This is a genomic window from Acinetobacter towneri DSM 14962 = CIP 107472 (assembly GCF_000368785.1).
Classification (GTDB): Bacteria; Pseudomonadota; Gammaproteobacteria; order Pseudomonadales; family Moraxellaceae; genus Acinetobacter; species Acinetobacter towneri.
This window is the reverse complement of record NZ_KB849691.1, coordinates 1-57,671: the sequence shown is the minus strand read 5'-3', so window position 1 is coordinate 57,671 and position 57,671 is coordinate 1. Positions and strand designations below refer to the sequence as shown.

Sequence of the window (57,671 nt, the reverse complement as noted above, 5' to 3'; positions counted from 1 at the left end):
GATGTTGAAGCCTTAATTCACGCTCCTGACATCAACACTGCACTCGGATTACGAGATCGTGCCATGCTTGAAGTCTTATATGCTTGCGGTTTACGAGTGACGGAATTGCTGAATTTACGTTTAGAATTAATCAACCTAAAACAAGGCTATTTACGAATTGTAGGTAAAGGCAATAAAGAGCGTTTGGTGCCTATGGGACAAGTCGCTTGTGAATGGATAGAAAAATATTTAACCGAGTCGCGTCCGCAACTGTATAAAAGTGCTACCGATTATCTATTTTTAACGGTGCATGGCGGCATTATGAGCCGACAAAATTTTTGGTATGCCATTAAACGCTATGCCCTGCAAGCAGGCATTCAAGCCGAGTTATCGCCACACACGTTAAGACATGCCTTTGCCACACACTTACTCAATCATGGGGCAGATTTACGCGTGGTACAAATGCTGCTCGGGCACAGTGATTTATCCACCACACAAATCTACACCCACGTCGCACAAATCCGTATGCAGCAATTGCATGCCCAGCATCATCCACGGGCTTAAAAAAACAAAAACGACGTAGAAGCATAGGGTCTGTTGACACTTCATCTATGAACGTAAGCCATTTATGAAATGGCAACAGCCCCTAACGATCACGAATATTTTTTGTTATGCTAACGCTCTATTTTTTATGCCAACAAGAAAGGGTTGTTTATGACATTTACCCGCTCGACACTTTTGATTGCCTGTTCACTGGCAAGTGCTTTTGCAATCACCGCATGTTCAAATGCAAACAATGAAGATAAAAAGCAAACCACACTCACCGCCAGTGCGCCTGCAACGGGTGAAGCATCAACCCTAATTGAACGCAATGCACAACAGCGTTTAAGTACAACCTTGCAGCAACATTTTAAAACTGCAGGTATCAACGCCAAAATTACCGACATTAAAGCCACTGAAGTTCCAAATTTATTTTGGGTGAGTCTTGAAGGCATGTCATCGGTCTATGCCACCAGTGATGGCAAATACATTATTCAGGGCGATGTGATCCGTTTAGGTGACAAAGAACTACATAACGTCAGTGAAAACCTGCAAGCAGGCGTGAACAAGAAAATTTTTGCTGAATTAAAACAGGAAGATTTATTGGTATTCCCTGCCAAAGGCAAAACCAAACACGTCATTTATGTATTTACCGATGTCAGCTGTCCATATTGCCATCGTCTACATGAACAAATGGATGAAATGAATGGTAAAGGCATTGAAGTCCGTTACATTGCTTGGCCGCGTGGTGAACAGCACATGCCTGCTATGGAAGCAATTTGGTGTAGCGAAGATCGTCACGCTGCCTTTAATCAGGTCATGAATGGCGCACAAATTGCACCTGCCAACTGTAAAAACCCTGTTCGTGCTCAGTATCAATTGGGCTTAAATATGGGCGTCAATGGCACACCTGCGATTTATAATGCCGAAGGCGTATATTTAGGCGGCTATCTGTCTACCGCTGAATTGATCAAGCGCTTAGACAAATAAAAATAGCGGATCTGTGGATGCTGCATCATCCCAATACACCAAGACGTAGCATCTATGAAGCCAATATAAATAACGATTTTTTATGCGTTATTTTACTTTTTTTTATACTGTGAAGATAAGTGAGATCTGCCCTAGAGTCAGCGCGTTTTTTTAGCTATGATCTAGGCTTGCTTAAAGTTATTAAAATATGGAGTGTGACGTGAAACCAGTTCGTCTGGCAATCCTCGGTCTTGGTACTGTGGGTGGTGGTGCCCTTAAACTATTAAAAGAAAATGCTGCTGAGATTAGACGTCGCACCGGTCGTGAAATTGAAATCACTTATGTGGGAACACGTCGTCCGCGTCCTGACCTAAACTTGCCTGAATCGGTCAAGCAAAGCTCCGACTTGATGGACATTGTCCGTCAACCCGATGTAGACGTGGTGGTTGAAGTGATGGGCGGTATTCACCCTGCTTATGACGTGATCATGGAAGCCATGAAGCACGGCAAACAAGTAGTGACAGCCAACAAAGCCCTACTTGCAGAACACGGCAATGAGCTATTTAAAGCAGCTGAAGACAATGCCGTACAAATTGCCTATGAAGCTGCGGTTGCAGGTGGTATTCCAATTATTAAAGTCATCCGTGAAGGTTTGGCTGCCAACAAAATTGAATGGTTGGCAGGCATCATCAACGGTACAGGCAACTTCATTTTAAGTGAAATGCGTGAAAAAGGTCGTGCATTTGAAGACGTACTGAAAGAAGCGCAAGAGTTAGGCTATGCCGAAGCCGATCCGACTTTTGACGTCGAAGGTATTGATGCTGCACACAAACTGACTATTTTGGCTTCATGTGCATTTGGTATTCCACTACAGTTTGACAAAGTCTTTACCGAAGGTATTGGCAAAGTGACCGCACAAGATGTGAAATATGCCGAAGAACTCGGTTTCCGCATCAAACACTTGGGGATTGCCCGTCGTACCGATAAAGGTATTGAATTGCGTGTTCACCCAACTTTAATTCCTGAAGAAGAATTGATTGCCAATGTTAATGGCGTGAAAAACGCGGTCTTGGTACAAGCCAATGCGGTTGGTCCAACGCTCTATTATGGCGCAGGTGCAGGTGCAGGCCCAACAGCCTCTGCAGTAGTTGCAGATGTCGTTGATATTGTCCGTGACATTTCTTATACCGAAGATGGCGCAGGTACAATTCCGCAATTGGCATTTGAAGCCTTAACCGACTTGCCAATTTTAAGCCGTGAAGAAATGACCACGGGTTACTACATTCGCATTAATGCCGAAGACCAAACTGGCGTACTTGCTGATGTGACCACTATTTTAAGCCGCGCGGGAATCAGTATTGATGCCATCATGCAGCAATCACGCTTAAAAGACCTTATTCCTATCGTGATTCTGACTGACCCAGTCCTAGAATCAAAAATGGATGAAGCGTTACAACAAATTCAAGCATTGCCAACCATTCATGGCGAAATTGTACGAATTCGTTTAGAATCGCTTGATAATTAATCGGGTGGAGGGGAGTATTTCCCCTTGCCAAGCTCTACACACAATTGGAACATCATCATGTCGAATGCCAATCGTTATACTGGTTTAGTTGACCGTTATCGTGACCGTTTACCAGTGTCTGCAACCACACGTGCAATCTCTCTAGGCGAAGGAAACACGCCACTGATTAAGCTTGAGAATATTCCACGCATTATTGGTAAAGATGTTGAAATTTATGTGAAGTATGAAGGCTTAAACCCGACAGGTTCATTTAAAGACCGTGGTATGACCATGGCAGTTACTAAAGCAGTTGAAGAAGGTTCAAAAGCCATTATCTGTGCATCTACAGGTAATACTTCTGCTGCTGCTGCTGCCTATGCTGCACGTGCAGGCATCAAAGCATTCGTTTTAATTCCTGAAGGCAAAATTGCCATGGGTAAAATGGCACAAGCGATGATGTACGGTGCCATCACCATGCAAATCCGCGGTAACTTTGACGATGGTATGCGTCTAGTTAAAGAAGTTGCTGACCAAGCACCTGTGACCATTGTGAACTCGATCAACCCTTACCGCCTACAAGGTCAAAAGACCATTGCGTATGAAATTGTAGATGAGTTAGGTCGTGCACCAGATTACCACTGCTTACCTGTAGGTAACGCAGGCAACATTACTGCACACTGGATGGGTTATACCGAAGCGGTTGCCAACCAATCTGCCGATCAATTCGAGCAAGTGGTCTATGACGCAGCAACGGACAAATTCACAGGTCCAAACCCTGAAGGCCGCCCAATCATGGTGGGTTATCAAGCGTCTGGCGCTGCACCATTCTTACGTGGTGCGCCTGTAGAAAACCCTGAAACTGTTGCAACTGCAATTCGTATTGGTAACCCACAAAGCTGGAACCATGCCAAAGCCGTTGTACGCGATTCAGAAGGTTGGTTTGATGAGCTAACTGATGCTGAAATCTTAGAAGCACAGCGCATGCTTTCAATGTATGAAGGCGTATTTGTTGAGCCTGCATCTGCTGCGTCTATTGGTGGTGCAATGCGCGACATCAAAGCAGGTAAAATCAAAGAAGGTTCTGTGATTGTATGTACCGTAACAGGTAACGGTCTGAAAGATCCTGACACTGCAATGAAACAATGTGCAGATGCGGTGATGCTCTCTATTGATGCTACAATGCAACAAGTAAAAGACTCTATCCTTTCAAACATGTAAGTTTTGAATCGTGATCAAAAAAACCTGCATTAGCAGGTTTTTTTGTATGTGGAATCATGCAACTTTAACGGAAGTTGAGTCATACGATTGATAACTCAACGCTCCAAGCTGAATGTGCTCTTAAATACGTTTAGGTAACTGGCTTGCCCAACTCATTAAGCGAGTTGCATCATTGGTACGTGCTTGTGAAGTATCTGCACCCAAAAGCACCACCACTGCAGGACGGTTATTCAAAGTGGTATGCATCACCACACAACGCCCTGCTTCATTGATATAGCCTGTTTTAGACAGATTAATATTCCAACCACCATTACGTACCAGTGCATTGGTATTGTTAGATTTTAAAACACGATAACCCAAGTTAAAGTCATAGGTTGGCGTGGTTGAGAATTGGCGAATCAAACCATATTGCGAAGCGGTGCTGACCAAAATACCCAAATCACGCGCAGAAGATACATTACGTGGGTCTAAGCCTGTTGCTTCGGTAAAACGGGTAGAATGCATGCCCAATTCACGCGCTTTAGCATTCATTGCGGCTACAAAGGCATTTTTCCCACCTGGATAAGTACGTGCCAACGCTGCTGCTGCAGGATTTTCAGATTTCATTAATGCAAACAGTAACGCTTCGGCACGGTTTAACTTGTCGCCCACACGCAAAGTTGAGCTTGAGTTTTTACCTGCTGCACCTGCAAAATCAATCGATTGCAAAGTGATTTGTTCAGACATATTCAAACGTGCATCAGAAGTCACCACGGCAGTCATCACCTTGGTCACAGATGCAATAGGTAATGCCACATTGGTATTTTTGCTATACAGCACTTCACCTGTTTGCGCATCCATCACCAAAGCCGCACGTGCATTAACTGATGGTTGGTTGCTATAAGCAGAGGTATCTAAAATACGGACTGTTTTAGGCGCAGTGGAAGCAGGTGCAACACCATTGCTACTACGCACTGTAGTGGTAATTTTCGTTGAACCTGGCGGAGTAGGTTCAGCAACATAGCTCTCTGGCGCAGCCTGAGCGCTCGCACTGGTACTTTCCAGATCACCATTTAAGAATTGATCGGCTTGCTCCGAAGACCAACTTAAGGTCGCCTGACCGTCGCTCCCAGAGGAAGGATTGATGACAAGTTCAGCAAAACTGACAGAACTTAGGCTGAACATCATAGATGCGACCAGCACATGCATGAACGACTTCTTAGAATTTTTCACGACTGCTTACTCAACTCAGGGAGGTAAGATACATTTGCGTATTACCTCAAATATGCCTTACATTTAAAAATACAACAATGAATCGTTTTTGACACCATATTGTGCAGAACTTTTCATTCTAGATTAAGAATAGCATTGCTAATTTTGTCGTTTCATTGCAAGCTAATTTTGCTTTATGTAACAAAAAAGATGATTTTTTCAAAGGGAGAGTGTAGGTGATCACAGTTTTAGTAGTCGACGATCATGAATTGGTACGTACTGGGATTTGCCGTATGCTCGAAGACCATGCCGATGTGCAGGTGATTGGACAAGCTGAATCGGGTGAAGAAGCGATTACCTTAGTGCGTCAGCATCATCCCAATGTGGTGTTGTTAGATGTGAACATGCCTGGGATTGGAGGCGTAGAAACCACACGTCGTCTATTGCAAACTGCACCAGACACTAAGGTCTTGGCGGTGAGTGGTTTGGCAGAAGAACCCTACCCTTCTTTATTGCTGAAAGCAGGTGCAAAAGGCTATATCACCAAAGGCGCACCTGTCAGTGAAATGGTACGTGCCATTAAAAAAGTCATGCAGGGCGGTAAATACTTCAGTGCCGACATTGCCGAACAACTGGCAAGTTCATACTTATCTGACACACAACAATCGCCTTTTGATAGTCTTTCAGAACGTGAAATGCAAGTGGCGATGATGGTGGTGAATTGTATTAGCGCACAGGAAATTGCCGATAAGTTGTTTGTCAGTGTAAAAACCGTAAATACCTATCGTTACCGTATTTTTGAAAAATTAAATATTGATAGTGATGTCAAACTGACTCACCTTGCCATTCGTTATGGACTGATTAAACCCTAAATTTTCAACGCTGTTGATGCACAAATAAGACCTTTACGATATGCCAGATTTAAAACAACATTCTGAGTTAAATCAGTATCATCTTGGCATGTGGTATGGTACTTACCGACTGCTGATTGCCTTTTGTTTGCTGCTGATTACCCTACTCACCTTTCAGCAGCTTGGCACACAATATCAGCACCCGGGTTTATATCTATACACCTTGGTCTGCTATTTTATTTTTAGCTGCCTGCAACTGATCAGCTATAAATATATTCCTTTTAAAAGCACGCAACAACTGACCCTGTTTTTTGCAGTCGATATTATCGCGCTGAGTAGCCTGACTTTTGCCAGCGATGGCCCTAATTTATATTTAAGTCTGCTGTTTGCGATCACGATTTTTGCAGCATCACTCTTGCTGCAAAAGCGTAAAGCCTTAGCCATTACCCTCATCGCGATGATTATGGTGATTTACCAACACTTTGTTGGGAGTTTGCTTGACTTTTCATCGCTAAATAATATTGGTCAAAGTGCGCTATTGGCATTTTTATTTTGGGTGGTTTATGGCAGTGGACGTATTGCAGTACGGCGTTTCCAAATTTTAGAAAATCTAAATTTTTCGCAATCTTTGGAATTAAACCGCCTACAAAATATCAACCGTTATATTTTAGAACAAACCGAAATGGGCTATTTGGTTTTAGATGAAAATTGCTATGTCGTCCTCAGCAACCCTGCAGCCTGTCATCTGTTGGGGATTCATCCTAAATATGCGCACGCGACCTATCCATTGTATAAAATTCAGCCCGATTTATTTGATCTGTTCAAATTTGATCAGTTACAAGATGGCGAGAAGTTTCAATTCGAGTCGCAACTGAGTCATTTTCATGTGCATATTCAGGTACAAAAACTCAAAGTGCCACATCAAACGCTGACGTTATTGGCGCTGCAGGATGGACGTAAAATCAATCAGCAAGTCCAGCAACTCAAATTAGCCGCCTTAGGACAACTCTCTGCCAGTATTGCGCACGAAATTCGCAACCCGTTGGCAGCCATTGTACAAGCCAACAATTTATTTACAGGCAGTGATGCTGCACAGCAACAATTGCTGTCGGACATGATCAGTAAACAAGCGACACGGATTGATAAGATTATTCACGACACGCTGAGTATGGTCAAAAATAAACAAACCACGCCTGTCGCGATTCAGCTCAATCAATTTTTGCCACAATTCATTCAGGAAGATTTACCTGATGCAGCGAGTCAAATTCAGCTTACACTGACCGAACCACTGAGCATCCAGTTTGATGAATCACAGTTTCGCCAAGTGCTGATTAACCTGATTCGTAACGCCATTCGACACAATGCTGCACAGCAGCCCATTGAGATTACGGTCTACCCGCAAACAACTTATATTTATATTGATGTGCGGGATTTTGGTGCAGGTGTCGCCAGTCAAGATCTCCTCTATCTGTTCCAGCCATTTTTCAGTACCGAAATCAATGGAACTGGTTTAGGATTGTATCTATCGCATAGTTTTTGCGAGGCGAATCAAGCCAAGCTGAGCTATGTAGAACAAGAACAAGGCGCATGTTTCAGGATGAAATGTCTACGTGCCATTGAATAAACGCGATTGATATTGGATCAATCTTGTTGCTGTGGTTTTGATTTAATTTTGTGTGGTTTTGGGGAAAATATGCACGCTGTTCAACCTTTGGTTTTATTGGTCGATGACGAAGAAGACCTTTGTACCCTCATGCAGATGACTTTGGCACGTATGGGGATTCAAACCCATGTCGCGTATCGTTTAGCACAAGCCAAGCAATTATTGGCAGAACATCAGTACGATGCTTGCTTAACCGACTTAAACCTGCCCGATGGCAATGGCTTGCAACTGGTTGAATGGATTTCCGAACAATATCCGAATGTACCTGTTGCCGTATTGACCGCCTACGGCAATATGGATATTGCGATTGCTGCTTTAAAAGCAGGTGCATTTGACTTTGTCAGCAAGCCTGTCAATCAAATACATTTACAGCAACTCCTTGAAAAAGCACTGAATAAACCTTTCGACACCACCGATCATCACAGCCAAGATCAGCTTGAATATAAAATGTTGATTGGGCAGTCTTTGCCTATTCAACAATTGCGCAGCACCATCAAAAAAATTGCGCGCTCGCAAGCGCCTGTATTTATTACAGGCGAATCGGGTACGGGGAAAGAAGTTGTCGCCAATTTGGTTCACCGTTTAAGTAACCGCAACGAAGGACCATTTATTGCAATTAACTGTGGTGCAATCCCCACCGAACTCATGGAAAGCGAGCTATTTGGACACAAAAAAGGTAGCTTTACAGGAGCGACTCAAGACAAACAAGGTCTGATTCAATCTGCACATGGTGGCAGCTTATTTTTAGATGAAATTGCCGAACTGCCACTGAGCATGCAAGTCAAACTGCTGCGTGCCGTTCAGGAAAAGCGCATCCGTCCTGTGGGTTCAGATAGTGAAATTGATGTCGATTTTCGTGTGATCAGCGCCAGTCATCAGGACTTAGAAAGTTTGGTTCAGCAAGGACGTTTCCGTCAGGATTTATTCTTCCGTATTCACGTGATGGATTTGGTCTTGCCTGCCTTGCGTGAACGTGGACAAGATATTCTGTTATTGGCAGACCACTTCATTCAAAAAGTTGCACAAGAATGGGACATTCCTGCCAAACAACTGACACCTCGTGCCCAGCAATTTTTATTAGAACAGTACTATCCGGGTAATGTGCGTGAGTTACGCAATATTATTGAACGTGCCATTACCCTGAGTGATGATGATGTTATTGATCTCAAACACTTACAAACCGCACCCTTGCGCCAATTCAGTATGAGCAATACAGCAACCACTGAATCACAACCTACAGCAGAAACACCACAGCAGATCGTGACAGATGTATTGCTGACAGGACGCAAACTGCCTGAAGAAGGTTTAGAAGCCTACTTGGAAAAAGTAGAAAAAGACATTTTACTGAATGCGCTGCACCTGACCCACTGGAACCGTACGTTGGCAGCAAAAAAATTGGGCATGTCTTTCCGTTCTTTGCGCTATCGTCTGAAAAAGTTTGGATTAGATACTGAAGATGAGTAAACGCTAAACAATGAAGACTGTCTAAAAATACGTGTTACTCAGATGAGACTTAACGGCGGCTCAGCAGTAAATCTGCCACATGCTCAAGATAAGCCTCTTCTTTCATTTCAGGACTTTGAATATATTGCTGATTCGGCTGAATCCCAACCCCTTCAATCATTTGCTCGCGTGGGGTGTAATAATGCGAAACCGTCATTTGTAAGGCAGCACCATCGCTAAGTGGGAACAGTTTTTGCACCACCCCCTTGCCATAACTTTTTTCGCCCATCACCCAAGCGCGTGAATGGTCTTTTAAAGCACCAGTAAAGACTTCTGCCGCAGATGCAGAGCGATGATTAATCAGTACTCCGACTTTTAAATTTTGAAATTCAAAGCTAGGTAACGCCTGAAATTGTTGATCGCCTTCAGAACGACTTTTGGTCGATACAATCACACCCTGATTTAAAAATAAATCGGCAGATTCCACCGCAGCAGACAGTAAGCCTCCTGGGTTATTACGCAGATCAATCAATACGGCTTTTAAGCGTGGCGTGCTATGTTCTTCAATTAAGCGTTTAATTTCATTGGCGGTGTCTTGCTGAAACACACGTACCTTTAACAACAAGACCTGATTAGAAAGCATCTGCGCCTGAATATCGGTTTCTACTTTTTTGTTGCGTACCAACATAATTTCAGGCTGATTGGCTGCACGTTGTACGCTTACAGTCGATCCCACTGAGCCTGTGAGCAGGTTATTGACCTGATCTGCACTCAGCTTTTTCAGTTCTTGGTTATCAATTTTAAATAGGCTGTCGCCATTCTTCAGCCCTTGTTTAGCCGAGTCGGCATTGGCACTTAAATTTTGAATGACCCAATGTTGCTGGGCAGCGTCATAGCGCAAAGTAAAATCAACCGAGGCCAAGTCGCCTTCGGTATATTGTAAAAGTTGTTTATATTCTTCAGCAGTTAAATAGCGTGAATAACGGTCTAAACCGCTCACCAAGCCACGAATGGCTTGCTGAAACAAGGCATCATCACTTTTTTCAGTCACATAGTTGTCTTTGACAATGCCATAGATTTGTACAAATTCCTGTATCGACTCTACAGGCACATCGACATAGTCCTGTTGTAGTGTAGGGCCATCTAACTCCCAATCTGGCGCAGCCCAAACACTCGAATGACTGGCACACAACACGCTTGCCAACACAACCGCATAAATTTTGTGAGCCGTCATTCCATCATCTACCTGTATCGAGGGTTATGCCTGTAAGCGAATTAAGTTGCGACCTTGCATATCTGCTGGCACTGGCAATTGCATCAAATTCAATAAAGTTGGTGCAACATCTGCCAACACACCACCTTCCAAAATGGTGGCCTGAGTTGGGCCTACATAAATGAATGGCACCAATTCAGTGGTGTGCTGAGTATGTACCTGACCACTGTCATAGTCTTGCATTTGCTCGACGTTACCATGATCAGCTGTAATAATCATGTGACCTTGTTTCGCCATCACCGCTTCATAGACACGACCCAAACAGGTATCTACTGCTTCCACTGCTTTGACAGCTGCATCAAACACACCAGTATGACCGACCATATCGCCATTGGCATAGTTCACCACCAACAAATCATATTCACCTGAATTAATGGCTGCAACCAGTTCATCAGTCACTTCATAAGCGCTCATTTCAGGTTTTAAGTCGTAGGTTGCTACGTTTGGCGATGGAATCAGGATACGTTTTTCACCCGGATATTCATCTTCACGACCACCACTAAAGAAGAACGTCACGTGTGCGTATTTTTCAGTTTCAGCAATACGCAATTGTGTTTTGCCCAAGTCTGATAAATATTCACCAATCGAGTTTTTCAAATCTTCTGGCATGTACGCCACTGGCGCAGCAATGCTGGCTTGATAACGGGTCAGCATCACAAATTTAGACAATTGCGGCACAACTTTACGTTCAAAACCAGCAAAATCCTGTTCCACAAAGGCTTTGGTCAATTCACGTGCACGGTCAGCACGGAAGTTCATAAACACCACGCTGTCGCCATCTTGAATTTTGGCAATTTCACCAATACGGGTGGCTTTAACAAACTCATCGCTTTCATCTGCCGCATAAGCCGCTGCCAAGCCTTCAACCGCAGTTGCCGCAGTGCGTACTGCCTCACCTTCGGTAAGTAGACGATAGGCTTGTTCTACACGATCCCAACGGTTGTCACGATCCATCGCATAGTAGCGACCAATCAGGCTGGCAATACGACCTTGATTTGGATATTGTGCAAATAATGCGTCCAGTTTTTCCAAAGAAGGCTGCGCGCTTTTTGGTGGCGTATCACGGCCATCTAAAAAGGCATGTAGATAAACTTTTGCACCACGTTTTAATGCCAATTCTGCCATCGCCACGATATGATCTTCATGCGAATGCACACCGCCTTCAGACAATAAACCAAGCAGATGCACTGCACCGTTGGCTGCTTTGGCTTTTTCTACCGCATCGACCAACACTTCATGTTCAAAGAAAGCGCCTGTACGAATGTCTTTGGTAATACGGGTAAAGTCTTGGTACAACACACGTCCTGCACCCAAGTTCATGTGACCAACTTCAGAGTTACCCATTTGACCATCTGGCAAGCCCACATCTTCACCTGAACCAGAGATCAAACCATGCGGATGCTTTTCCTGCATAGCAGTCAAATTTGGTCGTTTCGCTGCTAAAAACGCGTTGTCTTCGACCGCTTCGCGATGACCCACACCATCCATAATCACCAATACGTGAGGGATTTTGCCAGCAGTTGCATCCGCCATAATCAATACTCTTTTTCGTCTACAAATTAATCATGCTATCTTAACGAATTTTGCGTCAAGACTCTATGTTCAGAAGATGGTTTCCGCCACTGATTCAGATAGGTTTACCCAATCATACGGAAAAAGCAGCAGCATCGGTCCGCACTTAACGCGCACGATGCAGTAAGTAACCGCCGATGACAAACATTAAAATAATAGGGATAAATACGAACCACGCAGGCGATGGTGCATAGACCAAGCTGGCATAGCCCAAGAAATCTTGCAAATAAAAGAAGGTTAAGCCGACAAATAAAGCAATCACCAAACGGAAACCCATAGATTGCTGACGTAACGGCCCAAAAATAAAGGAGCAAGCAATCACCACCAAAGCAATCAGCGCAAAGGGCGCACCAAGTTTTTGCCAAAACGCCAATTGGTAGGTTTTTGGCACTTGGCTGTATTCATGCATATAACTCATGAAACTGACCAATTGACTTGGGGATAAATCTTCAGGGTCGATGGTGACCATGTGCACATATTTCGGTTGCAATGCTAAAGCCAAAGCCTGTTCGCTGTTTTTAGCTAAAGTCGCGTTGCCCGCCTGCAAAATATCCATCTGTTCAGTTTGATTGAGCAACCAACTACCGTCTTTAACAAACTGTCCCTGATCTGCAGACAATGTACCACGCAAGCGATAATTATCATCAAAATCGACCACTTGTACATTTTTGAGCTGCCCTTGGGCATTGGCGTAGTCAATATAAATAAAACGATTGCCTTCGCGCGACCAATAGCCACGAACTTCACCCAGCTCAGCGACGCTACGGTGACTTTTAACACTTTTGGCTTGTTCATTGGTGTATGGAATCACCCATTCACTGAGCACAAAAGACAGCAGTACCAATACCATGGCGGAACGAATCACCCATCCCACAATACGCCACAGGCTAATCCCTGCAGAACGCATCACAATCAATTCGCTGTTGGATGCCAACGTACCCAAGCCTAACACTGCGCCAATCAAGGCAGAAATCGGCAAAATTTCATAGAGATAATTTGGCGCACCCCACAATACATACAGCAATGCCTGCCATGCACTATAGTTTTCATTGAGTGAACCCAATTCGCCTAAATAGGTAAACAACACCTGCAAACCAGACAAAATTGCCGTTGCACCAAACATAGCCAGTGCAGTGGTCTTGGTGACGTGTTTTGCAACTATACGACGTGCCAACATCTTAAGACCTCACTCGCTGAATTTGCTGCTTAATTTTAGGTGCTAGTTTTTGTTTACGTGAGAACAAGGCTGCCGCAATCGCATAAGCCAACAACACCAACGGATAAGCAATCATGCCCATTTCTTGTTTGCTGATACGGGTTTTAACCGCCATGAGCGCCACAATCAAACTGGCGAAAATTAACAAGGCAGGAAACAGTTTTAAATAACGCCCCTGACGCGGACTAACTTCTGACAATGCCACGGCTAAAAACAACGCCACCACAATCGCAAAAGGCACAAAAATACGCCATCCCAGTTCACTTGCGACCACAGGGTCTGCACGGTTTTTCCAAAGTTGCGAGGTGGTTAAGGCTTCTACTTCGGCACTTTCAAATTTAGCTTCTTTGTCATTCTCTAAACGTAAACGATAACTTTGGAATTCTGCCTGTGAATATTTGGCTGTGCCCGGAAATATTTCATAACGACGCCCTTCGACCAAATCCACCACATTGGCAGGATCATTTTCCAACTCTACCCGTGTCGCTTCTTTTGCCAGAATCATGACATCAGGACGACCTGCTTTTTCTGCACGTTGATAAAAGAAAATATCTTTCAGGTTTTTACGATCTTCGGACAGATCGCCTGCGTAAATGGTATATGGCCCTGAAGAAATAAATTCTTTGGGTCGCACCAAATCAAAACCTGTGCGTACTGCCTGACTGGTGGTCAATGCTTCAAACTGACGCAGTCCCCACGGTGATGCCCACAGCATTAAGAAACCTTGAACGATTAGAAATACCAAGGTCATTGGCACCAATAAACGTGCCAGTTGATGCCGACTCACACCACTACTATTGAGCACCGCCATTTCATGGTCGACATATAAACGACCAAATACCAGCATCAAACCAATAAAGAAACCCAAAGGTAAGATCAGCGTCAAAAATTCAGGCAAGCGATAGCCAATGATGCTGAATAAAATACTCGCATCCAAACGCCCTTGTGCCGCCACGCCAAAATACTTGATCAAGCGACCACCCATCATGATCAAAGTCAGTAAGGCAATCACAACCAAGGATGTCGACACAACTTGCTTGACCAAATAACGCCGAATAATCAAATTATTTCTTCCAAAATGTGAGGGAATCCAATTCGCGTTAGTTTACCTGAATGTTGAAAATATAAAACCTATCGCCTTGTTATACATTGAAACTCGACGCATAAAAATGTTTCAATGGTTGCATAGTTTGCACATTTAGATAGGCATAAAATCCAGTGATTAAATTTAGCTTAAGTCCCTCATTCCAAGAACACAGCGCGAGTGAATCTTTGTCAATTTTAGTGGCTGCAGAACAGGTGCCACAGGCAACTGCTGCTTATCAAATCAAGGATTTAGACAGCATTATTCAAGCGATACAATTTAAAGCAGGCTTTAATGAAAGTTTAAGTTTGGTGGCTAGCGTTGTTGAATGCGCCAATAGCAACCTGATCGGTTTGGGTAAAACCGAAGAATTACCAGCCGCAAAGCTGGCAAAAATTGCACAAAGCATTATCAAATCTTCACAAAAAAAATTTAAACAGATCAGCATTGACTTGTCTGCCCTGCCTAGCGAGCTGCATTATGTATTTGCACTCAGCCTGACCCAAGCAGCCTATGCTTTTGATGAATACAAAAGCAAAAAGAATGAATTTCAGCTTGAACAAATCCATTTCATTGCCAATAACAGCCCACTCAGCGCAGATCAACTTCAATTGATTGAAGCCATGCAATCGGGTCAAAACATGGCACGTGACTTGGGCAACCGTCCGGGCAACATTTGTTTCCCTGAATATTTGGCAGAACAAGCTCAAGCACTTGCGGCAGAATATCCAGACCTACTCAAAATCACCATTTTAGATGAAGCAGAAATGGCAGAATTAGGCATGGGCGCTTTCCTTGCAGTCAGTCAAGGTTCAGATCGTCCAGGGCGCATTATTAGCCTCGAATATCAAGCACAGCGTGATGAAGCACCTGTGGTATTGGTCGGTAAAGGCATCACCTTTGATACAGGCGGCATTTCACTCAAACCCGGCTTAGGGATGGATGAAATGAAATTTGATATGTGTGGTTCTGCTTCAGTTTTAGGCACCATGCGCGCGCTATGTGAAGCACGTTTACCTATCCATGTGGTCGGCACCATTGCTGCGGCTGAAAATATGCCTTCTGGCAAAGCAACACGTCCGGGCGATATTGTGACCAGTATGAGCGGTCAAACCATCGAAATTTTAAATACCGATGCCGAAGGTCGTTTGGTACTGTGCGACACCCTTACCTATGTGAAACGCTTCAACCCTGCATTGGTGATTGATATTGCTACTTTAACAGGTGCTTGCGTGGTTGCACTCGGTTCAGTGCTTACTGGTATGTTTAGCCCAGACGATGAACTGGCAGCAGAATTGGAAGCTGCAGGACAAACTGCATTTGACCGTGTATGGCGTATGCCCGTGATTGACGATTACCAAGAACAACTGGATTCACCATTTGCCGATATTGGCAATATTGGTGGGCCTAAAGCAGGTTCAGTTACTGCAGCATGCTTCTTGCAACGCTTTACCCGTGACTATCGCTGGGCGCATCTAGACATTGCAGGCACTGCATGGAATTCAGGCAGCAATAAAGGTGCAACAGGTCGTCCTGTACCGTTATTGATGCAGTTCCTCGCACAACGTGCAAGCAATAATGGCTAAAGTTAGCTTTTATTTGTTTGAAAAAAGTCCTGAACGGCAAGTGGAAAGCACTTGCCGTTTATGCCGCAAAATTTTGCGGCAGCAGGCACGCATTTGGCTGCATTGCCCTGATCCAGAGTTACAGCAAATATTGGATGAGCGTCTGTGGAGTTTTGATGCCAGCAGCTTTATTCCACATGGCATTAACCAAACACAGGCCAACGTGTGTATTTCTGCCGAATTACCGCAGCAATCGGACTGGATTGTGTTTAATTTTAACAGTCAGGCACTTGAAGCCTATGCAAAATTTAGTCACATTATTGAGATTATTGAAAATCACGAAGCAGCCAAAGTGCTTGGACGTGAAAAATTTAAACAATATCGACGTTTGGGCATAGAACCACAGACGTTTAAGCTTTAATTTTAAAACGTTTTTTTAAAAATACTGCTCAAAATAAGGAGAGATGCGGTGACTTTAAATGTCGGCTCAGATTTTAAACAGCGCTGGTTAACCGCGCCTCAGGCTGTGCGCCAGACATTTATGGATGATCTGCATCGAATTTGTGAGGTCTTGCAACCTGAAACGCAATTACACAACTGGATTGCAGAAGATCAGCGCGCTCAGCAACAATCACAGGAAAAAATTGAACAAGCCTATGCTGACCTGAAAGCACGTTTGATTGAAGAAGCACGGCAACGTCGCCAATTGGCACTCGAACTCAAATTAGAACAGCAACGTGCAGAACAAGCCGCTTATGCTGCACAGCTACAGCAAGATGAAGCGCAACGCTTTGCAGAACAAACTCAAGCACTTGAGTTGATGCGTCAAAGTCTGGATCAGGAAATTTCAAACTATACTGCACGTTATGAGCAAAATCCTGAATTACCTGCAGTGACTTTTAATCAAGCCGCAACTGCGGTAAGTGATGATCAAATTGTTTCTGAACTTGAAAGTGTACGTTTGCGTTTAGAGCTAGAAGCCGAAACTCAAATTGAGCAGGCGGTAACGATCTTTCGTGCGCGACTACATGCTGCAGCCCAAGAAGAAATTGACTATATCTTAAAAAATTCAAATTTTTCTAAAGAATAATTTTACTTTTTATCCCCAATTAGCCCAAAGTCTTAAGCCCAATGTCATCAAAATGAAATAATTTTGTCACATGATAGTCATCCAGAAAAAGTTGAATTTTCAACTTTCATCTCCTTTAATGACTTTTGTAATCATGGGTTTCAAATGGATATCTTGACGAAAATTTCAGGCAAAATCGACCATCTTAATACGGGCGAACAGTGGAGTATTCGTGCTCAGGATTTATGGATCAGTCGTGCAGATTTCCAATCATTAAGCATGTACTTGTCTAAAGAAGCGGAAAAGGGGGAGTTTTCAATTCAAAGTAACGATACTTTTAGCCCGCGCTTGGGTGGCACAGAGTTAATTGTCACCAAACACTAAAACTGAACCAGATCAAAAGTCCACACGGTGGGCTTTTTTTGTGGCCATCAATCCACTTTTTTAGTTATCGCGGTGGATTTAGAATAAGAAAATAGAAAAAATGAGGAATTTAAATCCAATCACCCAACCAAGACAAAATATTACCCAAGCCATAACCTATTGCCATTAAAGAAAAAATCCATACGGCAGCACCCACCACATTATAAAAACTAAAGGTCGCCAAAGGCATGTGCCCTGACCCTGCAGCAAATGGTGCAAATGAACGAACAAACGGTATAAAACGCGCCATTAAAATAGTTTTGCCACCATGTTTCATAAAATAATGGTTGGTTTTGACAATATATTCAGGTTTGAAATAACGTGAATGTTGATGAAAATACTTCACCCCTAGAATTCGTCCAGTGTAATAGTTGACGCTATATCCCAAGACCGCAGCGACAAAAAGTAAAATCCCCATATAGTGCAAATGCACCACATCGGTGGTGGAACACAAGGCACCAATTGCGATCAGCAAACTATCGCCTGGTAAAAAGAACATGAACACAGAACCTGTTTCTGCAAAAATAATCAGAAACAAAATGGCATAGATCCACAGACCATAATTATCGAGTAATAATGGCAGCCAGTGTTCCAAATTCATTAAAAAATCAATCATCTACATTAAACCAAAGGGGTGTTTATGATGAAAAAAACATCTTTATCTTTTTAATTATCCCTAAAAACAAAAAAACAGTCTAATTTTTCAATCAGACTGTTTAAATTTCATTCGGCTCTGTGCTTATTTTAAAAAGCCATTTTCAGCCAAGAATTCCATGCTAATTTTAGATTGCTGCGTAGTTTCTGCAGCTTTATCACCCAAGAGCAAACGCTCAATATAACGCGCCAAGACATCCACTTCTAAATTGACCTTGCTGCCAACTTTCCATGTGCCAATATTGGTACGCTCTGCCGTGTGTGGAATTAAATTCAGACTGATAACACTGCCGCGTAAATGGTTAATGGTCAGGCTGATGCCATCGACGGTCACCGAACCTTTTTCTGCCAAATATTTGGCAACTTCTGCAGGTGCAGTCACTTCATAGTAAATTGAACGTGCATCTTCACGTACCAGCGTAATTTCACCGACTGCATCAACATGGCCACTTACGATATGTCCACCAAAACGTGTGGTCGGCAACATGGCTTTTTCGACATTGACAGGCTGACCCACTTTCCATGTGCCTAAAGTGGTACGGTTCAAACTTTCACGGGACACATCTGCGGCATACCAATTGTCGCCCCACTCGATCACAGTCAGGCAAATACCATTGGTGGCAATTGAATCCCCCAAATGCACATCCGACATATCCAAATCGGTCTGAATACGCAAACGTACATCACCGCCCACACTTTGCAGGCTTTCTACTTTACCTAAACTTTCAATAATGCCTGTAAACATAATCTTTTCTCTCATTCACTGAGGATTTGTGGATTTACCACAACGCCAATTGGGTACTCACACCTGAGGTATCTACACCACCCAATTCTGCAAAATGGTAAAGTTGCCCTAACAACTGGCGAATAGGTGGGCCTGACTTGGCATGCGTATCGGTAATCACAATAAATTCCAGCACGCGCGCACGCTCGGACTGACGCTGTTTACTCACGCGATAACGCGGAACATCTTGCGTCAATAACGTCACTCGACCGCGTTTTAAATTGGCTTGCAACAAGTCTGTGGCACTAATATTACCATCGGTAGAATAACTGGTCAGAATAAAACGCGCATTAATGGTGTCCAATAAGGTTTCATACGCCTCTTTGGCGTACTTAGATGAGTTGTATGGACTTGGACGTTCTTTGCGCCATGCACGGTCAATACCACTTTTAAAACCTTTGGTGTCTGGGGTTGGTAAATCGACCTGATCCCATAAGGTTAAGGCATTTAAAACATGATAGTTGCTGCTATAAGCATGTTGATTATACGGTGGGTCTAAATACGCCACATCCACCTCAAAACCACTCATTTGATTGGCAAGATGTTGGGCATCTACACACCACATTTCTGCAGCAGGTTTATTCGGTTCGCCAATGTCACAAAAACGGCTTGGCGTGAGCCACAATAATGATTCTATTCGTTCGAGTGCAGTTTGAGTTTTGCCACCCCAGCCGTGGTGGAAGCTTTTAAACACCCCACTGGTATTACTGACAAAACTGGCAGAGTACAACAACGGCGCCAACAATGCCGACATCTCAACATCATCAATGGCACCCTGCGCTTGCCACGTAGCAATTTGCTGACGAATCGCATCTATGCGCATACCGTTACGACGTTTAAAGAATAAACGGTCACGACTTGGGTCATAAATTTCGTCATTGCGCGGACACAAATTATGCGTCACCCAGCCTTTGACTTCAGGCAAACGGTTCAAATAATCAATGGCTTTTTGATAGCCGCCTAATTCTTTAAACGCAGGTGCTTCAGTGCAGGCCAAAATCGCATGGTTTAAGGCATGGCTGTACGGTTCCCAGTCATTGGCAATCACCCGATAACCATTTTGGCGCGCCAAACGTGATACCACTCCTGAACCTGCAAAAAAATCGGCAAAAATTGGCGCACGACCATTTTTAGGATGCAGCGTTCCTGTCTGTTCAAGTGCTTCTAAAATCAGATGCAGTAAACGGCGTTTATTGCCCAAATAAGGCACTAACTGATGGAATAAGTATTCATCAGTGGTGCGTGCCGCATGACGACGTTTGTGATAAACCGTTGACTCTGAACTCATAGTGTCTCTTGAGAAGGAATTAACCTAAGGCGCACGTCATCACCCAATTGAGTGACGTCGCAAAGTTTAAATCGAAGTTGCTCTGCCATCTGTTCAAATTCTGCATTAAACATGGCACGAGCCGAGCGCCCTAACAATGTAGGTGCCACATAGCTGATCACTTCATCGACCCAACCTTCCTGTAAGAAAGCAGTCGATAAGGTTGCACCCGCTTCAACCAACACATCATAAATTTGATGTTGCTGTACCAATTGGGCAAGTAAGGTGGCTAAAGGTTGCGGTTCCAATTGTAACACGCCCAAAGCAGCCAACTCTGCACGATACGGTCCCATCACCATCACCGTTTCAGGCTGCTGCAAAATTTGTGCGCTCAAAGGCAAACGACCTTGGCGATCTAAAATAATCCGTTTGGGTTGTACTACGCTGTGGATGTCATCTACACCCTCTAAGTGGCGTACATTAAGCAGACAGTCATCGGCCAGTAACGTGTCGATCCCCGTTAAGACTGCAGCAGAAATTGCCCGCCAATGTTGCACATCGGCACGTGCAGACGTGCCTGTGATCCATTTGGATTCACCCGAAGCCATTGCCGTGCGACCATCCAAACTTGAAGCTACTTTTAAACGCACATAGGGCATGCCCGTAGCCATGGCTTTTAAAAAGCCTAAATTTAACTGACGCGCTTCGGCTTCTGCCACACCGACCTCCACCTGAATGCCTGCATCCTTTAAAATCTGAACACCCTTGCCTGCCACCAATGGATTTGGGTCTGGACATGCCACCACCACTTTAGCCACGCCTGCATCAACCAATGCTTTGGCACAAGGTGGTGTGCGTCCATAGTGCGCACACGGTTCCAAAGTTACATAGGCAGTTGCACCACGTGCCTGTTCACCTGCCTGACGCAAAGCAAAGACTTCGGCATGCGGTTGTCCTGCACGCGGATGATAACCTTCGCCCAATAATTGCGCATCTTTAACAATCACACAGCCGACATTTGGATTAGGTTTGGTACTGTATTGCCCCAAACGTGCCAATTCAATAGCACGACGCATCCAAAAAAGATCGTCGGGTGGTAAATTGGAAGTAGATTCAGTCATATTCAGATGTTGTGTGCTTTTTGCTGACATGAGGATTTATTGCTCACGTAACTGCATTTGTTCAATTTGACGACGAAACGCTTCGACATCCTGAAAGTCTTGATACACCGAAGCAAAACGGACATACGCCACATGATCCAGTGCAAATAAGGCCTGCATGACAATTTCACCAATGGTACGTGATTTCACATCGCGCTCACCCAAACGGCGAATTTGTAATTGGATGTCGCTGAGTACAGTTTCTATTTGCTCTTGGGTCACAGGACGCTTTTGTAAAGCATGCATCAGTGAACGACGTAGCTTGGCTTCATCGAAGGGTTCACTTTTCCCATCCGATTTAATCACACGTGGCATGACGACTTCATAACTTTCAAAAGTGGTGAAGCGTTCACCGCAGCCAATACACTCACGACGTCGGCGAATTTGGCAGCCTTCTGCCGCCAAACGTGAGTCAATCACTTTACTGTCTGCAGCGTTGCAAAATGGACAATGCATAGCGGTTAAATTGCACAAATTTGAATGAAAATGCAGTGTAGCAAAATTTCTAAACTTTGTAGAGCTTTACTCAATATATAGAAAAAAAACAGCCCCAAAGGGCTGTTCTACACAATATATTGATTATTGCATTTTCTGAATTATTCGACCCGTTCGCCATGTTGGCTTAAATCGAGGCCCATGCGCTCATCTTCTGCAGCCACACGAATACCGATTGTTAGATCAATTACTTTTAAGATGATGAAAGTCAGTACAGCTGAGTAAGCAATAGTCGCTAACACGCCTTCAACTTGCACCCAAAGTTGGCTCATTAGGTTGCTTGGTGCAGCATCGCCCATAATAAACTCGCTGGCAAAAAAGGCGGTTAAAATTGCACCAACAATACCACCTACACCATGTAATCCAAAGGCATCTAAAGAGTCATCGGCTTTCAGAGCGCGTTTTAAGGCAGTAATCCCCCAGAAACAGACCACACCACCAATTAAACCCATCGCTAATGCACCACCGACAGTCACAAAACCTGCTGCTGGCGTAATCACGACCAAACCTGCAACTGCACCCGATGCAGCACCTAATACAGAACCTTTACCACGTACCAGTTTTTCAACCACAAGCCATGCAATTGCTGCAGCTGCGGCTGCCACTTGCGTTGCAACTAAGGCATAACCCGCTGCACCATTCGCGCCTAAAGCAGAACCACCGTTGAAACCAAACCAGCCCACCCAGAGTAAACTTACACCCAGTACAGTCAAAGTCAGGTTGTGCGGAGCCATAGATTCACGGCCCAAGCCCATACGTTTACCCAACATGTATGCAGCAACCAAACCTGCAACACCAGAGTTAATATGAACAACAGTACCACCAGCAAAGTCGAGTGCACCATCATTGCCTAACCAACCACCACCCCATACCCAGTGGGTAATTGGTGCATAGACCACGACCACCCAAATCGCGATAAAGGCAACAAAGGCACCAAACTTCATTCTTTCTGCAATTGAACCACTGATAATAGCCACAGTAATAATGGCAAAAGTCATTTGGAAAATCACAAATAAAATTTCTGGAATGCTGCCGCTTAAAGCATCTGTGCCAATGCCTGCCAGCATAACTTTATCTAGGCTGCCAATAAAGGCATTACCTTCACCAAAAGCCAAACTATAGCCCACTGCCACCCAGGCAATACTGACCACGGCTGCTGCTACAAAGCTATAAGCCATAGTATTGAGTACATTTTTCTTACGTACCATACCGCCATAAAACAGTGCCAAACCAGGAATGGTCATGAGTAAAACTAAAGCAGTCGAAACTAAAATCCAAGCGGTATCGCCTGTATCTAATACAGCTTCTGGTTCAGCAGTTTCAGGCGTGCTGACTTCTGCTACAGCTGCAACTTCTGTTGCATTTGTTGTTTCGATAGGAGATGTTTCGGCAGTTTCAAGCACTGCAACATCTGAAGATGGAATGGTGGCTGTTGCGGCTTCTTCAGCCCAAGCAACAGAACCACCAAGAAGTGCGCCTGATAGACTCAGCGCGAGTAGCATTTTTTTCATTTGTGTCCCCCGACCTTTGTTTTTGTGAGTTATTAGGTACTCAGCAAACTTCATGCCATCTTTTAAACAGCATCTGCACCCGTTTCACCTGTACGAATACGGATGACTTGTTCGAGGTTAGTCACAAAGATTTTGCCATCACCAATCTTGCCTGTACTAGCAACACGAGTGATTGACTCAATCACCGAATCGACCATTTCATCGCTAATTGCGATTTCGATTTTAACTTTAGGCAAGAAGTCAACGACGTACTCGGCGCCACGATAAAGTTCGGTATGACCTTTTTGGCGACCGAAGCCTTTGACTTCTGTTACGGTGATCCCTTGAACACCAATTTCAGATAATGCTTCACGCACATCATCTAATTTAAAGGGTTTTACAATTGCAGTTACGAGCTTCATGTGTGTTTTCCTTCGGCTTAATTCACCAGTAAGGTTTTATGTTCAAATTCCATGCCAAAGTTCTAAGGTCGGGGGAAATTAGAAACCGTGACATGAGTTTTCTTTATACCTTATTTTATACATTTATATGGTTGTGATCTTCAAAAAATAGACATATTTACTAGAAGATTTACGATTTTACTCATCGAATAAATCCATATTTCGTCTGAAATGCTATAGTCTATTCAAGACCAGTGCTACACTGCCTCCATTTTCTCCATCTTTGTGGAAACAACAATGATTGAAACTTTATTACAAGCCATTTTGGAACAAGTTGAACAACCTAAAAAAGATTTAGAACATAATTTACGTGCTTTGCTCAATGAGGCGGTCACCAAAATGGATTTGGTCTCGCAAGATGAGCTAGACCGCCAACGTACTGCGCTCAATAATGCCAACTTACGTTTAAATGAATTGTTAAAACAGGTTGAAGCACTGGAACAGAAAATTCAACTCCAAAAATAAGCACCAATTGAGTGCATAAATACAAAAACCAAACATTATAAAAATAACGCACCAAAACGGATCATCATAAAAATGTCTTTTGCCAAAGTGTATACGCGGGGGCTGCTCGGCTTGCACGCCCCTGCAATTGAAGTCGAAGTCCATCTGAGTCAAGGCTTACCTTCTTTAACCATTGTCGGTCTAGCCGAAGCTGCCGTGCGTGAGAGTAAAGATCGGGTACGCTCTGCCATTATTAACAGTGGTTTTCAATTTCCAACCAAACGTCTGACCATTAATTTAGCGCCTGCCGACTTGCCCAAAGATGGTTCGCGTTTGGACTTAGCCATTGCTTTAGGCATTTTAATTGCTTCGGGACAATTGCCCGAACAAAGCACTGAAAGTTTAGAGTTTATTGGAGAATTGGCTTTAGATGGTCAATTGCGTCCCACCACAGGCACACTCAGTATTGCGATTGCCTGCCAACAGGCACAGCATCGTTTGGTTTTACCTGAACAAAATGCACAAGAAGCTGCTCAATTGCCTGACTTTGAAGTCTTTGCCGCCACACATTTAAAACAAGTTTGCGAACATTTGGCACAAAGCCAGCCTTTAAATAAAGTCACCGCGACTGCCCAACCACAGTTATCACATTCCGCCTTTGATTTAGTCGATGTTAAAGGACAGTTGCGCCCACGACGTGCTTTGGAAATTGCGGCTGCAGGTGGACATTCATTGCTATTCAAAGGCCCACCCGGTACAGGCAAAACCTTATTGGCATCTAGGCTTTCCAGTATTTTACCGCCATTGAATATGCAGGAAAATTTAGAGGTTGCCAGTATCTATTCAGTGGCCAATAGCCCGCATACGTTTGGACAGCGTCCTTTTCGCGCCCCACATCATACCGCTTCTGCTGTAGCCTTGGTCGGTGGAGGCTCATATCCCAAACCCGGTGAAATTACCTTGGCGCATTTAGGCGTTTTATTTTTAGATGAATTACCTGAATTTGATAAAAAAGTGTTAGAAGTGCTGCGCCAACCTTTAGAGTCCAAAGAAATTGTGATTTCCCGCGCTTCTCGGCAAATTACCTTTCCAGCCAACTTTCAACTAATTGCCGCCATGAATCCCTGTCCTTGTGGTTATGCTTTTAATCAGGATGTGCGCTGCCAATGTTCTGCAGAAAGTATTAAACGCTATCAAAACCGTATTTCAGGGCCGTTATTGGATCGTATCGACTTACACATTGATGTACCACCTCTGCAAGCACATGAATTACAGGACACCCGACCAGTGGAAAATTCTGAAACCGTGCGAAGCCGTGTCATTCAAGCATATACACGACAATTGCAACGCCAAGAGTGTTTAAACATGGCGCTCAGTCCCAAACAATTAGAGCAATTTGCACATTTAGATGATACTGCGCAAAATATTTTAGCCATTGCGCAGCAGCGTTTGAACTTATCGGCACGTGCGTATCATCGGGTGTTACGAGTGGCACGCACCATTGCAGATTTAGCCCAAAGTGAACAGATTCAAAGTCCACATTTGAGTGAAGCACTGTCTTATCGTGCCCATGAAGCCTGATTGAAAGTCTAATTAAGAGTTCGATTAAGAATCTGATTAAAAGTCTAAGAGATGAAAATAGCCCATTGCCATGCCTGTACAATGGGCGAGTTGTTTTTATTGTTTTAAGTTTCACTCCTAACTGGAGCTTTTATTTATCGTCGTAGCCGTATCTTTAGAAGGCTTTAGTTAAAGTAAATACAGCTCCTGTTTCAACGCCACGCTTTGCCGCATGCGAAAAACCATCGGTATCAATATCAGTTCCTACAGCAGCCAATTCAGCAGATAAACCTTCAACTGAAGCAAAGTTATAGCTTACACCGACTTTCCAATCTACATAGCTGTCTTTTCCACCGCCAAAATCAAAGTCATCTGCTTGGGTGTAACCTAATCCAGCAACCCCAGAAAAGCCGGTACTTCCAATGGGTGCGGTATAAGTGGCATTGAAATACCAAGCATCGGTGTCACCACCTAAGAAATCATTACTGTAGTTAATGGCTGTTAATAAGCTGGCATCTTTAAACAAAACATCACTAAAACCTAATTTTGCATAAGCTTCGAGCCAGTTTAAATCGCTCTCACTTGGGTAGGCGTAATACCAAAAACCCACATCCAAAATGGGTTTGCTGGCAAAATAATCTAGGCTTGTGGTATAGCCCATATAAGGGTCAAGCTCTAAATGTGCCGTACCACCAAAATCGACATTGGAACCCCACACGCCTGCATACACGCCAGAATCATGGCTGAGAGCAAAACCTGCTTGCACTGCGGGATCATTAAAGGTTTGAGTTAAACCACGATAGCGATAATCACTGGTTAAGGCTGCTGTCCCGCTAAACGACATGCCTGTCGCATTTTCTGCAGCAAAGCTGAGACTTGATGTGGCTGCGAACATCGCCAAAGAAAGTGTTTGAAGTACGAATTTCATTTTAGATTCCCCCTGCATCGGATGAGATGCCTTTGTCTATTTTTTTTGACTCAATGAAGGAATTGCAAACTCTATGCCAACGATGAAATTCAGAACAGTAATTTTACGTTTAAAAGCAATAGATATAAATTTAAACTATTGTTATACATCAATTATTTTTAGTGTGTTTTTTATTTTGATTGGAATGAATTTTGATTTGCATCAATACTCGTCTTATAACCACTGCACTTTAAACATGAATTTACACAGTGCTATGATTATTTTTTGCATCCTTGCATAGCAATAAAGCTAAATCACATACCTAAAAAAGTGCAGTCGGAAATCACAAGCCTATCTTGATCAAAAAATCGAAAGTCAGGCCTATCTTGTTCATCCCTACACCATCAACCGTCAAAACTCAGTCTGCAGGCAGAAATCTCTAGCCCAAAACCGCAATATATTTTTGCACCAAAATTTGACATCAACATTCATAGCAAATGAATCCGATTACAGAAACGACAGAATGATTTTGATGATCGGAAAGCAACGACCACATAAAAGTTATCTAGAAAGCACTCTCTTAAATCGCTCTATTTGCATAGTAACGCCCAAAACCAAACACCGATGTTTCACATGAAATCCGTAATAGCCAAAAGCTATTACTCAAAGCTTGGATAAAGTTTAATTTTTATACCCTTAATTCAAATAAAGATTTATAAATTCATTTTTCTACTCATCTCAAAGCCAAAATCCAACTTAAAAGATAACTGCATCACAGAAAAAATTTTACGCCATTTTAAGGCTTATGTTGTGTTTTACGACCTTTCATCACACTTTAAACTGTTGAAATATTAAACAAACTGTGTTTTTAATGTGCGAGTTACAAAAAAGTTTCAGATGCGCTGCATTTTGGTAAATTACAGCGAACCAATAAATTTAAAATTATGTTTTTGTTTTTACTAAAAATTAAAATAATTATTCAACTTTTATAAAATCAAGATTTTTAATGACCCCACAGTTTATCGAAAAAATGCTTAACTTTAGTGTCATAAGTGCTTTAAAAGTGATATTTTCGCGCATAAATAGCGATACAATTCGCCTACGTTTCAACTACACATTTACTGCATGAGGCTCTCTCCCAATGCTGCAATCTAAAAAATTAACACTGGCGTTGCTCATCAACGCAGCGCTTGTTTCAACTGCATTTGCTAGCGAACAAAGTGAATCTAAAGGCTTTGTAGAAGACGCAAACGGTTCGGTTTTATTCCGTACAGGTTATTTAACTCGTGATTATAAAGATGTAAAACCTGGTGACGATACAAGTTCATTTGCGCAAACTGCAATCGTAAAATTAGATTCCGGCTTTACCAAAGGTGTAGTCGGTTTTGGCGTGGGCGTGATTGGTGATGCTTCATTCAAGCTAGGTGAAAATGGTCATACGGGCAATGGTATGATTCCAACGCATAGCAAGAAGAATGCAGATGGTACGAAAGATGCTTACGATCATTGGGCGCGTGGTGGTGCTTATGTCAAAGCACGTATCTCGAATACTACAGCAACTTACGGTACACAAGTTTTAGATTTACCTGTACTGGCTAGCAACACTGCCCGTTTAGTGCCTGAATATTTCACAGGTGTACTTGTTCAAAGCAATGAAATTGATAACTTAAACTTGGTTGCAGGTAAATTTACTGAGAACCAATATTCAAGCCAAATCAATTCAGATGGTAATGAATTAGACCGTGCTGTGGTATGGGGCGCAAAATATACATTTAATGATGACTTAAAAGCATCTTATTACGGTATTGATGTTAAAGATAAGTTAGATCGTCACTATGCCAATGTAAACTATAACTTCGGTTTAAAAGATGGCGCTGCGCTTAACTTTGATCTAAGCGGTTACCACACAGAATTCTCTAAAGATGCTTCAACTTATTCAGCAACAGGTACGATTGCAAACCCTGCCTATGGTACAGATGCAAAGGATGGTGGAATTGCAAAAACAGAGAAAACCAATGATATTTGGGCAATCTCTACTTCATATAGCAAAGATGTACACAATGTGATGTTGGCTTACCAACAAAACTTTGGTGATGTAGGCTATGACTACGGCGGTAACGCAGATGGTGCACAATCTATTTATCTACCTAACTCATATTTGTCTGATTTTGTAGGTAATGATGAAAAATCTTTAGGCTTACAATACAACTATAACTTTAAAAACCATGGTCTTCCTGGTCTAAACTGGACAACTGCTTTTGTTTACGGTTGGGACATTGATGTTCGTAACCGACCAAAAGATGGTCAAGAGCGTGAATTCTTTAACCAAGTAAAATACACCGTTCAATCAGGTTTTGCGAAAGATGTGAGCTTACGTCTACGTCATTCATACTACCGTGCAAACGATGAATACAAGAGCGTATATATGCCAGACACTAACGAATGGCGTATCTGGTTAGATATTCCTGTGAAATTATTCTAATTTCTCGGAATAGCCAATCCAATAAAAAACCTGCACATATTCTGTGCAGGTTTTTTATATTTTAGCTTTCACATGAAAGCTGAATAGGCTACGTGCAAATTATGGATTTGCAGCTTTGTAGCCTTCAATTGAGTTCAATACTTCTTGTTTCGCAACATCAGCACCTTCCCAACCACTTAACTTCACCCATTTGCCTGGCTCTAAGTCTTTATAGTGCTGGAAGAAGTGTTCAATTTGGCTGATCAATAATGGCGGAAGATCCGTATATTCTTGAACATCTTTATAAATTGGGGTTAATTTTTCGTGCGGAACGGCAACCAATTTCGCATCAATACCACCGTCATCTTCCATGTTCAATTTACCCACTGGGCGACAACGAATCACAGAACCTGGCTCTACTGGGTGTGGAGTCACAACCAATACGTCTAGCGGATCACCATCCAATGAAAGTGTATTTGGCACATAACCGTAGTTCGCTGGGTAGAACATTGCTGTACCCATGAAACGGTCTACAAATAATGCATCAGAATCTTTGTCAATTTCGTATTTGATTGGCGCTGCATTGGCAGGAATTTCAATGATCACATAGATGTCATTTGGTGCATCTTTACCCGCAGGGATATTGCTGTAGCTCATAGCATCACTCTTAAACAAGTTAAATCTTTTTAAAACCGCGTCAATTATAACGGTTTTCTGTCCTGAATTACTGCGCGATTATACATCTGCAAGGCAAAAATACATATTTTCAGACATGACTTGATCAGGTCAGTTTAATCACCATCAGCAAAATACAAATTGGACAAAGTAAAGACAGCATCCAAACAATTGAACGCAGCGTCGCCCAATTGGCTAAATAACAAATTCCATAAATAATGCGCAGCACAATATAAGCAATACCAAACATCATCACCACCACTTGTGGGATGACCATATATTCCGCCATGAGCACTGCAGCAATAAACATAGGCAGGCTTTCAAAACTGTTTTGTTGTACGGCATTGGCACGTGCAGCCAAACCTGTAGTTTTGGCTAAAAATTCACGTGGATTTTGGTTATCTTCACGTTTAAAGCCGCCTGCCATTTTTGCGACAACAGCAAAGACATACGGCAATAAGCAAGCAATTATAATTAGATAAACAATTCCACTTATGCTTTGCATCAATTTTTTCTCATAAACTGTATTGAGAACTTATCATAACATGGCATTTCTTGAATAAATTTTGTTAAATAGCATGTTTTAAGCAATTGTATAAAGGATCCATTATGGTCAGCCCAGATCAAAAGGAAATGTTAGATGTACTTGAAAAGCAGCGCCAACATCAACTGCGAGTGGATCGTGTTTTAAAAATTGTGTTGCCTATTGTGGCATTTTTATTGATGGTGATTTGCGCCAACATGAACGTATGGTCGACCATTTTTACCTTCGTTGTACTTTGGGTGGCGTTTTATGCGGTGGGGATTAAGCGTTTACCGTTATGGCACTGGATTATCGTGATTGTGGTGTACTGCTTAATTGATAATATTTTAAGTTATGGCAGTTTTAATCAATCAGGTTTTAGTCGCCAATTTGGTGCGATGTTTATTTTCTTGGGTATTGTGGGTGTTGGGCGTCGCTACTTTGACCGTTGGCTGATGAAAGAGTAGGGTCTGTTAATACTTCATCTATGTTGAACAAGAAGCAATCAATTTTCTAAGCATATAAAAAAACGCCCCTGAATTTTCGGGGGCGTTTTTATTTCAAAGCAGAATGAATTACGCAGTTTTACGCAAATCTTTACGCAAGATTTTGCCTACGTTCGATTTTGGCAATTCATCCATAAACTCCACATAACGCGGGCGTTTATAGCCAGTTAAGTTCTCTTTAGCGAATGCTAATACTTCTTCTGTGGTTAATGATGGATCTTTTTTCACCACAAACAGTTTTGGCACTTCACCTGATTTTTCATCTGGTACACCAATGGCTGCCACTTCCAATACTTTCGGATGCTTCGCAATCACTTCTTCAATTTCAGATGGATACACGTTAAAGCCTGATACCAAAATCATGTCTTTTTTACGGTCTACAATTTTCACATAGCCACGTGAATCCATGACACCAATGTCACCTGTACGGAAGAAACCATTAATCATCACTTTGTCAGTTTCATCTGGACGGTTCCAATAGCCTTTCATGACTTGTGGACCACGGATTGAAATTTCACCTTGCTCACCCAGTGCAACTTCATTGCCGTCATCATCCAAAATAGCCACTTCAGTTAATGGTAATGGAATACCAATTGTGCCAGTGAATTCTTCAGATGCAGGCGGGTTTGCCGTTGCAACTGGCGAAGTTTCAGACAAGCCATAACCTTCAATGATGTTAGTGCCTGTCACTTTTTTCCATGCTTCAGCAGTTGATGGTAATACTGCCATACCCCCGCCCATCGCCATTTTCAATTTGCTGTGATCAAGCTGTTTAAACTCTTCATTGTTCACTAACGCATTGAATAACGTGTTTACTGCAGGGAAGAATGTCGGCTGATATTTACGCAATTCTTTCATTACCGCAGGTAAGTCACGCGGGTTTGGAATTAATACGTTGGCCTGACCTTTATACATGCCGTAAAGTGCACACACCATGAATGCAAAGATGTGATATAGCGGCAATGCACAGAAAATACGGTCATCTGGCTGACCATCTTGCGCACCGAATTTACTCTGGAAAATACCATCACATTGCAGCATGTTTGCCACAAGGTTGCGGTGTGTTAATTCTGCACCCTTAGATACACCTGTTGTACCACCCGTGTATTGCAACACAGCCGTATCACTTAAAGTTAAGCTTGGGCGTTTGTAGTTGCTTGGGCTTACTTTAGACATTGCTGCGTTAAATTTAACGTGACCCGGAATGTTCCATGCAGGAATTTGCTTACGCACTGAACGTAAAACAAAATTCACCAACGTGCCTTTTAATGCACCTAGCATATCGCCCACAGAAGCAACAACAACATGCTTCACAGGGGTTTTACCAATAATCGCCTGATAAACGGATGCAAAGTTTTCAATAATCACTAAAACTTCAGAACCAGAGTCATTTAATTGATGCTCTAACTCACGCGAAGTATAAAGTGGATTCACGTTCACCAAAACTAAACCTGCGCGGAACACCCCCAGTGCAACCACAGGATATTGAAGTACGTTCGGCATCATCACCGCAACACGCGAGCCAGGTGCCAAACCTAAACTTTGTAAATAAGTTGCAAATTTACGGCTAGCTTCTTCTAGTTCACTAAAGCTTAAAACCTTATCCATAAAGATAAAGGCATCACGTGAACCAAATTTTTGGAAATTACGTTCAAAAATGTCTACGAGTGACGTATTTTCTGCAGGCAGTTCTACAGTTTCTGGAATCCCTGTCTTTTGGTATTCAGCAAACCAAATCTTTTCCATAATGCCAATTTCTCCAATCAATAATCCTTAGTTTTAAACTGTTTTTCTCAATACAGGACGTCGTTCTTTGCTTGTTTATGTCCCGTATTGCATCCATTTTCACGAATATAAACCATATATAACGTATTTTGCTTAAAAAACGCTAGTATTATCTTTGAATTAACAGTTTATTTGCTTTTTGGTAACCGCGTGGTAAGAGATGACCTTTCGTGCCGCGCTTCGCCACATACTTCAGCAAATCGTCGCCTTTGAGTTTGAGTTGTTGCTGTCCTGCAAATACTTGAATTGCTTCATCTAAATTTAAAGGTAACATAGACACCAACTGATCTTTTTCTTCAAGTTGTATCAATTTATTACCTTTACCTTTGTTCAAAATTGGCAATTCTGACAGTTCAATCACCAGTAAACGCCCTGCTGAACTGAGCAGTGCAACATGACTCGCGTGTTCAATCATTTGCAAGTTCATCACTGTCGATTGTTCAGGCAAAGACAGGAATGCTTTACCTGCTTTGGCACTGGTATCTAACTGTTTGGCCTGCGTTTTAAAGCCGTAACCTTTGCTGCTGGCTGCTAGAATTTCAGTCTCATCATCGGCAATCAGCAATTGTTTAAAGCCAACACCACTGGCAGGAGCAAGTTTTGAACTTAATGGTTCGCCCAAGCCACGTGCCGAAGGCAGGCTATTAATTGGCAACGCATAACTGCGTCCCGTATCATCTAAAATATAGACGCGCTGATTGGATTTGCCTTGTGCATGACTGAGATATTGATCACCCGCACGGAAATTTAGATTTTCCGCATCGACCTCATGCCCTTTGGCACAACGAATCCAGCCTGCTTCAGACAACACCACCGTCACAGGGTCGGCAGGTAGCATATCTTGTTCATTAATTGCAGTCGCTTCGGCACGCAATACAATCGGTGAACGACGATCATCACCAAATTTTTTCGCGTCTTCTTTCAACTCACTGATAATTAAGTTTTTCAATGATTCAGGATTCGCCAATTGTTCACGAATAATGGCAGCACGTGCTTCTAATTCTTCTTGTTCACGGCGAATTTCCATTTCTTCAAGCTTAGCTAAATGGCGTAGCTTTAACTCCAAAATGGCTTCGGCCTGAATTTCATCAATACCAAAATGCGCCATCAACTCGGCTTTAGGATGATCTTCTTCACGAATAATCCGAATCACGGTATCAATATCTAAATAGGCAATCAGCAAACCTGCCAAAATGTGCAGTCGCTTTTCGATTTTATTAAGATGATATTGCAAACGACGTGTGACGGTATTTTTACGAATCTCAATCCATTCCAGCAAAATACGACGAATCGATTTCACCTGCGGACGACCATCTGCGCCAATCATGTTCATATTGACACGATAGCTCGATTCTAAATCGGTCGTGGCAAACAAGTGACTCATCACCGCTTCGGCATCAATACGGTTAGAACGGAGTACAATCACCAAACGGGTTGGGTTTTGATGGTCAGATTCATCACGCACATCGCTCACCAACGGCAGTTTTTTCGCCTGCATTTGATCGGCAATTTGGGTAATGATTTTTGAACCCGAAACCTGATACGGCAATTCGGTAATCACGATTTCATTTTTTTCGATGCTGTACACCGCACGCATACGGTAACTACCACGACCTGTACTTTGCATTTTCAGCAATTCTTCAGGTGGGGTAATAATTTCAGCTTTAGTCGGTAAATCTGGTGCAGGAATATATTCTGCAACTTTTTCGTCGGTTAAATTTGGGTTACGAATCAGGGCAATTGTGCCTTTCACCACTTCACGCAAGTTATGCGGTGGAATATCGGTCGCCATTCCCACGGCAATACCTGTGGTGCCGTTAAGCAAAATATTCGGTACACGCGCAGGCAAATTGACAGGTTCTTTTAATGAGCCATCAAAGTTATCTTGCCAATCACAAGTACCTTGCCCCAATTCCGCCAAAAGTACTTCACTATATTGCGATAGTTTGGCTTCGGTATAACGCATGGCGGCAAAGGATTTAGGATCATCGGGTGACCCCCAGTTGCCCTGCCCTTCAATAAATGGGTAACGATAACTGAACGGCTGCGCCATCAACACCATAGCTTCATAACAAGCAGAATCACCATGTGGATGGTATTTACCCAATACATCCCCTACGGTACGGGCCGATTTTTTCGGTTTGCCGCTGTGCTTGAGTCCAAGCTCACTCATGGCGTACACAATACGGCGTTGTACAGGTTTCAAACCATCGCTGATATGGGGTAATGCACGATCCATAATCACGTACATGGCATAGTTAAGGTATGCACGTTCAGTAAATTCTGCTACGGAACGGTTTTCTGTTGCATGATGCGCAAGGCTTGTCATAAAACCTGTCGTCCTAAATCATTTGTTTTTGTATCAATCGGCTTATGCTATGCCGCAGCAGCATCCTGCACAAGGGCTAGTAAGGATGCTCTGCGACAATTTGTGTCTTATGCCGTAAAAATATTCATTTTATAAAAAACAGCAATGCAAAATATACGATGGCTGGTGGTTATTTTACAAACCTATCGACTCTAAAGTTCTGCCTTTGGTTTCTTCACCTAACACCACAATCACCAAAGCAACGGCCAATAAAACCGCTGTAAACATCATAAAGACATAACTAAAGCCATTTTGCATGACCATCATGTGTGTGACCACCATTGGGGCGATAATACCGCCCATACGCCCAATCGCCGAGGCCCAACCTGAACCAAAAGCACGAATATTGGTTGGATATTGTTCAGGAGTATAAGTGTATAGCACACCCCATGCGCCCAAGTTGAAGAACGACATCAAACAACCCCAGAACATGATCATCGCTACACTGTCGGCCTGACCAAAGAAATAAGCCGATACGGCACACATGCTAATAAAACCAGCTAGTGTGGCTTTGCGCCCTAATTTTTCGACCAGCCAAGCAGCTGCAATATAACCGGGTAATTGCGCCAAAATCATGCCCAACACATATTCAAATGACTGTACGATGCTGTAGCCTTGCTGCACCAACAGACTAGGCAACCAAGTGAAAATGCCATAATAGGAATAGACAATGCCAAACCAAATCAGCCACAGCATTAAACTACGGCGTGCAAATGGCCCCGACCACAGTTGGGTAAAAGAAATATGCTGTTTGGCGGCAACAGGCTGAACTTCAATCTGTTCAATGACCTCAACTCCACATTGACGCTCAAACTTTTGTACCAGTGCGTGTGCTTCGGCAATGCGACCACGATTGATCAGATATGGGATAGATTCAGGGACTTTTTTCCAGATAACCAAGGCATATAAGGCAGGCAAACCACCGATTAAAAATGCTGTATGCCAATCAAATTTTGGAATCACAAAATAAGAAACCAATGCCGCACATAACCACCCCAAGCCCCAAAAACTTTCCAGCAATACAATAAAGCGCCCACGCACATGCGCAGGAATGTATTCACTGACCAACGTCACCGCTACGGGAAGCTGCCCGCCCAAACCTAAACCGACAATAAAGCGAAAGACCAGTAACCAAGTTAAATTCGGTGCAAAGGCACAAGCGGCAGTAGCTAGACTGTAAATCACCAAGGTGGTGGCAAATACAGTTTTACGTCCAATTTTATCGGCCAGACCACCTGAAAAGACTGCCCCAATGGCCATTCCGACAAAGCCAATTGACACCACCATGCCTTTTTCGGCAGGGGTCATGCTCCAGTCTTCTGCCATTTTTGCCAAAATAAAGGAGATCAGTCCTGTATCCATGGCATCAAACATCCAGCCCAGACCAATCACCACCAGTAGGCTATAGTGGAATTTTCCAATGGGTAGACGTTGCACACGCGAAACTAAATCCATAACACACTCTTTAAGTTGGCTAAAAGGATATGGGCTAAAACACAACTGCTGTTGTATTTTTATACTATGAATTGACAGGATGTGGATAGCATTAAAAAACCGATCTGGTGATCGGTTCGCTTCTATTTAGATATTCAATACAATTCTTATAACCAATTAGGTTTCATCTTTAGAGGATGCTGAATGTTCATCATCGTCCTGATAAATAAATTTAGGCATTTCTAAGCCAAAATAAATCGCAATCAAACGCAAAGTAAAACCAAAAACAAGTGTTGAGATCACGGTCAATTCAAGCGACAAACCGATTTCGATACACAACCAATAGCAAATCACGGACACAAAAGAAATACTGGCATATAGCTCACGGCGGAACACTAAAGGCACATCGTTACACAGAATATCACGCAGAATCCCACCTGACACACCTGTTAAGACGCCTGCAACGGCAGACACCACAAAGCCATGCCCCATTTCCAAAGCAATTTGACAACCAATAATAGTGAAGCCAATTAAGCCTAAAGCATCGAGCACCAAGAAAATGGAACGTAAATGACGCATCCATTTGGCAATTAAAATGGTGATAAAAGCTGCAATACAGGTCAGCACCAAATATTCAGGATGTTTGACCCAAGTCAGTGGATAATGCCCTAATAACACATCTCGCACCGAACCACCACCCAATGCGGTGACACAGGCAATTAAGGTGACACCAAACCAATCCATGCTACGACGCCCTGCAGACAATGCGCCTGTCATCGCTTCTGCGGTAATCGCGATTAAGTAAATGACCAACAACAACATGGACTTGCCCTTCTTTCACTAGGCCAATAGATGCGCGTTATAATAAGCGAAAAACCAAGATAAAGTTATAAAAATTGCGCACAACATTGCTTAAATTTTTTACCCGAACCACAAATACACGGCTGTTTCATAGTCGGCTGTTGCCCTGTGGTCGGATCTAGAAAATACCAACGGGCCTGATGTTGCACAAAATGGGAAATTTCATGGTGAATTTGCGTCTGCTTGGCATCGTGGTAATGGGCTTTAAATTCAACTTGGGCATGGCTTTTATCTAGCTTTTCATTGCTATTCAGCACTTCGAGCTTTAACCATTGATTCGACTTGCTCCAATCTGCAATTGCGTCAACATCCAAACTTGCCTGTTGTCCTAGCGCAGTAGTTTGCACAATATAATCAATTTGTTGCAAGGCAAAAGCGCTATAGCGTGAACGCATGAGTTGGCTCGCGGTTTCTGCATGTGCCTGCCCCACATGTAAAGGTTGGCAGCAGTATTGATAATCGCCTTGCCCGCACGGACATGCCAAGTGATGCATAGAAAATTCCAGAAATTTAAATCAATAATAGGGTCTGTTGACACTTCGTCTATATTTGCAATGGCAACAGCCCCAAAACAGCCTGACAATGCAGGCTATTTTAGCGGAAGCACAAGACTGAAATGCAGTTTGGCGTTCAGTTTATGATGCGCTTGAAGATTCCTGCTGAATCAAATGCACTTTTTCAATTTTATGTCCATCCATGGTCACAATTTCAAAAACATAACCATCGGAAAGCAATTTCTCACCATTTTCAGGCAAACGTCCCAAATGGAATAAAATATAGCCTGATAAAGTTGAATATTGCTCGCTTTCATCCACCAAATCACGACCTAATAATAAAGATACGTGGCGAATATCAATGGAACCATCTAGCAATAATGTGCCATCTTCCAAACTTTCAGCACTGGCTTCGAGTGCATCTTCATCTGGGAATTCACCTGCAATTGCTTCCAGAATATCAATAGGTGTGGCAACGCCTTCAATCGAGCCGTATTCATTCAGCACAATCGCCATTTGCAGCGGTGCTTGACGCAATTGCTCCATCACCATCAAAACTTGGGCATTTTCATGCACAATTACGGGTTCACGCAAATGTGTTTCAAAGTCCAGTACACCTGTTTCAATGTATTGATTCATAACTTTATGGGTTAAGACAATGCCTGAAATATTGTCCAGTTCACCACGTGCCACAATCACTCGTGAATGGGTCATACTTAATAATTGGCTGCGAATTGAAGCATCATCTTCGTCTAAATCAATCCATTCCAATTCAGGGCGTGGCGTCATCACCGACTTTACAGGACGCTCAGATAAGCCCAACACTCCTTGTACCATCACGCTGTGATAGACGCCATTTTCAGCATCAAAGACTTCATCAGCAAAGGCGCGGGTAGCCAAAACATCTTCGTTGATATGACTGCTTTCTGTCGTATTTTGACTTTTGCCACCTAACATCCGCATCACAGCCGAAGCAGTACGGTAGCGTAAATCGGTGGTGGTCACGGTTTTTTCCTGATTTCTGCGGATGGTTTGGTTCAGGAATTCAATCATCACCGAGAAGCCGATGGCGGCATATAAATAGCCTTTTGGAATGTGATAGCCAAAGCCTTCCACCACCAATGAGAAACCAATCATCATCAGGAAGCACAGGCATAGAATCACCACGGTAGGATGCTTATTGACAAAGTCCATGAGCGCTTTAGAGGCCCACAACATAATGCCTATCGCAATGATCACCGCAATCATCATGACCGATAAATGCTGCACCATGCCCACAGCAGTAATCACGCTGTCGAGTGAGAACACTGCATCTAGCACTACAATCTGCACAATCACCATCCAGAAAGTCGCATGCACAGGGTTTTCTTCTTTTAGTGCAGGTTTGCCTTCAATGCGTTCGCGCAGTTCCATGGTGCCTTTAAACAATAGGAACACACCACCGAACAGTAAGATCAGGTCACGTCCAGAGAAAGGATGTTCAAAAATATGGAACAGAGGTTGGGTCAGAGTGACGACCCACGCGATAGAGGCGAGTAAAATCAGGCGCATCCCCAAGGCGAGAAGCAAGCCCACCACCCGTGCCGTATTGCGTTGTTCTGGCGGTAACTTTTCTGCCAAAATGGCAATAAACACCAAGTTATCAATGCCTAATACAATTTCGAGTACGATCAGGGTCAATAACCCAACCCACGCTGCGGGGTCAGACATCCATTCAAAGATCATGTGCTCTTCTCCTGAATATCATGGGTCATAAGTGCCATACGGCAATGACACTGAAAAGATAAGTTTGCTTGCTCTAGTTGGCACAGCATGTAATTTAAAAATATTCGTTCGGTGCGACTACTGCCACTGTCCATGACGATTCTATAGTTGTCAGACAAGCTTTGAGTATAGGAAAGTTTGCGCTCAGATTCATCCCCTTTTTGCGACATCATCCACGTCAATGCAGCACTTTCACAAATCTTTGCAAATTGAACACTGCATACTGACGGGTTTGTCATATTTGAGCACTAAGCTAGAGCCAACAAAAAGAACATGCTATGGTGAAGAAAATAAATGAATAGCGAATTAAGAATGACCCAATATATCAATAATCCATCTCCTCAAACCTCTCAACCTTTGGTGGCACTGTACTGTGGTTCGCGCTCTGGCAATAACCCGATTTATCAGGAAAAAGCAGTACAACTGGCAAGAAAACTGGCCGAGCAAGGCTTTGGTATGGTCTACGGCGGTGCGAGTATTGGATTAATGGGTTTGGTTGCCGACACCGTTGTGCAACATGGTGGGCAAGCGGTGGGAGTAATTCCTGAATTTATGCTGGATTATGAAATTGCCCACAGTAATTTAACCGAGTTACACGTAGTCAAAAGCATGCATGAGCGTAAGGCGATGATGGCAGATCTTGCCAGTGCCTTTGTGGCGTTGCCAGGTGGCTTGGGTACTTTTGAAGAAATTTTGGAAATTGCCACTTGGGGGCAATTGAATCAGCACCAAAAACCGATGATTTTATATAATGTGAATGGCTTTTATGATGCTCTGATTCAGCAATTAGATCATGCGGTACACGAAGGTTTTTTACCACCACAGCACCGCGCTAAACTGATCGTGTGTAACCACTCCCACAAAATTATTAATGCCTTAAAGAATTTGGATTCTCCACGTCATTTTGTAGGTTGAACTTCTTTAGGTGCATGAAATAGCAATAAAAGTGAAAGCGAGTCGGTGACTCGCTTTAATAGATTTCTAATTTTGCAATGCTGTTAGTTGAGTTTGATTTGGTACACAGCAGTAGTTCCGCTGACTTCATTACCTACAACCAACAGTGGCTTGCCGTTAGGCGAGTCTTTGGCTGCAATAAAGATCAAACCTTCGGGGCCGAGATTTGAATTTTCAACGGTAACCTCATTACCTTCTGCATCGAAAGATGTACGGGTTTCACCAAACTTACGATCATTAAAATACTCAACAAAAGATGCTTGTGTCGGCTGGGTAATGTCATACACCATAATGCCACCCATACGCTCCAACCCAATAAAGGCAAAAGTTTTTTGACCAATTTTACCTAAAGCAATGCCTTCAGGCTCAGGGCCTTTATTGTCACTACGATCATCTATACTTAATTTTTCATGATTGGTATTAAAGTATTCTGGAAATAATTCAGCAGCTTTACGTTCAAAGTCATTTTTTGAGTCCCAAACAATTTTTTTGGTTTTAGGATCTACAATACTGAACGAGCGGCCACCATAAGCATATAGTTTGTCATAGGTCATGAAACCATCGCTGTCTAGCACAGGCTCACCATTTGTATCTTTCTTGTAACCTTGCGTCCAAGTAATCGTCAAACGACCCAATTGTGAATCTTTAATTAAATTATCTGCACAAACTTCATTGGCATCTGTAGTGGTACATGCTTTAAATACGTTTGAATCAAGCTTTGCGCCTTTAACCCCTGACTTTAATAGACGTAAATGCGCTGCATAATCGCCCATGGTACTGAAGCCTTTATTATTGAATAAGTGTTTAACACGAATTTCTTCTGCATAACCCTGAGTTATTTCATCCGTACCAAAATATAAGTCTTCATCAACCAACCATTCACGCGCATCACCTTCATTGGCAGTGACCAAGTAGCTTTGTCCATTGGCTTGATATTGCGCAATTGCATCTGGCATATACATGCCATATAAGCCTGGCCAAGCTTGAATATTAATCATCCCCTCATTTTTAGCACAGGCTGTAATCGTTTTACCGTTATAGTCTTGCTTACCAACAACACAATCACGATCACCTGCATCTAAAGCATTTGCAGCTAAGCCAAAGTTTTTATAACCCAATGGGAAAATATCGACCACTTGGTCTTGAATCAAATCAATCACAGCAATAGCATTGTTTTCTTGTAGACTTGCCCAAGCAGTTTTACCATCGTCACTCACCGCAATATATTCAGGCTCTAAATCTTGTGCGACAGTCGCATTTGGCCCAAAAATACGCACGCCCGCATCAAGCAATTCCTGCTTACGTGTATTCCATGCCTGAAAATCTGCAGTTTTTACAGTAGGCTTGTTAATATCAGTCAGATTAATAATACTGATCGAACCTTCTGGATCAATCGCATAGCCTTCATTTGGCTCACCTTAATTGGCAACCAAAACTTTTTTACCATCTGGGGTAAAAGTCAACATATCAGGCAATGCACCGACTTCAACTTTGCTGATAAAGCTCAGGTCTTTGGCTTTAAAAAATGCCACGATGCCTTTATCAGTTTTAGGTGTTGCCTGAACAGCTAAAGCGACAATACCTTGATGTACCGCGACACTATTGACTTCAGAATTCGCTAAATGAGTCTTGGCATCCAAGCTGTTCAGCTTAACAGGTGCACTTGGGTTGCTTAAATCCAGTACATCGACCACGCCATTTTTCGCATTGACTACAAATAAACGTTTGCTTTCAGCATCATAAGCAGGAATTTCCGCAGCACTCGCACCAAAAATTTGTGCATCGTATTCCCCTAAACGCTCCAAACTAATTGTTGTAGGTGTTGCTTCAACAACTTCTTCTTTTACAGGAATAGGATCATTATTATCATTACAGCCCACCATCCCCACAGACAATAAAGCCAACATTAATGCAGAAATTTTCGTTTTCATAAATTACTCATCATTTTTCTAAATGCACCCAACTTACAAACTCAAAGTGAATAATCGGTGACAAATAGATGACAATTTCATGGCATTTACTTGAATTTTCAAACACTTTTCATACTTTTGCAGATGCAGTCCGCTAGATTGCAAAATGGTTTAAACTAGACCAAATGTCCATTTTGCCGAGTTATGAACCAAACACCGACCCATCAAGCCCTGCATCCTGAATACCGTCTTTTGGTATTTCTGGTTTCAATTGGCTTTTTTATGCAGGCGCTCGACACCACCATTGTGAATACAGCAATCCCTGCAATGGCGAATAGCCTGCAGGAAGACCCGCTGCGGATGCACAGTGTTGTGGTGGCGTATGTGCTCTCGGTGGCAGCGTGTATTCCATTAAGTGGATGGCTGGCAGATCGTTTTGGGGTACGCAATACCTATTTTGCAGCGATTATCATTTTTACCCTTGCCTCTTTGGGTTGTGCTGCAGCAGCGAGTCTGAATGAATTACTGTTTTATCGGGTGATTCAAGGTATTGGTGGCGCATTGCTCTTGCCTGTCGGGCGCTTGGCGATGTTAAAAATTATTCCACGCACCCAGTTTTTATCTGCCATGAGCCTGATGAGTCTGGCAGGGTTGATTGGCCCCTTAATTGGCCCAACGCTGGGTGGCTGGTTGGTCGAAGTCGCCACGTGGCACTGGATTTTCCTGATCAATATTCCTATGGGCATCTTGGGCTGTTGGATTTGTATCAAAGCCATGCCAAATGTGACTGAAACTGAAGTTAAAAACTTTGATTTTCTCGGGTTTATCCTATTAGTTGTGGCGATGGCGGGCTTATCTTTAGGCATCGAAAATTTTGCCAACCCACAACATAATCTGCTTTGGAATTTAGCGTTAATCTTGGCTGGCGGTATTGCCGCAGCATGCTATGCCCGCCATGCCCATACTCATCAAAATGCCTTATTTCGCAGCGATTTATTTAAAAATCGCTTATATGCCATTGGTATTTTAGGTAACTTTTTTGCCCGCTTCGGGGGCAATGCCATGCCTTTTATCATGCCAATCATGCTACAGGTGGCTTTTGGTTTTGAACCATTTATCACAGGTTTGATGATGATTCCGACTGTGCTCGGTTCTTTGGTATCTAAACCAATTATTCGGCCTTTAATTCAACGTTTTGGCTATCGGCAGTTTTTACTGACCAATACGTTATTGGTCGGGGCGTGTATTGCTAGTTTTGCGCTGACCACTGCTGAAACTGCGACTTGGTTACGTGCCTTGCATTTTTTTATATTTGGGGTGCTTAATTCATTGCAGTTTGTGGGTATGAATACCTTTACACTCAAAGATTTACCTCAACAAGATGCCAGCAGCGGCAATAGTTTTTTATCCATGATTATGATGCTGTCGATGAGTATTGGCGTGGCATTGGCAGGTACTTTGGTGAATATGTTTAGTGCCTATTACGGCGCAGGACAGTTAGTCAGTGCCTTTCATGCCACTTTAATTTGTTTGGGTGTATTAAATATTTTGGCATTTTTAGTGTTTTGGAATATCCCCAAACACACGGCTGTTTAAAACGCCATTACCGAAAGCGCATGGTGCTACACCGCACTGCACGTTATGATATGACTTTGCTCCGCGAAGCTTTTTCAACATGCGCAAACCGTCCAATCAAGCTAAAAACTCAGCTTTTACACCGCACTATCGTATGACCATTGCGATGCTTGGCAGTGCTGTTTTGGCGGTTTTATTGTATTTGGGTGTGTTGCGCCAACAACCTGCGGCAACCGAAGAATATCCGATTCAAGGATTTGACGTGTCACATCATCAAGGCGATGTTCAGTGGCATAAAATTTCCCCACAAAAATATGCCTTTGTCTATTTAAAAGCCACCGAAGGAGGCGATTTTAAAGACCGTAAATTTCAGGATAACTGGCTCAAAGCCCGTGAACATGGTTTTTTGGTCGGAGCCTATCATTTTTATCGCTTATGCCGTGATGGCACAATTCAGGCAGAAAACTTTATTGCAACTGTTCCCAAAAAAACCGACAGTTTGCCCCCCGTGATTGACTTGGAGTATGACAGCAACTGCATTAATACCTATAGCAAAGAACAGTTACTGCGCGAAATTCAAATCATGCATGATGCGCTATATCAACATTATGAAAAACAACCGATTTTTTATGTATCCAAAGCCTTTTACAATATGGTATTGACTGAAAGTTTCAAGCAAACCCCTCTATGGGTCAGAGAATATCAGGGTAAACCACAACTGGCAGGTCAGCCAAAATGGTTGTTTTGGCAACATACCAATCAGGGTCAAATAAAAGGTATTCACACCCCAGTCGACCTAAATGTTTTTTATGGCAATACCAAACAATGGCAGCATTTTTTAACAGACAACGCAATTCAACCCACAAGACTTGAACCGAACCAGAAAAAATAACAAGATAGCTGCATCACAATAAAAAAGTACCGTCATGAAAATTATGAAAGGGCTGCTTTGGGCTGCGCTTACGCTCAGCATTTGTGCAGGATTCGCACTGCTTTACCTATTACAACCCGCAGGCAAACTAGAACAATTTTCCGCATGGCAATATTCAACAAAAACCGCAAATGCCAACTTAAAAGTACATTATTTTGGCGTATCTACCCTATTGTTTGATGATGGTGAAAACCAAATTCTGATTGATGGATTTTTTAGTCGCCCCTCTCTTGCACAAGTCATGTGGAACAAGTTAGACAGCCAACCAGCCTTATTGCACAAGTTGATTCAACAGCATCAATTACAACGCACACGTGCGATTTTGATCACCCATTCGCATTATGATCACACGCTAGATTTGCCATTTTTGGCGCAGCAACTCAAACACAGTCAAATCATCGGTTCAGAAAGTAGTTTGAACATTGCCCGTGGTGCTGCCATTCCTGAATCTCGATTAAGCCTTGTCAATCCTGCCCAACCAATACAGATTGGAAAGTTTAAGATTACGGCTATTCCATCACAGCATACCCCTGCCACCGCTGTGAATAATGATTTAGGTGAACAAATTCAACAACCATTGTCCTTACCTGCCCGTTTTTATGAATTTAAAGAAGGCGGCAGTTTTGATTATTACATTCAGCATCCTGAACAGAACATTTTAGTCAAAGCCAGTACAGGCGCGATTTCTAAACAATTACAACACTTGCAGGTAGATACTTTATTTTTAGGGATTGCACAGCTCTCTAAACAATCGGTTGCTTTTCAACAGCATTATTTAGATGAAACTGTGGGAACGTTGCGCCCTCGTGTCGTGATTCCAATTCATTGGGATAATTTTTTCCAGCCTTTAGCGCGCCCTTTAGAGTTTTTGCCCCGCATTGCCGACCATAGCCCACGGAGTTTACAGCGTTTGATCGACTATGCAGAACAGCAATCGACACAGGTGATTTTGCTGAATAGCAACACGCCTTATCCGCTTGCTCCGATGCTACAACCGACTTCCTAAACATGCGATACTGTTGAAATCTAAACGCTTCATCTAGTTTGTGCCATGCGGAAAATCATTCATATTGATATGGATGCCTTTTATGCCTCTGTTGAGCTGCGCAGTCGTCCTGAATTGCAGCATTTACCTGTGGTGATTGCTTCGCATCATCCTCGAGCTGTGATTGCTGCGGCATCTTACCCTGCGCGTGAGTTTGGTTTACGTTCTGCCATGTCGATGGCACAAGCCCGCAAACGCTGCCCGCAGGTGGTGGTACTCGAACCCAATTTTGCACTCTATCGTGAGGTTTCCACACAAATTCATCAGATTTTTCAGCGTTATACACCACTTATTGAACCCTTGTCTTTAGATGAAGCTTATTTAGATGTCACCGAAAATTTACAAGGTATTCCAAGCGCAACTGAAGTCGCAATGCGGATTCGGGCAGATATTTTTCAAAGTACAGGTTTAACGGCCTCGGCAGGTGTCGCACCGAATAAATTTTTAGCCAAAATTGCTTCGGACTGGCATAAACCCAATGGCATTTGCGTGATTAAACCCAGTCAAGTGCAGCAGTTTATTCAGGACTTACCCTTAAAGAAAATTCCAGGCGTAGGTAAAGTCACGCAGGAAAAATTAAAAAGCTTGAATTTAAATACCTTAGGCGATTTGCAACACATTGAAGAAAACCTGTTGATTCATCATTTTGGCAAATATGGAAAACGCCTGTTTTTATTTGCCCAAGGGATTGATGAACGTCCTGTGCAGGCAGAACGTGAGCGCCAGCAAATTTCCAAAGAAATCACCTTTGATGATGACTTAAACTTAGCCGAATGTGCAGCTTACTGGTCTAGCTTGATTGATCAGGTTTGGCATAGTTTAGTGAAAAAACAATATGTTGCACGTGGCGTATCGGCCAAATTGAAACTCAAAAATTTTCAGGTCTTACAACATAGCAAAAGTTTTAAACAGCCTCTTGAAACTAAAAATGATCTTGAAAAAGTCCTGCAGCTTTTGCTTCACGAAATGCATATTCCCGCACAGGATCAATTCCGTTTAATTGGGGTCGGTCTGTATCAACTCAGCCCTGCCGATGAGCAAGCACAACTATCTTTGCTGTAAATATCACAACTCATAAATATCACGGATTTTAAAGCGGTAAACTTCCCGCTCTACATAAAACATACCTAGCCAATACTTGCCGATGAATACTAAAGCCAACTTTTGTATAAATTTCAGCCAAAAGAATAAAAATAAGACAATTTACCCTTCACAGTTGTGCTTTTTAGAGTAATCTATGCGCGCGATGTATTTATCCGTACATACGCTGAGATGTCAAAAATCACCATTACTTTTGGCATACTTGTCCTGTGATTGGCGTGACGATCAAATCCGAAGATTACAGGACAACTCTGCGCTTGGCACTTCGCCGCTTTAATACCGCATCTCTCTTTTCCTCGTATTTTCCATTCAACTACTTTTTATTTTAAGCAGACTGCTGCCTGCATATTTTCCACGTGCTTGCCTGCCTCTATAATACCTCACGCTTTTTATACCCAATCGCTTGGCGCGAGGATCACACCCAATGGCTGTTCAACGTCTACATATCCAAAAACGTTATTCTGAAATTGCAATTTCGGGAAATTTAGTCCATTTGGCAGGGCAACTGGCAGAAGACACACAACAAGATATTGAGGGGCAAACCCAACAAACACTTGCCCTGATTGATCGTTTATTGGCAGATGCGGGTACAGATAAAAGCCACATCATGTCGGTGATGATTTTTCTAAAAAACATTGAGCGCGATTATGCCGCAATGAATCAAGTTTGGGATGCTTGGGTGGCAGATATACAAGCTTTACCGCGTACCTGCGTAGAAGCCAAGTTATACCATCCTGACGTTTTGGTTGAGATGACTGTGGTTGCAGTCAAACCTGAATAGCAACCCAACGTAAAATAGACACGATTAAATCAAGAGTCACAGCCAATTAAAAAAATCAGCATGTCATGGCGACATGCTGATTCATATTGTCTATCTAGTGACTTTAGCGGCAAGCGTTTAGCCTAATACCTTCACTTTATGGCGTACAGAATGCGCTAAAAAATCATACTTCTTTAAGGCAGTATCCAAATCATCTAAATCTGCATAAGATGACGATGACTGCCCAAAAGCTTCGCGTAATTCGTGATATTCAGGCACATCTTCATAACGCAGCACTTTATAACCCGCCAAACGCAGCAATTCATCTTGGTATTGTGCATTGCGGCTACGTTTCAACATCAACAAATCATCTAAAGCCACAATTGCAACAACTTGATGATTGGCATCCAACACCACAAAATCGGCCATCATATTGCGGTATTTATGTCGAGTACGTGAAAATTTCGTGGTCAGCAAGGCATCAAAAGACACATGCGCCAAGATGATATGTTGAGGTAAAATTTCCTGCAAACGTGTATACGTCAGCTGTTCATTTAAGTTAAAAATTGCACGTTGCTTTAGTGCACTGTCCTGAGGTTTTTCTCTATTTTCCAAGCCCTTAACCGCCATCAAGAGAAAGAAAATCAGTATCAAAACCCCAATCAAAATATAAATGGTCATCATTCAATCCTTAAAATCATTTTTTATAGTTGTTTCGGCTTCATGCCGATTTTTTCATCAAATCAGTATATAACACGCTTTTATATTTAAACGTTCCATTTAAGAAACTACATGAAACATTGACAAAACCATCATAGAAACAGAAATTTTGTTTCACAAGCCCGCCTTTTGTCTAAGTGCTGTAGCATCTAAGCGTGTTTTTATCATTAGATACGAATACTGTATAGCATGCAAAAAAATAACAAAGCAATGCTTAACAGATTCGATTGTCGGACAATTCCGATGAAATGAAAAGCAAACAAAAAAGGCGCTGCAGCGCCTTTTGATGGATCTTAACTTCAAGTACTAAGCTTTCGATTTTGGCTTAGATTTTTTGTGTGAAAATGGACGTTTTTCACCTGTTTCACGTGGCGGCAAACCTGTGTGCTGAGTCAATATTTGCCCTTTCTTCGGACGATTACTGTTCTGAGCACGATTACCACTTTGCCCCGTACGTTTTTGTGAATCACCCGCGACAGTCGAGTTTTTCTTACGTGCCGTTTGATACTGTCCATCTGTGCCTTGCGGCTGATAGGTTGGAATCAGGTGCTGTTTAGAGTTTCCGATTAAATCTGCACGTCCCATTTCTTTTAAGGCTTCACGCAACAACGGCCAGTTGTTTGGATCATGGTAACGTAAGAAAGCTTTATGCAAACGACGACGTTTTTCGCCTTTGACAATATCCACATTTTCGGTATAACGCGCCACTTTGGCCAGTGGGTTTTTACCCGTGTAATACATGGTCGAAGCGGTTGCCATTGGCGATGGATAGAAGGTCTGCACCTGATCGGCACGGAAACCATTCTTTTTCAGCCACAACGCCAAATTCATCATGTCGTAATCGGTCGTTCCCGGATGCGCGGCAATAAAGTACGGAATTAAATATTGCTCTTTGCCCGCCTCTTTACTGAAACGATCAAACATTTGTTTAAAGCGGTCATACGTACCAATACCCGGTTTCATCATCTTAGATAATGGACCTTTTTCGGTATGCTCTGGTGCAATTTTTAAATAACCGCCCACATGATGCGTCACCAATTCACGTACATATTCAGGGTTCAACACCGCCAAGTCATACCGCAAACCTGAACCAATCAGAATTTTTTTAATGCCTTTTAGTTCCCGTGCTTTACGATACAACTGAGTTAAAGGTGCATGATCGGTATGTAAGTTTTGACATACGCCCGGGAATACACAAGAGGGTTTACGACAATTCTTTTCAATTTCAGGGTCTTTACAATGCAAACGGTACATATTTGCAGTCGGGCCACCCAAGTCTGAAATAATGCCCGTAAAGCCAGGCGCAGTATCTCGAATTTTTTCAACTTCACGCAAAATGGATTCTTCAGAACGGTTTTGGATAATTCGTCCTTCGTGTTCGGTAATCGAACAGAAAGTACAGCCACCAAAACAACCACGCATGATATTGACCGAAAACTTGATCATATCAAAAGCAGGGAAACGTGCATTGCCATAAGATGGATGCGGCAAACGTGCATACGGTAAATCGAATACATAGTCCATTTCTTCCGTAGTCAACGGAATAGGCGGTGCATTCAACCACACATCACGTTCACCATGCTTTTGCACCAAAGCACGCGCATTGCCCGGGTTAGTTTCTAAATGCAAAATACGGTTAGCATGCGCATACAGCACAGGATCATTCACCACCTCTTCAAAAGAGGGTAAACGAATCACTGCCAATTCACGTGGGGGTAATTTGTGTTTAATTGCTTTTGAAGCAGGCTGCAATTGCACAATCTGGGTATCTGCATCTAGCTGATCACCTTCACGAACAATTGGATTGCTGACTACATCTTTCTGGAAATTTTGATATTGCGCGAGGTTGTTGCCCTTATCTTTTTCAATCTCACAACCGTCTAAATCTTCGGTCATCACATAAGGGTTGATGATTGGATCGACACGGCCCACGCTATCTACATCATTAGATGCAATTTCAACAAATTTGGATTTAGACGCACGGTTATGTTTATTGATAATAAATGCTGTACCACGTACATCTGTAATTTCGTGGATTTTTTCACCTTTGGCCAAACGGTGCATCACTTCAATAATCGAACGCTCGCCATTGCCGTACATCAATAAGTCGGCTTTAGAATCCATTAAAATCGAGCGACGAACTTTATCCGACCAATAATCATAATGTGCAATACGACGCAACGAGCCTTCAATCCCGCCAAGTAAAACAGGCACATCTGGAAAGGCTTCACGACAACGCTGACAGTACACCGTAGCTGCACGGTCAGGACGTTTATTCGGCTGATTGTCTGGCGAATAAGCATCATCAGAACGGATTTTACGGTCTGCGGTATAGCGGTTGATCATCGAGTCCATATTGCCCGCGGTAACACCCCAAGCAATGGTCGGCTTCCCTAGTACCCGAAAAGATTCCACATTGGTCCAGTCTGGTTGGGCGATGATCCCGACACGAAAGCCCTGCGCCTCAAGCACACGACCAATCACGCCCGATACAAAAGAGGGATGATCAATATAAGCATCACCACAAACCAAAATAAAATCGCAGGCATCCCAACCGAGCTGATCCATTTCTTCGCGTGACATCGGCAAAAATGGCGCAGGCTCAAAACATGACGCCCAATATTTGTCGTAATCAAACAACGCTTTGGGTGCGGTCTGAGCAGTATAAGCAGTAGACATGGCTTGCAATTCTCGGCTGGGAAGTGGAAGATCAAAAGTCGATCAAAGATGAAAGCCGACTATTTTAGCATGAATTCCATTCATCTTGCTTGATTAAAAAACACACAAAATCAATAGGGTCTGTTGACACTTCATCTATGTTTGCGACAACGCATATTTTTTAGCTGATATAAGGCATGAGGCAGGAAATTTAGTCATTCTAAATGACTGACTCATAACGCAATAGCAGCAAAAAATATGCTTGTCCTGAAAGGCTGTGGCTAAAACTTTCTCAGATTGCGTTATGAAACTTGGAAATAGACCCACTATTCCCTGCGTTTCATGCCTGATCTGCTCAGTTTTAGCCGACAGCGCAAGCCATTTATGAAATGGCATCAGACCCTAAGCTATTTTTATGCCTTAAATACTTTTGTATCTTAATAAGAAAAGCATAAACGGATCCGCTGAAAGCAATAATCCTGAACGCTTATCGTATCTCCACTGGTTTGAGCTTTAAGCGCCACGCGCCATAAAGCGCCACACCCAAGACCGCAGTCATCACCCATGTCAGACCTGACCAGCCCCATTGTTCCCAAATCAGACCGCTACCACTACCGAGCAAACTCGAACCCATGTAGTAACTAAATAAATATAATGATGATCCCACTGCACGATACTGCAGTGCTTGAATCGACACCCAACTACTGGCAGTAGAATGTGCGGCAAAAAAAGCAAAGGTAAATAGCACCAATGCAGCCAATACGACGGCTAAATATGCAATCGACATCAACCATAATGCGATCAACATTAGGACAATCACCATAGGCAACACACGTTCACGTCCAATACGATTGCCCCAGCTTGCTGCGCGTGGTGAACTGTAAATACCCGCCAAATAGGCAATTGAAATTACCCCAATCCAAACTTGAGAAAGCTCAAATGGTTTAGCCAATAAATAATAGCTAATGTAATTGAAAATACTAACGAAACAGCCCATCAGCAAAAAGCCCTGTAAAAACAGGATTCTTAATTTACGGTCTGCCAAATTGGCAACAAAAGCATCTCTAAACCGCGAGAAGCGAATCGGATACGCTGTAAAATTTTTCGATGCGGGCAGTAACATATAAAAGGTGATTGCAATCAGTAAGTTCAAACTACCAATAATTAAGGTTGCCGCTTGCCAAGAAATAAAATCGACCAAGACCCCAGCAATTAAACGTCCACCCATGCCACCAATGGCCGTACCCGAAATATACAGCCCCATAGCAAAACCAATATCTTGCTGTCGAATTTCTTCACCAATATAGGTCATGGCGACCGCAGCTACACCACTCACAGCAATGCCAATAAAAATTCGTGTGGTTAAAAAGAATGACCAGATTGGAAGTAAGGCACTCAGAATTAATAAAATGGCAGCTAAAAATAAAGCCAAAACCATAATAGGTTTACGCCCAAAACGATCTGAAATAAAACCTGTGAAAAGCAAACCTATCGCCAAAGCCACAGTAGAAAATGACAGCGGGAAACTACTTTGGGTTGGTGTAACCGTAAAAAAATCGGCCAAAATTGGCATCATCGGTTGCACACAGTACAAGGTCGAAAAAGAAGCGAAACCCGCTAGAAACAACGAAAAAAGAATGGCTTTAAACGGCTTAGTACCATACTGAACATGAGATGCTGCAGCTAAATCAGACATATTTACTCCAATCACGCAATCAGTATACGCCTGTTTATGGACAAAATAAGCTCGGTATTTTATCGTTTGCTCAAAATCAGCATCAGTATCATCCATCACTTTGTCAGTTTTTGCTTACATGTACTGAAGCAAAATGAGGCTAGGCAGTATTTTGAGCTTACGGTATTCTTTAAAGCATAAGGAGACAGGATGTTTCCCAAACAGAAAACAACAATAATAGGTTTGAGCACCAGGATCGTGAGGTACGACAGGAGTTATACCTAAACACGAAATACAAAGAAACCCCGTCAGGATGATGGGGTTTCTTTTTATCTGTGTCTTGAGTATATAACTTTATCTATCATCACTTTCTATTTACACGCCCCATAATCAAAAAGTCCCCAAACAAGGTTGAGGACTTTTGAACTTAGCACATTACAAGTTTAAGCTTTGGCAGCAACTGCTTTGCCTGCTTTAATTTGCTCAGCTTCATCTTCACTCATAATCAAGGCAACCGCAATTGCAGTGATCAACACTGGCAAACCTACTGCGATAAAGTTGAAGTGTGCAGGTAAATTCATACCCAATAAGCCGCCAATTAAGATTGGACCTACAATGGCACCCATACGACCAATTGCAGATGACCAACCAATACCTGTTGAGCGTACTGCAAGTGGGTAATATTGTGCCACATAGCTATACAACAGCATTTGTGAACCAATAGATGCTGCACCTGCCAAGAACACTAAGATGTAAAGCAAGAATTGATTAGATTGGAAGCCCATGAGGCTCATCACCAATGCGCCCATGATTCCCAAGAACATCAATACAGGTTTTAAGTGGAAACGGTCTGCCAAAATACCACCGCCCACAATACCAACGACTGCACCCACGTTCATCACCATCATGAACATTAAGCTATTATCCATCGAATAGCCTGCCGCCATCATCAGTTTTGGCAACCAGCTGCTGAGTGCATACATGGTTAATAAACAGGTAAAGAACGCCAACCAAAACAATAAAGTATTCACTGCACGACCGCGTTTGAACAAGCTCACCACGTTAGCAGCTTCAGGCACACCAACCTGATACAATTCAAAAGTGGTGTCTTCGGTAATTTTTAAATCTGGTGCTAAACGCGCTACGATTGGACGGGCTTGATCTTGCTTATTTTCTTTGACAATAAAGGTTAAAGATTCTGGCAAGAATTTCCAAATCACAGGCAATAAAAACAATGGGATACCTGCAATAAAGAACATGATTTCCCAGCCAAAACTTGGGGTAAACCATGAGCCAAGTAAGGCTGCCATTACACCACCTACAGCATAACCACTAAACATAGTAGTCACTAAGGTGCTACGCATGGTTTTAGGTGCATATTCAGAAGTTAAGGCCACAAGGTTTGGCATTACACCACCAATGCCTAAACCCGCCAAGAAACGTAAAATCGCAAACTCAGTTGGATTAGAGGCGAAGCCACCTGCAAAGGTTAAACCACTAAACAGAACGATACAGATCATGATGACTTTCTTACGACCAATTTTATCGGCCAAAGAACCAAAAATCATCGCGCCAAACATCATACCTGCCAATGCAGTACTCGCGAGCATCCCCGCCTGAACAGCACTCAAGCCCCACTCATCCATCAATAAGGGTAAAACGACCCCATTAATTGCCAAGTCATAGCCATCAAATAAAATGATCAGTAGACACCATGCCACGACATTGAAATGAAATGGTTTGAATTTTGCGTGATCGATGACATCATTCACGTTAATTGCTTGATGTGCCATTCCTCACCTCCTGTGAGTTTGTGTTTCAGTAAGCTTGAATAGCAATTTTTACAGTGAAGACTTTCATTTTTATCAGTCATCCATGTCCACTTTTGCTATTCAAGTAGATTGTGTAACTTTCACACAAAACACAAAAAATAAAAATTCAACATTAGTCTAAAACATTTTATTAATTATGGGTTTATTGTTATTTTAAACACAATAAAATGTGATTATTCTTCTTAATATTTTCTTCCCCTCATAAAAAAACACCCTCAACGCTAGTTGAGGGTGTTTAGAATAATGAGCTGGCGATGACTTACTCTCACATGGGTAACCCCACACTACCATCAGCGCGAAGAGGTTTCACTTCTGAGTTCGGGAAGGGATCAGGTGGTTCACTCTTGCTATGGTCGCCAGCACAACTGTTTATGGACTTGTTCGGGTCTTAGTTACTCTGCTTTTGCATGTAATGCCTTACTTTGTTCCAAATGAGTTATTAACAGGTTGGCTATTGGGTCTGAATTTTATTGTTTAGCGTTAACTAAATCAAGATCAGTCTGAATTGACTGATTGGATTTGAATCGATTGAGCATACAACCCCAACTGTTTGGGTGTTGTATAGTCAAGCCTCACGAGCAATTAGTATTGGTCAGCTTCACATATCGCTATGCTTCCACATCCAACCTATCAACGTCGTAGTCTTCAACGGCTCTTTAGGAGGCATAAAGCCTCGGGGAAATCTTATCTTGAGGTAGGCTTCCCGCTTAGATGCTTTCAGCGGTTATCCCTTCCGAACATAGCTACCCGGCGATGCGACTGGCGTCACAACCGGTACACCAGAGGTTCGTCCACTCTGGTCCTCTCGTACTAGGAGCAGATCCTCTCAAATTTCCAGCGCCCACGGTAGATAGGGACCGAACTGTCTCACGACGTTCTAAACCCAGCTCGCGTACCTCTTTAAATGGCGAACAGCCATACCCTTGGGACCTGCTTCAGCCCCAGGATGAGATGAGCCGACATCGAGGTGCCAAACACCGCCGTCGATATGAACTCTTGGGCGGTATCAGCCTGTTATCCCCAGAGTACCTTTTATCCGTTGAGCGATGGCCCTTCCATACAGAACCACCGGATCACTAAGACCTACTTTCGTACCTGCTCGACTTGTGGGTCTCGCAGTTAAGCGCGCTTTTGCCTTTATACTCTACGCGTGATTTCCGACCACGCTGAGCGCACCTTCGTACTCCTCCGTTACTCTTTAGGAGGAGACCGCCCCAGTCAAACTACCCACCAGACATGGTCCTCGCCCCGGATTACGGGGCAGAGTTAGAACCTCAACATTACCAGGGTGGTATTTCAAGGATGGCTCCAATGGGACTAGCGTCCCAGCTTCAAAGCCTCCCACCTATCCTACACAAGTAAGGTCAAAGTTCAATGTCAAGCTGCAGTAAAGGTTCACGGGGTCTTTCCGTCTAGCCGCGGGTACACCGCATCTTCACGGCGAATTCGATTTCACTGAGCCTCTGCTGGAGACAGCGCCGCCATCATTATGCCATTCGTGCAGGTCGGAACTTACCCGACAAGGAATTTCGCTACCTTAGGACCGTTATAGTTACGGCCGCCGTTTACTGGGGCTTCGATCAAGAGCTTCGCTTACGCTAACCCCATCAATTAACCTTCCAGCACCGGGCAGGCATCACACCCTATACGTCCACTTTCGTGTTTGCAGAGTGCTATGTTTTTAATAAACAGTTGCAGCGGCCTGGTTTCTGAGGCTGTCGACAGCTCAAGGAGCGAGTCCTATCACCATCAACAGCGTACCTTCTCCCGAAGTTACGGTACCATTTTGCCTAGTTCCTTCAGCAGAGTTCTCTCAAGCGCTTTGGTCTACTCGACCTGACCACCTGTGTCGGTTTCGGGTACGATTCCAGTGTAACTGAAGCTTAGAGACTTTTCCTGGAAGCAGGGTATCAGCCACTTCACTGTACAAGTACAGCTTGCTATCAGATCTCAGCATAGAGCACCCCGGATTTGCCTAAGATGCATGCCTACTTCCTTTCACCTGGACTACCAACGCCAGGCTGACTTAACCTTCTCCGTCCTCTCATCGCATTACACTGAAGTATTGGAATATTAACCAATTTCCCATCGACTACGCCTCTCGGCCTCGCCTTAGGGGTCGACTCACCCAGCCCCGATTAACGTTGGACTGGAACCCTTGGTCTTTCAGCGAACGGGTTTTTCACCCGTTTTGTCGTTACTCACGTCAGCATTCGCACTTCTGATACCTCCAGCAGACTTCTCAATCCACCTTCTTCGGCTTACAGAACGCTCCCCTACCACTTGACTAATGTCAAATCCGCAGCTTCGGCACATAGTTTTAGCCCCGTTACATCTTCCGCGCAGGCCGACTCGACTAGTGAGCTATTACGCTTTCTTTAAAGGGTGGCTGCTTCTAAGCCAACCTCCTAGCTGTCTATGCCTTCCCACATCGTTTCCCACTTAACTATGATTTTGGGGCCTTAGCTGGCGGTCTGGATTGTTTTCCTCTTGACTACGGACGTTAGCACCCGCAGTCTGTCTCCCGGATAGTACTCATTGGTATTCGGAGTTTGCATCGGTTTGGTAAGTCGGGATGACCCCCTAGCCGAAACAGTGCTCTACCCCCAATGGTATTCGTCCGAGGCGCTACCTAAATAGCTTTCGGGGAGAACCAGCTATCACCGAGTTTGATTAGCCTTTCACCCCTATCCACAAGTCATCCCCTGGCTTTTCAACGACAGTGGGTTCGGTCCTCCAGTTAGTGTTACCCAACCTTCAACCTGCTCATGGATAGATCACCCGGTTTCGGGTCTATACCCAGCAACTATACGCCCTATTAAGACTCGATTTCTCTACGGCTCCCCTATTCGGTTAA

46 protein-coding genes, 2 rRNA genes and 1 pseudogene (1 of these 49 running past the window's edge) are annotated in these 57,671 nt (G+C 43.1%); 21 read left to right on the top strand and 28 right to left on the bottom strand.

Annotation, left to right across the window (positions count from 1 at the left end; all coding sequences use genetic code 11):
• The 4 genes from xerD to thrC form a co-directional block, all read left to right on the top strand.
• Positions 1 to 543, top strand: the 3' portion of a protein-coding gene (gene xerD / locus F947_RS11175) for a site-specific tyrosine recombinase XerD (protein WP_004975712.1). 375 nt of this gene lie to the left of the window's left edge; only the last 543 of its 918 coding nucleotides appear in the window; the start codon falls outside the window, past its left edge; it ends in the stop codon at positions 541 to 543.
• Between the two features lie 150 nt (positions 544 to 693).
• Entirely contained in the window at positions 694 to 1,509 is an 816-nt protein-coding gene (locus tag F947_RS11170; RefSeq protein ID WP_004975709.1) for a DsbC family protein, read from the top strand.
• A 199-nt stretch (positions 1,510 to 1,708) separates the two neighbouring features.
• A complete protein-coding gene (locus F947_RS11165) occupies positions 1,709 to 3,013 on the top strand; it encodes a homoserine dehydrogenase (protein ID WP_004975708.1) in 1,305 nt (434 codons plus the stop codon).
• Between the two features lie 57 nt (positions 3,014 to 3,070).
• The gene (thrC, locus tag F947_RS11160) at positions 3,071 to 4,210 is read left to right on the top strand and encodes a threonine synthase (protein ID WP_004975706.1); all 1,140 of its coding nucleotides are present in this window, start codon (positions 3,071 to 3,073) and stop codon (positions 4,208 to 4,210) included.
• Positions 4,211 to 4,330: 120 nt separating this feature from the next.
• On the opposite strand, the gene F947_RS11155 is transcribed toward thrC, so the two are convergent.
• Positions 4,331 to 5,422 carry a serine hydrolase family protein gene (locus F947_RS11155; RefSeq protein WP_131260992.1) on the bottom strand — a complete coding sequence of 364 codons (1,092 nt, stop codon included), beginning with the start codon at positions 5,420 to 5,422 and terminating at the stop codon, positions 4,331 to 4,333.
• A 215-nt stretch (positions 5,423 to 5,637) separates the two neighbouring features.
• Here F947_RS11155 and gacA point away from each other — a divergent pair, with 215 nt between their 5' ends.
• The 3 genes from gacA (at position 5,638) to F947_RS11140 (ending at position 9,379) form a co-directional block, all read left to right on the top strand.
• Positions 5,638 to 6,273 (top strand): response regulator transcription factor GacA, encoded by a 636-nt coding sequence (gene gacA / locus F947_RS11150; protein WP_004975702.1) that lies wholly within the window; start codon positions 5,638 to 5,640, stop codon positions 6,271 to 6,273.
• 40 nt (positions 6,274 to 6,313) lie between these two features.
• Entirely contained in the window at positions 6,314 to 7,876 is a 1,563-nt protein-coding gene (locus F947_RS11145) for a sensor histidine kinase (protein ID WP_004975700.1), read from the top strand.
• Positions 7,877 to 7,945: 69 nt separating this feature from the next.
• Complete coding sequence (locus tag F947_RS11140; protein ID WP_004975695.1) at positions 7,946 to 9,379, top strand: sigma-54-dependent transcriptional regulator; 1,434 nt, start codon at positions 7,946 to 7,948, stop codon at positions 9,377 to 9,379.
• Positions 9,380 to 9,428: 49 nt separating this feature from the next.
• Here F947_RS11140 and F947_RS11135 read toward each other — a convergent pair whose 3' ends face one another.
• The 4 genes from F947_RS11135 to lptF form a co-directional block, all read right to left on the bottom strand.
• Positions 9,429 to 10,592, bottom strand: coding sequence for a S41 family peptidase (locus tag F947_RS11135; RefSeq protein WP_004975690.1), 1,164 nt, complete (start codon positions 10,590 to 10,592; stop codon positions 9,429 to 9,431).
• Between the two features lie 24 nt (positions 10,593 to 10,616).
• Positions 10,617 to 12,164, bottom strand: coding sequence for a 2,3-bisphosphoglycerate-independent phosphoglycerate mutase (gpmI, locus tag F947_RS11130; RefSeq protein ID WP_004975686.1), 1,548 nt, complete (start codon positions 12,162 to 12,164; stop codon positions 10,617 to 10,619).
• A gap of 145 nt (positions 12,165 to 12,309) precedes the next feature.
• Positions 12,310 to 13,380, bottom strand: coding sequence for an LPS export ABC transporter permease LptG (gene lptG / locus F947_RS11125; RefSeq protein ID WP_004975683.1), 1,071 nt, complete (start codon positions 13,378 to 13,380; stop codon positions 12,310 to 12,312).
• A gap of 1 nt (position 13,381) precedes the next feature.
• Positions 13,382 to 14,482, bottom strand: a complete 1,101-nt coding sequence (gene lptF / locus F947_RS11120) for an LPS export ABC transporter permease LptF (protein WP_004975682.1) — start codon at positions 14,480 to 14,482, stop codon at positions 13,382 to 13,384.
• 158 nt (positions 14,483 to 14,640) lie between these two features.
• On the opposite strand from lptF, the gene F947_RS11115 reads away from it, so the two are divergent.
• From F947_RS11115 to F947_RS11100, 4 genes are all read left to right on the top strand, one after another.
• The gene (locus tag F947_RS11115; RefSeq protein ID WP_026438395.1) at positions 14,641 to 16,089 is read left to right on the top strand and encodes a leucyl aminopeptidase; all 1,449 of its coding nucleotides are present in this window, start codon (positions 14,641 to 14,643) and stop codon (positions 16,087 to 16,089) included.
• A complete protein-coding gene (locus tag F947_RS11110; protein WP_004975678.1) occupies positions 16,082 to 16,489 on the top strand; it encodes a DNA polymerase III subunit chi in 408 nt (135 codons plus the stop codon). The genes F947_RS11115 and F947_RS11110 overlap by 8 nt, the downstream gene beginning before the upstream one ends.
• 48 nt (positions 16,490 to 16,537) lie before the next feature.
• Entirely contained in the window at positions 16,538 to 17,158 is a 621-nt protein-coding gene (gene blhA / locus F947_RS11105) for a cell division protein BlhA (protein WP_004975677.1), read from the top strand.
• A 144-nt stretch (positions 17,159 to 17,302) separates the two neighbouring features.
• The gene (locus F947_RS11100; protein WP_004975675.1) at positions 17,303 to 17,521 is read left to right on the top strand and encodes a hypothetical protein; all 219 of its coding nucleotides are present in this window, start codon (positions 17,303 to 17,305) and stop codon (positions 17,519 to 17,521) included.
• A gap of 109 nt (positions 17,522 to 17,630) precedes the next feature.
• On the opposite strand, the gene F947_RS11095 is transcribed toward F947_RS11100, so the two are convergent.
• The 7 genes from F947_RS11095 to glnK form a co-directional block, all read right to left on the bottom strand.
• The gene (locus tag F947_RS11095; RefSeq protein ID WP_004975673.1) at positions 17,631 to 18,176 is read right to left on the bottom strand and encodes a VTT domain-containing protein; all 546 of its coding nucleotides are present in this window, start codon (positions 18,174 to 18,176) and stop codon (positions 17,631 to 17,633) included.
• Between the two features lie 123 nt (positions 18,177 to 18,299).
• Entirely contained in the window at positions 18,300 to 18,959 is a 660-nt protein-coding gene (locus F947_RS11090) for a riboflavin synthase (protein ID WP_004975671.1), read from the bottom strand.
• A gap of 34 nt (positions 18,960 to 18,993) precedes the next feature.
• Positions 18,994 to 20,286: a DNA adenine methylase gene (locus F947_RS11085; RefSeq protein ID WP_004975669.1), complete on the bottom strand. Its 1,293-nt coding sequence runs from the start codon at positions 20,284 to 20,286 to the stop codon at positions 18,994 to 18,996.
• Entirely contained in the window at positions 20,283 to 21,386 is a 1,104-nt protein-coding gene (gene ribD, locus F947_RS11080) for a bifunctional diaminohydroxyphosphoribosylaminopyrimidine deaminase/5-amino-6-(5-phosphoribosylamino)uracil reductase RibD (protein ID WP_035311054.1), read from the bottom strand. Before ribD ends, F947_RS11085 begins: the two co-directional genes overlap by 4 nt.
• A 36-nt stretch (positions 21,387 to 21,422) precedes the next feature.
• Positions 21,423 to 21,881, bottom strand: coding sequence for a transcriptional regulator NrdR (nrdR, locus tag F947_RS11075; RefSeq protein WP_004975665.1), 459 nt, complete (start codon positions 21,879 to 21,881; stop codon positions 21,423 to 21,425).
• A 140-nt stretch (positions 21,882 to 22,021) separates the two neighbouring features.
• Positions 22,022 to 23,431 (bottom strand): ammonium transporter, encoded by a 1,410-nt coding sequence (locus tag F947_RS11070; RefSeq protein ID WP_004975664.1) that lies wholly within the window; start codon positions 23,429 to 23,431, stop codon positions 22,022 to 22,024.
• 62 nt (positions 23,432 to 23,493) lie between these two features.
• Positions 23,494 to 23,832 carry a P-II family nitrogen regulator gene (gene glnK / locus F947_RS11065; protein ID WP_004650081.1) on the bottom strand — a complete coding sequence of 113 codons (339 nt, stop codon included), beginning with the start codon at positions 23,830 to 23,832 and terminating at the stop codon, positions 23,494 to 23,496.
• Positions 23,833 to 24,108: 276 nt separating this feature from the next.
• On the opposite strand from glnK, the gene F947_RS11060 reads away from it, so the two are divergent.
• Complete coding sequence (locus F947_RS11060) at positions 24,109 to 24,336, top strand: accessory factor UbiK family protein (RefSeq protein WP_004975661.1); 228 nt, start codon at positions 24,109 to 24,111, stop codon at positions 24,334 to 24,336.
• A gap of 72 nt (positions 24,337 to 24,408) precedes the next feature.
• Positions 24,409 to 25,896 (top strand): YifB family Mg chelatase-like AAA ATPase, encoded by a 1,488-nt coding sequence (locus tag F947_RS11055; protein WP_004975658.1) that lies wholly within the window; start codon positions 24,409 to 24,411, stop codon positions 25,894 to 25,896.
• A gap of 154 nt (positions 25,897 to 26,050) precedes the next feature.
• Here the strand turns inward: F947_RS11055 and F947_RS11050 are convergent, their stop codons facing one another.
• Positions 26,051 to 26,803, bottom strand: coding sequence for a TorF family putative porin (locus F947_RS11050; RefSeq protein ID WP_026438393.1), 753 nt, complete (start codon positions 26,801 to 26,803; stop codon positions 26,051 to 26,053).
• 1,120 nt (positions 26,804 to 27,923) lie between these two features.
• On the opposite strand from F947_RS11050, the gene F947_RS11045 reads away from it, so the two are divergent.
• Positions 27,924 to 29,264: an OprD family outer membrane porin gene (locus tag F947_RS11045; RefSeq protein WP_004975652.1), complete on the top strand. Its 1,341-nt coding sequence runs from the start codon at positions 27,924 to 27,926 to the stop codon at positions 29,262 to 29,264.
• 99 nt (positions 29,265 to 29,363) lie between these two features.
• On the opposite strand, the gene ppa is transcribed toward F947_RS11045, so the two are convergent.
• Together ppa and F947_RS11035 are read right to left on the bottom strand one after the other, a co-directional pair.
• The gene (ppa, locus tag F947_RS11040) at positions 29,364 to 29,900 is read right to left on the bottom strand and encodes an inorganic diphosphatase (protein ID WP_004975651.1); all 537 of its coding nucleotides are present in this window, start codon (positions 29,898 to 29,900) and stop codon (positions 29,364 to 29,366) included.
• 124 nt (positions 29,901 to 30,024) lie between these two features.
• Positions 30,025 to 30,423, bottom strand: a complete 399-nt coding sequence (locus tag F947_RS11035) for an MAPEG family protein (protein ID WP_004975648.1) — start codon at positions 30,421 to 30,423, stop codon at positions 30,025 to 30,027.
• A 104-nt stretch (positions 30,424 to 30,527) separates the two neighbouring features.
• On the opposite strand from F947_RS11035, the gene F947_RS11030 reads away from it, so the two are divergent.
• Positions 30,528 to 30,908, top strand: a complete 381-nt coding sequence (locus F947_RS11030; RefSeq protein WP_004975646.1) for a hypothetical protein — start codon at positions 30,528 to 30,530, stop codon at positions 30,906 to 30,908.
• A gap of 108 nt (positions 30,909 to 31,016) precedes the next feature.
• Here F947_RS11030 and F947_RS11025 read toward each other — a convergent pair whose 3' ends face one another.
• The 6 genes from F947_RS11025 to F947_RS11000 all read right to left on the bottom strand — a co-directional run bounded on the left by F947_RS11025 (position 31,017) and on the right by F947_RS11000 (position 39,614).
• The gene (locus tag F947_RS11025) at positions 31,017 to 32,693 is read right to left on the bottom strand and encodes a long-chain-fatty-acid--CoA ligase (RefSeq protein ID WP_004975645.1); all 1,677 of its coding nucleotides are present in this window, start codon (positions 32,691 to 32,693) and stop codon (positions 31,017 to 31,019) included.
• Between the two features lie 148 nt (positions 32,694 to 32,841).
• Positions 32,842 to 35,061, bottom strand: coding sequence for a DNA topoisomerase IV subunit A (gene parC, locus F947_RS11020; protein ID WP_004975642.1), 2,220 nt, complete (start codon positions 35,059 to 35,061; stop codon positions 32,842 to 32,844).
• A 174-nt stretch (positions 35,062 to 35,235) separates the two neighbouring features.
• Complete coding sequence (gene niaP, locus F947_RS11015) at positions 35,236 to 36,555, bottom strand: niacin transporter NiaP (protein WP_004975640.1); 1,320 nt, start codon at positions 36,553 to 36,555, stop codon at positions 35,236 to 35,238.
• Between the two features lie 156 nt (positions 36,556 to 36,711).
• On the bottom strand, positions 36,712 to 37,356 hold the full coding sequence (locus F947_RS11010) for a trimeric intracellular cation channel family protein (protein ID WP_004975638.1): 645 nt from the start codon (positions 37,354 to 37,356) through the stop codon (positions 36,712 to 36,714).
• A 65-nt stretch (positions 37,357 to 37,421) separates the two neighbouring features.
• The gene (locus tag F947_RS11005) at positions 37,422 to 37,889 is read right to left on the bottom strand and encodes a YchJ family protein (protein WP_004975636.1); all 468 of its coding nucleotides are present in this window, start codon (positions 37,887 to 37,889) and stop codon (positions 37,422 to 37,424) included.
• Between the two features lie 141 nt (positions 37,890 to 38,030).
• A complete protein-coding gene (locus F947_RS11000; protein WP_004975629.1) occupies positions 38,031 to 39,614 on the bottom strand; it encodes a TerC family protein in 1,584 nt (527 codons plus the stop codon).
• A 333-nt stretch (positions 39,615 to 39,947) separates the two neighbouring features.
• On the opposite strand from F947_RS11000, the gene F947_RS10990 reads away from it, so the two are divergent.
• Positions 39,948 to 40,568, top strand: a complete 621-nt coding sequence (locus F947_RS10990; protein WP_004975624.1) for an LOG family protein — start codon at positions 39,948 to 39,950, stop codon at positions 40,566 to 40,568.
• Positions 40,569 to 40,651: 83 nt separating this feature from the next.
• Here F947_RS10990 and F947_RS10985 read toward each other — a convergent pair.
• A pseudogene (locus tag F947_RS10985) lies at positions 40,652 to 42,538 on the bottom strand (choice-of-anchor I family protein).
• A 183-nt stretch (positions 42,539 to 42,721) separates the two neighbouring features.
• On the opposite strand from F947_RS10985, the gene mdtD reads away from it, so the two are divergent.
• From mdtD to F947_RS10960, 5 genes are all read left to right on the top strand, one after another.
• Complete coding sequence (gene mdtD / locus F947_RS10980) at positions 42,722 to 44,113, top strand: multidrug transporter subunit MdtD (RefSeq protein ID WP_004975619.1); 1,392 nt, start codon at positions 42,722 to 42,724, stop codon at positions 44,111 to 44,113.
• 133 nt (positions 44,114 to 44,246) lie between these two features.
• Entirely contained in the window at positions 44,247 to 44,984 is a 738-nt protein-coding gene (locus tag F947_RS10975) for a glycoside hydrolase family 25 protein (protein WP_410468203.1), read from the top strand.
• Between the two features lie 34 nt (positions 44,985 to 45,018).
• Positions 45,019 to 46,029: an MBL fold metallo-hydrolase gene (locus F947_RS10970; RefSeq protein ID WP_004975617.1), complete on the top strand. Its 1,011-nt coding sequence runs from the start codon at positions 45,019 to 45,021 to the stop codon at positions 46,027 to 46,029.
• A gap of 45 nt (positions 46,030 to 46,074) precedes the next feature.
• The gene (gene dinB / locus F947_RS10965) at positions 46,075 to 47,130 is read left to right on the top strand and encodes a DNA polymerase IV (protein WP_004975616.1); all 1,056 of its coding nucleotides are present in this window, start codon (positions 46,075 to 46,077) and stop codon (positions 47,128 to 47,130) included.
• A gap of 463 nt (positions 47,131 to 47,593) precedes the next feature.
• The gene (locus F947_RS10960; RefSeq protein WP_004975615.1) at positions 47,594 to 47,950 is read left to right on the top strand and encodes a RidA family protein; all 357 of its coding nucleotides are present in this window, start codon (positions 47,594 to 47,596) and stop codon (positions 47,948 to 47,950) included.
• A gap of 117 nt (positions 47,951 to 48,067) precedes the next feature.
• Here F947_RS10960 and F947_RS10955 read toward each other — a convergent pair whose 3' ends face one another.
• The 6 genes from F947_RS10955 to F947_RS10930 all read right to left on the bottom strand — a co-directional run.
• On the bottom strand, positions 48,068 to 48,610 hold the full coding sequence (locus F947_RS10955; protein ID WP_004975614.1) for a DUF2726 domain-containing protein: 543 nt from the start codon (positions 48,608 to 48,610) through the stop codon (positions 48,068 to 48,070).
• 345 nt (positions 48,611 to 48,955) lie between these two features.
• Positions 48,956 to 51,328 (bottom strand): YgiQ family radical SAM protein, encoded by a 2,373-nt coding sequence (locus F947_RS10950; RefSeq protein WP_004975613.1) that lies wholly within the window; start codon positions 51,326 to 51,328, stop codon positions 48,956 to 48,958.
• A gap of 466 nt (positions 51,329 to 51,794) precedes the next feature.
• Positions 51,795 to 53,003 carry an MFS transporter gene (locus F947_RS10945; protein WP_004975612.1) on the bottom strand — a complete coding sequence of 403 codons (1,209 nt, stop codon included), beginning with the start codon at positions 53,001 to 53,003 and terminating at the stop codon, positions 51,795 to 51,797.
• A gap of 422 nt (positions 53,004 to 53,425) precedes the next feature.
• The gene (locus F947_RS10940; RefSeq protein ID WP_004975611.1) at positions 53,426 to 54,775 is read right to left on the bottom strand and encodes an MFS transporter; all 1,350 of its coding nucleotides are present in this window, start codon (positions 54,773 to 54,775) and stop codon (positions 53,426 to 53,428) included.
• A gap of 285 nt (positions 54,776 to 55,060) precedes the next feature.
• Positions 55,061 to 55,175, bottom strand: a 5S ribosomal RNA gene (gene rrf / locus F947_RS10935).
• Positions 55,176 to 55,375: 200 nt separating this feature from the next.
• Positions 55,376 to 57,671: ribosomal RNA gene (locus tag F947_RS10930) — 23S ribosomal RNA — on the bottom strand; the annotation flags it as partial.

Excerpts from the sequence above, each read along its gene's own strand:
- F947_RS11170 (WP_004975709.1), top strand. The coding sequence starts at position 694 with ATGACATTTACCCGCTCGACACTTTTGATTGCCTGTTCACTGGCAAGT.
- thrC (WP_004975706.1), top strand. The coding sequence starts at position 3,071 with ATGTCGAATGCCAATCGTTATACTGGTTTAGTTGACCGTTATCGTGAC.
- F947_RS11145 (WP_004975700.1), top strand. The coding sequence starts at position 6,314 with ATGCCAGATTTAAAACAACATTCTGAGTTAAATCAGTATCATCTTGGC.
- F947_RS11140 (WP_004975695.1), top strand. The coding sequence starts at position 7,946 with ATGCACGCTGTTCAACCTTTGGTTTTATTGGTCGATGACGAAGAAGAC.
- F947_RS11135 (WP_004975690.1), bottom strand. The coding sequence starts at position 10,592 with ATGACGGCTCACAAAATTTATGCGGTTGTGTTGGCAAGCGTGTTGTGT.
- gpmI (WP_004975686.1), bottom strand. The coding sequence starts at position 12,164 with ATGGCGGATGCAACTGCTGGCAAAATCCCTCACGTATTGGTGATTATG.
- lptG (WP_004975683.1), bottom strand. The coding sequence starts at position 13,380 with ATGTTGGCACGTCGTATAGTTGCAAAACACGTCACCAAGACCACTGCA.
- F947_RS11110 (WP_004975678.1), top strand. The coding sequence starts at position 16,082 with ATGGCTAAAGTTAGCTTTTATTTGTTTGAAAAAAGTCCTGAACGGCAA.
- F947_RS11100 (WP_004975675.1), top strand. The coding sequence starts at position 17,303 with ATGGATATCTTGACGAAAATTTCAGGCAAAATCGACCATCTTAATACG.
- F947_RS11095 (WP_004975673.1), bottom strand. The coding sequence starts at position 18,176 with ATGATTGATTTTTTAATGAATTTGGAACACTGGCTGCCATTATTACTC.
- F947_RS11090 (WP_004975671.1), bottom strand. The coding sequence starts at position 18,959 with ATGTTTACAGGCATTATTGAAAGTTTAGGTAAAGTAGAAAGCCTGCAA.
- F947_RS11085 (WP_004975669.1), bottom strand. The coding sequence starts at position 20,286 with ATGAGTTCAGAGTCAACGGTTTATCACAAACGTCGTCATGCGGCACGC.
- ribD (WP_035311054.1), bottom strand. The coding sequence starts at position 21,386 with ATGACTGAATCTACTTCCAATTTACCACCCGACGATCTTTTTTGGATG.
- nrdR (WP_004975665.1), bottom strand. The coding sequence starts at position 21,881 with ATGCATTGTCCATTTTGCAACGCTGCAGACAGTAAAGTGATTGACTCA.
- F947_RS11070 (WP_004975664.1), bottom strand. The coding sequence starts at position 23,431 with ATGAAAAAAATGCTACTCGCGCTGAGTCTATCAGGCGCACTTCTTGGT.
- glnK (WP_004650081.1), bottom strand. The coding sequence starts at position 23,832 with ATGAAGCTCGTAACTGCAATTGTAAAACCCTTTAAATTAGATGATGTG.
- F947_RS11060 (WP_004975661.1), top strand. The coding sequence starts at position 24,109 with ATGATTGAAACTTTATTACAAGCCATTTTGGAACAAGTTGAACAACCT.
- F947_RS11055 (WP_004975658.1), top strand. The coding sequence starts at position 24,409 with ATGTCTTTTGCCAAAGTGTATACGCGGGGGCTGCTCGGCTTGCACGCC.
- F947_RS11050 (WP_026438393.1), bottom strand. The coding sequence starts at position 26,803 with ATGAAATTCGTACTTCAAACACTTTCTTTGGCGATGTTCGCAGCCACA.
- F947_RS11045 (WP_004975652.1), top strand. The coding sequence starts at position 27,924 with ATGCTGCAATCTAAAAAATTAACACTGGCGTTGCTCATCAACGCAGCG.
- ppa (WP_004975651.1), bottom strand. The coding sequence starts at position 29,900 with ATGAGCTACAGCAATATCCCTGCGGGTAAAGATGCACCAAATGACATC.
- F947_RS11035 (WP_004975648.1), bottom strand. The coding sequence starts at position 30,423 with ATGCAAAGCATAAGTGGAATTGTTTATCTAATTATAATTGCTTGCTTA.
- F947_RS11030 (WP_004975646.1), top strand. The coding sequence starts at position 30,528 with ATGGTCAGCCCAGATCAAAAGGAAATGTTAGATGTACTTGAAAAGCAG.
- F947_RS11025 (WP_004975645.1), bottom strand. The coding sequence starts at position 32,693 with ATGGAAAAGATTTGGTTTGCTGAATACCAAAAGACAGGGATTCCAGAA.
- parC (WP_004975642.1), bottom strand. The coding sequence starts at position 35,061 with ATGACAAGCCTTGCGCATCATGCAACAGAAAACCGTTCCGTAGCAGAA.
- niaP (WP_004975640.1), bottom strand. The coding sequence starts at position 36,555 with ATGGATTTAGTTTCGCGTGTGCAACGTCTACCCATTGGAAAATTCCAC.
- F947_RS11010 (WP_004975638.1), bottom strand. The coding sequence starts at position 37,356 with ATGTTGTTGTTGGTCATTTACTTAATCGCGATTACCGCAGAAGCGATG.
- F947_RS11005 (WP_004975636.1), bottom strand. The coding sequence starts at position 37,889 with ATGCATCACTTGGCATGTCCGTGCGGGCAAGGCGATTATCAATACTGC.
- F947_RS11000 (WP_004975629.1), bottom strand. The coding sequence starts at position 39,614 with ATGATCTTTGAATGGATGTCTGACCCCGCAGCGTGGGTTGGGTTATTG.
- F947_RS10990 (WP_004975624.1), top strand. The coding sequence starts at position 39,948 with ATGAATAGCGAATTAAGAATGACCCAATATATCAATAATCCATCTCCT.
- mdtD (WP_004975619.1), top strand. The coding sequence starts at position 42,722 with ATGAACCAAACACCGACCCATCAAGCCCTGCATCCTGAATACCGTCTT.
- F947_RS10975 (WP_410468203.1), top strand. The coding sequence starts at position 44,247 with ATGACCATTGCGATGCTTGGCAGTGCTGTTTTGGCGGTTTTATTGTAT.
- F947_RS10970 (WP_004975617.1), top strand. The coding sequence starts at position 45,019 with ATGAAAATTATGAAAGGGCTGCTTTGGGCTGCGCTTACGCTCAGCATT.
- dinB (WP_004975616.1), top strand. The coding sequence starts at position 46,075 with ATGCGGAAAATCATTCATATTGATATGGATGCCTTTTATGCCTCTGTT.
- F947_RS10960 (WP_004975615.1), top strand. The coding sequence starts at position 47,594 with ATGGCTGTTCAACGTCTACATATCCAAAAACGTTATTCTGAAATTGCA.
- F947_RS10955 (WP_004975614.1), bottom strand. The coding sequence starts at position 48,610 with ATGACCATTTATATTTTGATTGGGGTTTTGATACTGATTTTCTTTCTC.
- F947_RS10950 (WP_004975613.1), bottom strand. The coding sequence starts at position 51,328 with ATGTCTACTGCTTATACTGCTCAGACCGCACCCAAAGCGTTGTTTGAT.
- F947_RS10945 (WP_004975612.1), bottom strand. The coding sequence starts at position 53,003 with ATGTCTGATTTAGCTGCAGCATCTCATGTTCAGTATGGTACTAAGCCG.
- F947_RS10940 (WP_004975611.1), bottom strand. The coding sequence starts at position 54,775 with ATGGCACATCAAGCAATTAACGTGAATGATGTCATCGATCACGCAAAA.